Raw genomic sequence first — 57,671 nt, forward strand, 5'->3', positions numbered from 1 at the left:
GATGAATAAGGAATTCTTTATGTAGAAGTTGATTGGAACGAAGGGTGGCGACTCCTGCGGGAAAAGCGGGAAAGTCGAGATCCTGGACTGAGAGAAGCGAGGGAAGCAGCTCGACCCCGCCCGCGGAAAGCGTCCGCCCGTAGTGGAAATCAACGGCTTTACTTTATTTTATTGTAAAAGAAAAAAGACTGTAGGCAAACTCAAAATTTATTGAGTTTGTCTACAGTCTGACACTACTGACATACACCTGTCAGTAGTGTTTTTTTATACTGTGACTATACCAAGAAGAAGAGGAGCTGCTTGAAGGATGAAAAGTACAAAGGAAGTATTGACGTCATTTGAACTTACAGTAGAAAGATATTTGGCAGAACTGACAAAACTCAATATGGATAAATTACATAGAAAGCAAAGCGAAGAAGATTGGTCCATTGGACAGATGTATGTACATTTAATTCAATCAGCTTTCATGCATCTACATAATGTCGAGCAATGTTTAGGTGGTAGCGAATCGACATTGAACCCAGAGAAGGAAAAAACTGAGCAGGGCAAGTTTGTTTTTAAACTAGAACAATTTCCTGCTGTTCGTATTAATGTCCCTGCTTCGCCGATTTATACTCCGCAACCACCAGAGAGCATGGAGCATTTGGTAGAAGGCCTTCACAGTGTAGTGGAACGGATGAGGAATACGGAATCAGTTCTACTACAAGCGCCTGTAAGTAACAAGATCCTTCATCCGGCGTTCGGTGCTTTAAACGCGCAGGAATGGTTTATGTTGATTGAAATGCATTACAGACACCATTTTTTACAACTGGATCGGTTGAAAAGTTTAGTATTTGAAGAGTAGGGGGATGCATCATGTCGAATATAACAAGTCAGAAAAGCAGATATTGGATTGGCGTTGTATCCGCTTCTCATGTGAATTTAGCCATAGAAGGTGGTTTTGCACAGTTGTGTCACGGTAAGGCAGCACCTTTGCGTAAAATGTCTCCAGGTGATTGGCTGATATACTATTCCCCTCGCACAGACATGTCCAAAGGGAAGCCAGTTCAAGCATTTACTGCTATTGGTCAGGTTACGGATAACGGTGCTTACAAACATCAAGTGTCGGAGTCGTTTGTGCCATTTCGCAGAGATATGCGTTATATTCCTTGTCGAGAAGTTAAGATTGCATTGTTGTTAAACCAGCTCACTTTTACGCGTGGAAATCGCAATTGGGGATATCCATTTCGTCGAGGTCATTTTGAAATTGGAGCTGAAGATTTTATGACAATCGTTACTTCGATGTTAGATGGTGAGGAACAGGCGTTATCCGAGTTCCTAAAACACTGATTATAAGTTGTGAACAGTTTCACTTAAACGTTAGAGTGCTTTAGTTAGATAACAATCTTCAACAATTGGGCGCTATTGTTGAATAGCGTTCTGTTCTTCTGAATTCAAGAGTCGAGGATTGTTAAGTAAATAAGAACAAATTAAAAGCGGTCCTCCACAGATTAGTTTGTGGAAGGCCGCCTTTATTATAAAAACAGTCACCATTTATAATTGTTTACATCTTGGTTCACTTAACCATATAGATGTAAAATAAAAGATCTATTTAGCTTACGGAGCTTTCCGCAATGATTGCACGAATCAGAAATCAGAAAATTTAGGACTTCACCATACAACAAGCATTCCACCAATCCATGCACCAAAGATGTCGTTAATCAAAATGTTGAGCAAATGTGCTTTAATAATTTAATTGCGTCAAACGCCTTTTAGAGCAAACAAAATACAAGAGGGTTTGTTTATCATTTATTTACTAATACAAATGAAGTAGCTAATGACAATGAAATGCATAGCAATTTGTTCTTTCCCTTTCTTGTGGAATGTTGATGGTGGATTTTCATTTTAAAAATCTATTTTATTAGTTCAAATTAAAGTGCTGGAGTCGTGGTGGTAATAATTGGTGTGTGATATTATTAACAGAATATTGTGAATATTCTATAACCGGGCGCATTTCTGCAGAAAAAAATGCGTCTACGAAATAAAATGGGCCATGTGTTTATGGATAAAGTATAAATTTTAGATTTTAGGGGGTATTTTATGTTTGTAGTAAATGTAGAAGGGGCTATTCGTCGCAATGAGAAATGGCTTTTAATCCGCAGAAGTGAAAAGGAGGAGCATGCTGGTGGAGGTCTCTCATTAGTAGGAGGAAAGTGTGAAATTGAAGGTGATTCGTCTGATATTCTGGAAAGAACATTAAAACGAGAAGTTTTTGAAGAAGTAGGTAGCGAAATTACAGGCATTAAATATGTAAATAGCTCTTCCTTCGTGACAGAATCAGGGATAAATGTAATCGATATAGTTTTCCTATGTCATCATAAATCCGGAGAACCTTACGCTAAAAGTACTGAAGAAGTGGATGATGTTATTTGGATGACTACATCAGAGGTTCTTGCACATACGGAACTACCTTTATTTCTAAAAGAAAACATTAAACTTGCAGAGAAAATACTACAAGATAATATGCAGGTGAAATATTAGTTATACATTTTCCATAATAGGGCGCGATAGTGGAGTAACACATGTAGAAAACAATCAAACTTTTTTATAAAAACCTAACTTAAAACTGCTCAAGAGGTATCCCTTTTGATCAATCTTTTTCAAAAAGGGATTCTTCTTATTTAACTTGAAATAAAGGTTTGCGAGGCATTTTTGCTCAAACTTTATTTCAAAGCAACGTCAAATTGGATAAAAATCTGTTGCAATTCAAAACATTAAATCATAATATAAGAATATAGTTATATATGGATTAATTCACCTTTCTTTAACGAGGTGATTTTATTTAAAATAATATATAAGCAAATAATTATATAAGGAGTGCAGATAAATGGAAAATACACTAATTGAAAAACAACTAAAAGCAGCTGCAGATTTAAACCGCATTAAATTACTTGCATGCATGAAGAATGGGGAGGTATGTGTATGTGATTTTGTAGATGTTCTCGGAATATCGCAACCAGCTGTTAGTCAACATTTACGAAAATTAAAGGAGGCAGGCATTATTACGGAACGAAAAGTAGGGACTTGGAAACATTACCGTTTAGTAGAGGATCAAACTCCATTGATGAAGGGCATTTTAGAACAAATTCAGCCTTTAAAGGGTTGCAACTGTGGCACAGATTGTTGTCATGTAGGGGGAAATATAAATGAGTAATGATTCTTTAACCAAGCAGCTATCTTTTCTAGATCGTTACCTTACCTTATGGATATTTGTTGCGATGGGAATAGGTGTTTTATTAAGTTTGACAATGCCTAATATTGGAAAAGCATTAGAGGCCATGTCTATTGGCACAACCTCCATACCGATTGCTATCGGGTTAATTGTCATGATGTACCCACCATTAGCGAAAGTAAAGTATGAAGAAATGTGGCGTGTGTTTAAGGATTGGAAAGTGCTTTTACTTTCTCTTTTTCAAAACTGGTTACTCGGACCGTTCTTAATGTTCTTTTTAGCCATCATTTTCCTGCACGATTATCCAGAGTATATGGCTGGACTGATTATGATTGGTTTAGCTCGTTGTATTGCAATGGTCATTGTATGGAACGATTTAGCACGTGGAGACCGTGAATATGTAGCTGGTTTAGTAGCGTTTAACTCCATCTTTCAAATCGTGACTTATTCAATTTTTGCTTACTTTTTCTTAAATGTATTACCTGGTTGGTTTGGTTTAGAGAATTTCCATGTATCCATTTCTATGTGGGAGATTACTAAGAGCGTACTTATATACTTAGGTATCCCGTTTGCTGTAGGGTTCCTCACACGTTGGATAGGGATTAAAACAAAAGGGAAACAGTGGTATGAGGAAAAGTTCTTACCGAAGATTTCACCACTGACTCTAATTGCACTGTTGTTCACGATTGTGATGATGTTTGCTTTAAAGGGTGAGCAATTAGTAGAACTGCCACTTGATGTAGTGGGAATTGCTATTCCATTATTTATTTACTTTGTGATCATGTTTGCTGTGTCATTCTTCTCTTCCCATAAAGTTGGGGCATCTTATCCTGTCACAGCAGCTCTTTCTTTTACAGCTGCAAGTAACAATTTTGAGCTAGCGATTGCGGTTGCAGTGGGTGTGTTTGGCCTGCATAGTGGCGTGGCATTTGCTGCTGTTATTGGTCCACTTGTAGAAGTACCTGTTCTCATAGGACTTGTATGGGTTGCCCTACGTTGGCAGAAAAAATACTTTAAAACCATTAAATTATAAGGAGCAATTACTATGACAAATACACTTTATTTCCTATGTACAGGGAACTCATGCCGTAGTCAGATGGCTGAAGGATGGGCAAAGAAATTAACCTACCAATTGGACAGTTAAAAGTGCGGGTATTGAAGCACATGGTGTAAACCCGAATGCTATAAAAGCGATGGCCGAGGTAGGCATCGATATTTCGAATCATACATCAGATGTAATTGATACTGAGACATTAAACAGTGCAACGTTAGTTGTCACGTTATGTGGGGATGCAGCAGATAAATGCCCGATGACACCTCCTCACGTTCGTCGTGAGCATTGGGGATTTGAAGATCCTGCGAAAGCGACAGGTACAGATGAAGAAAAATGGATTGTATTCCAAACTGTACGTGATGCAATTGGAAAACGGATTGAACAATTTATAGCTGAGCAGCTGTAATACTTCTGTTAGCAATTATTCAATCTGTTGAATGGAGGATACGATAATGACAGTTAACCATGCTAGCGTATTAACTAAAGATTATTTTATCGCTTATTTAAAGTTAATTATGAATAGTAGAGAATACACATTGATACAGGCTAAAGAATTTGCTTTTGATTTCTTTTTTAAAGGAGATATGGATCGTTACGGCACTTCGACATGTTTGCAATTTGAAAAAGCTATAAAAGAAATTGATAAAACAATGTGTGAAATTGAAATTTTTTAATTACAAAGTTTACAACGTCTAGCTAACTGCTAGGCGTAAAAAATATATTTTATATAAGGGAATGCTTATATAAAGAAAATAGAGGAGAAATTAATGATGAAAACACTTAAAATAATCAACCAACATGAATCTTGTTGTACTACTAACGCTATTGAAGTCCAAGAGACTGTTAATAATTCCAATAAGAATTTACCGATTGTCATAATTGGTGCAGGTCCTATCGGGTTAGCTACTGCTGCTCATCTAGTAGAGCAGAACCAGTCATTTATTTTACTTGAGGCTGGCAATGAAATAGCACACAATATTCGTACTTGGGGTCATGTCACATTATTTTCTCCATGGCGTTATAACATCAATAAAGCTGCTAAATCATTATTAGAGGGGTCTGATTGGATAGAACCTAACTTAGAAACAATACCTACGGGGCATGAATTAATAGATCTTTATTTAAAACCTTTAGCAGAGTTAACACAAATAAAACCAAGTATCCGATTGAACTCAAAAGTAGTAGGTATATCAAGACAATTTAATGATAAAATGAAATCAAAAAATCGATTCAATCAGTCCTTTAATATATATGTTGAAAAAGAGGATGATATCGATATTATTGAGGCAAAAGCAGTTATTGATGCAACAGGAACATGGGGGAATCCAAACCCAGCAAATTCTACAGGTATTTGGCTGAAAAATGAAAAAGCATTAGCAGATCACATTAAGTATGGTATTCCAGATATAAATACGAACCCTAAGAGATATGCAAATAAGAAGGTTGCTGTCATTGGTGGTGGTCATTCAGCGATCAATACCTTATTAGCTTTGGCTGAATTACAAAAAGATAATCCTGCAACAAAGCTTGTGTGGATTATGCGTAAAAAATCTGTAGAAGAGGCCTATGGCGGGGAGGAAAAAGATGCGTTGGCAGCACGTGGCGCACTGGGTATTCGCATCCATGAGTTAGTAGATACAGGTAAGGTTGAAGTAATAACTCCTTTCTATATCTCACAGGTGAAGAAAGAAGAGAACATCCATATTGTTGGTACTATAAACGGAGAACAAAAAGTATTAACAGGATTTGAAGAGCTTATTGTCAATACAGGAAATCGACCAGACCTATCAATTAACAGCGAATTACGCCTTTCGATTGATTCAGCAACAGAAAGTGTGCAAGCATTAGCGCCCTTAATTGATCCTAATGAGCATAGTTGTGGCACAGTAAGGGAGCATGGAGAAGAAACACTACGACAACCAGAAAAGAACTTCTACATTGTCGGTGCAAAAAGTTATGGACGCGCACCTACATTCTTAATGGCCACAGGCTACGAACAGGTTCGTTCCATAACAGCTTATTTATCAGGAGATGAAGAAGCGTCGAAACGTGTGGAATTGGAATTACCAGAAACAGGGGTATGTAGTATTAATCTTGTTAATCAATCAAATACATGTTGTTAAAAATTCGACTGTTAGCGAAAGCTAGCAGTCCTTTTAAAAACTAAGAAGAGAAATGGGATGGACGCAAAGTTCTTGTCCATATAGAACAACAACTCATGGGTAGTTTACAAAGGATAAAAAATTGATATGGTGTGTTTCACCTTATCAACTTTTTATTATCATGAATTGATTTTGTAGATGGTTTAGTCAAATACGGATAGTATTATGAGTTATTTAATACATACAAATATTGTAGGAATAAGAAAAAGCTGAAGTCTATAGTTGTAGAAAATCAATGAGGTATTCATTCTGTATTATGTAAAATATTTTGTGCTGTGAGAGCGATCGAGACGGGTAAAGGTACGTGTTACTGAATCTCGATAGGTTTCATAACGTCAAGAGCAATATCTCTTCGGAACTTAACATTTTTTCTCATTATTTCGTTATGCTGAAAATAAAGACCACTAGAGAATAATGCTGTAGTTAGATTTCAAAAATATATGAACCTAGCGTTATAACACAAGTGAAGAATTGCAAGCCATCCCAAACAGTTTTGTGGTTCAGTTCAACTTTGTTCAAAATCAGATTAATTTTTAGCAGTAAAGTCCATTAAAGTTTAGCTTTTTTGATCAATTTTTTTATTAATTTGAAAAACTAAGTAAAAGTTTTACTTCTCCTAGAATTATAAATACTACGGTTCAGCTTAACAGTTTACTATCGAAAAACGTTCAAGGTGATTTCAATGAAGTAGCAAAGTTTAATCTTCACATTATTTGGGGGGATTCTGACAGAGGCTATTCTGCTCCTTCACATCTGGGTAAGGTTGATTTTGTTCCATATGGTCATCATTTTCCTCTTAACCATCCTAGTGAAACGGCTAATTTGGTAATAAAATAGTAGTACTAGCAGATGAGCGTGTGGAATATTTCATCATATTTACTTATATCGAGAAAAGCTCTAGACAGGAACAGCGCATGATATTGAATATTACAAAGTCCAATCATACATTTAATTATATGGATTGAATAATTATTTTCCCCGAAAAACTATTGGGTTTTAGGAGATAGAATCTTCTACTAATGATAAGTTAGTTAAAGAAGAGATGTGCTTATTATCTTCCACAATAGGGCGCGTTTATTTAGGAAGCGTTTTTTCCTTTTATAGGGCCTTATTGTTAAGAAGACTCTAAATTTCCTCGAACAGATCATTGACAATAAAAAAAGATGTTTTTTTATACTGAATTGGTTGAAAAGCTATCGAAATACAGAGTCCACGGAATACGAGAAGAACTTGTTAAAGTAAAAACAAACCCGGGATTGGGTTCCCGGGTTTGTTTTTACTTTTTGGCAACTATGACCAATTTACCTGTATCCAGTTCCTTTTCGAATTGTGCAGCTTCCGATTCACTTAATCCAACAGAAGCTAACTCATTGCGGAGTTCATCTCCACGGGAATTCACCAGATTCTTCATAGAAGTCAGGAACCCTTGCTCGCCAATACCAACTTCTTCTGTCCCGAGTGCTTCGTTAATATCCTCTTCACGTTCTTCATAGTGCGCAAAGATGTAAATGTTATCTCGAAGATATCCTTGGGCTTCTAATTTCTCCACTTCTTGTTTTGCCTGTACAACGTTTTCTACTGTCAATTTGACTGTCATTATTTATCCCTCCTAATATGTTCACATTCAATGTATTCCACTAAATTGAATGAATAAAACATCTTTTTAGTTTTTATGTAGGTTAGAGTGGCATTAACAACTAATGAACAACTCGAAAACATTGTATGTTGTTATACTATAATTGGGCGCTATTCTATTTAGGGATTGTACCTTATTCAAGAATAGGGCGCTTTCCTTTAATAAGGAACCACTATATCTTTTCTAGTTTATTTTTAGATAAAAGTAAACTAGCATAAACTAGTTTTTTTAGTTTAGAAGGGATAACTTGAATTAAAGTAGTGTGAAACGGTAAGGAAAATCTTAGCAACATATTAGTAGATTTTAGTATTTAACTAGTTGTATGCTAGATATTAGAGAGGGGGTGCAAAGATATGAAACTGATCCTTGCAATAGAAGTAGCAAATAATGACACTAATGCATCTGATACCTCAATGGACTTATCTTATGTGTGGAGTGAATCACTTAAAGATACAAAAGGTGAGTTGAGTTACAACCAGTCATTAGCGGTAGAAAGAGTATCATTAAGTGGTGTATTAGCAGGTAGGGATGAAAAAGCTCCGTTACCTCTTATTCACCTTAACTGGTACAAGGAAAAGAAAGCGAATGGCAAAACAAACAAAGAGTTAGTGGGTAGGCAACTTGCGTACCGCTTCTATGATAAGCGCAGCACTGATGTAAAAATATCAGGTTGGGGAGATTATTATTCCGTAGTAGATGGCCAATTAGAATTGCATGAACCCGCTAAACCACCGTTAACCTTAGTAGTTTTCATGTGGGTTCTGTTCTTATACACCGTAGTATTAATAGGTTTTAGATACTCAGAATATGGGAAAACAGAACTATTCAATAGTTTAGTGTATGTAAATAACTTCACGACGATCTTGTATCTGTTCTTACAAGCCATTTATTTTCTTTTTGCAAAAGAACACTATAATAAATCTGAAAAATACACACCAATGAAAGTCCTTATAAAGACAAGCATTCCAGTTATGGCATCTTCAATTTTGGGTGTTTTAAACAACCCACCTAAATTTGGTTTAACAATATATGCTTTATTTTGTGTGTTATTTGTATTAGGCGCGACAGTAGCAATACAAGCCTATAATGCAAAATATGAAAGAAAATCCTAAGTTTCTGGGCAAGGTTAGCTTATACTATCCTTGTTTTTTTGTGGTCTTTACTACGGATAAAAGGGGATAAAAAAAGAAGTAAGCATATGCCTACTTCATTAAGGTATTTATTTTTGTGTGGAAAATAACATTGCTAATGCCTCTTGTTCAGCTGAAATAATGACTTTTTCTTGTTCCTTTTTTACTTTCTCTATAGGAGAAATAGGGGGAGTATTGGTATTGTTACTTGATTGTGCTACCGTATCAACTAGCTCAGCCTTTGCTTCTTCTTGTGGTCTTTCTTGCTTAGAAGAAGGACCTTTCACTGGTGTAGAGCTAAAATCGAAGGAATGATGTAAGCTTCGAGATTATTCTTCAACAATCGGGCGCAATTCTAGAGTAGAGATTGCGCTTCTCCTTCAAGAATAGGGCCAGTTTAATTGAATAAGGGATGTTGAACAAAAAACCCGAATAGCTACACTTTTTTAGTGTTCACCATTTGGGCAAGTTCAGTTTTTTATTTACTGAATAGCTGAGATTAAAACTTCAATTATGTAGTCTGAATCATTTACATTGCATGTAAATACATATACGGGCTGATAATAACCTTTTGTATCATAAGTATATGTTAGACGAACATTCGTTATCGTTAATGTATCACCTTTTTGTAAAGGATTGTATGTGCTAAACTCTCCGTTTACCATTACATTATATGCTTGCTGTTGTGAAATTAATTGCTTTTTCGCAACCATTTCATTGTCACTGATGTCAAATAATATGTCGGGTACTTGCTGATTAAAAAGACTAATCATAACCAGACCTTTAGAGAAATCTTCACATGTGGATTGTAAATTCTCTGGTTCAGCTAAATCCCAACGAATTGTACGTTCATCTTGCTGCTGATAGATAGCGTTATTAGGTAATAATCCTTCACTTTTTAACCAATTTTCTAAAAGTTGCTTTTTCTGTTTAATATCAACTTTTAAGGGGTCATCATTTATATTATCGAATGATAAGGACCAAGAACCATTTGACATGAAATAAGTTAAATTATAGTTACTGCCTTCATCGTCTTGAAATGTAAATATACGATTATCCACTTCAATCCGTATGCCACCTTGTTGTTTCAAATTAAATTGTTTAGCAATGGATTGGGCAATTAATTTTCCTTTTTTTATATCATTCACATCTTTATTGTAATAAACACATGCGTTAGGTGATTTATTGGAAAGTTCAGTTTCCAGTTGCATCTGTATGTGTTCCATATTTTGTTTTTGTGCAGGTATGAATGGCAGATTCCCAAATTCTTGAGCGTTATATACCACATTTGCTACGCCAAATAACGTAATAAAAACTACTGGAATAGAAATAGCTTTCACAATCGGTATAAATGTTAATTTTCGTTGTTCGGTCCATAAAATGAATACCATCACGATAAAGTACCCTGCTAAACTCCCAATGGTATTATGCAAAAGGTCGTCTAATTCAAAAATCCCTTTACCTGTAATCAATTGGGAAATTTCAATACAAGACGTGAAAGCAATTGATATGATGAGTACACGCCAAAATGATTTGTTTTTATGATGAATCAACGGTAATAGTACGCCTAACGGTACAAACATTAACATATTAAAGATGATTAATTGATATTCAGTCAGTGACCACTTGTTCCATGCATTTACATAACTAGTGAATAGACTGAAATTAATCTGATCTGTATAATTTGCCCCTCTACTGAGAGTAGTGATTCCAAATACTACAATGAACCAACAAATAAGTAAAGTGATGAGAACAAATTTAGAAAGACGTATTGGATATTTCCCCTGATAAAATTTTCTATATATAAAGTATCCAATTATCAAGATTGTGATGATAAAAATAGAATATTTTACATACGGTAAAAGACCCGATACTATACTAATCAAATCCATTGTAACGTAACCTCCTTAATAATTTGCCTTGTTCATTGTAGCAAGAAAATCTTAAGGTTCTTTAAGTATAAAACTTAAGATTTTATGAAGTATGTAAGTATGTTTAGTTATTAAGTATTTAATAATGTTTTCAATAAGAAGGTTGTTATTCGGCTAACGGGTGCTTATCTTCAATAAGGTACTCAACAATAGGGCGCTTTCCTGGAAATATGGAAAGTGCCTTTTAGATTAATTAGAGTTCAAAACTATCACTATTTTTTAGGTTGTTGAATATCCTTGTATGAAAAAATCTTTCATTGAACATAATAAAATTTAGAATTAATAGATTTATAGATGGGAGAGTGAAAGACACAGGTTATTATCCGAAGCATGGAAAAGGTAACAACAGGATAAAAAAATCGAGGGATATTCATCGCTTACATTAAAAACATATTGTTTTCAATACAATCTATTATTACGATTATTTGGTGATATTGATATGAACGAATTTAATACAGATAGATTAAAAGAATATTTAATACGATCAGGAGACCACTTAAAGCCTTCCAGTTTAGGACATAGGATTCGTTGTGTTAAATCATTATTTAGGTGGTCACATGAAGAAGGTTATACTCTAAAAAATCCTGTAGCTAAGATTAATAACGGTGCGCCAATTGATGTCATTCAAAGTTTACTAGGTCATGAAAAGAGTGAGACTACAAAGATGTACGCTCAGCTAAGCGGAAAGCTAAGACAGGATTTATACAGTAAATACTTTTAAAAAACTTTCATTCAATTAAGACACTCATGTAGAAATGGGTTTTTTTTGTTATAGGGCCATATAATTGAATAAGAAATTAAATAAAATAAGAAACTTATAAATAGAGATAACGTCAGGAAAATGCGGATTTATAACGCTAAGGAAGTTCCACTATTAAAAAACCTAATTTCTCAGTATTAAATGAGAAATTAAGTTTTTTCATTAATAGAAAGAGACTTATAAGTATTTATCACTAATCACTTTCATATGGTGTAACTCGTGCCCGGCAATGCCATATGCAATGGTACCTACCGAAACGGGGCTGTTCATTACAGTTCCATTACGAACCCACGCAGCTTCATCAATAGTTGAAATCAGGCTTAACGTGTTGGAGCGTACCGTATCTAAACCAGCTAGTAATTGTTCCCAAGATAATTTGTTGAAGTTTGCCGCAGAAACGTATTGATCCTGATCCAGTGCTGGGAGTGGTGCACTTTCATTTCGTGCAATGGCAAGCATTCGATACGACATCACACGTTCCGAGTCGGTCATATGCCCAATCACTTCTTTTAAAGTCCATTTCCCTGGTGCGTACGTCTTCCTTGCTAACTCCTCTGATACGCTGCCTAAGAGGGTAAGGGTATTAGTTCGTTGCTTACTCAGTATTTCTTCAATATCTCCATCTGGCACAAGACTAACATACCTATCATGCTCTGGATTTTCAATAAATAATGGTCGTGGACGCACAAAAATCCTCCTCATCGGAATAGTTAATTATGGTTGTAGGGTAATATTCTACTTTCAAGAGGATATTTCCTTTATTTAATATTTATTTTCACTATTTCGAAAACATATTCAACAATCGGGCGCGATTCTGTAATAAAAATCGGCGCTTGGTTTCATTAAAGGGCCATTTAATTAAATTACACTTCTAAATTTTAAATGGTGTTTTGTGTTAATTTCTATGTGGAGTTTTTTAAAAAAATGTACTTAAGATAATGGAGCAGTTTAGCTTTAGAAGAATAGAGGTTTTGATAAACTTAATGTCGAAAAGAATGTATAATCGCTTAAAACAAAAGGAGAGGTTCTTTGAAAAAAATTAGGGAAGCAACAAAAGAGGATATGATAGAAATTTACAAGATGGGCTATGATGTTTGGGGAGATAATATGCCATATGAAGAATATATAACTTTGTGCCAGGCTTCCAATAAGTATAAAAAGGGAAAGTGGTACGTTCTTGAAGCAACAGATACAAAGCAACTATTAAGCTCCCTCATCGTATATGAACTAAATCTTTCTGAAGACCAAATTGTAAAAGGGCTTGGTTCAATCGCTACTCCCTTATTATTAAGAAAAAAAGGATACGCTTCTTTATTGGTCAAAGAAATGATAAATAAACTAGAACTGGAAGAAAACTGTAACAACTTTTTCCTTTATAGTGATATTGGGATAGAATTTTATAAAGGATTAGGCTTTATTGAACTACCTAATGATTGTCAAAAATATAAAGACAGTGTTTGTATGTATTACTCAAAAGAAAATGAGATTGACTCTATATCACTACATATCCCCGATTACTTTTAAAGCACATCCTTATTAAAGTAACGGAGGCTTTAGTTCAATAACGGTCTTCAACAATCTGGTGCAATTCGGTCCTGCACCCCAAAAGTTAGAGTGAAAAACTAACTTTTGGGATGATTTATATGACTAAATATAGTGAAGAATTTAAATTGATGGTGGTTCAAGAATATTTAAGTGGCTCTATCGAATTACTCGAAAAGGAAAAAAGGAATAACAACCTACAATATCATAAAGTAAGAGCTATCTTCAGTAGCCACTGAGGTATAAATTGAAATTAGTAGCGCAAAGATCAACAGTAAAACAATTTAGTTTGGAACATATTGTTTACCTTTTAGAGAACTAAATTTAAGGCGAAAGAGCATTTTTATATTAACAAGATTTAATTACTGAGAAAGTTGAAATGACTTATGTCAAATAGTTATAGAGTGGCAAAATAGATTTTTAAATCCATGTGTCGAAAACTCGGTCACAGAACACCGAAAAATTTATGTAAAATTGAATAAAGGAGAATATATGCTGTTATTTAGAATAGAAGATAGTGAAAATATTGATGGTAATCATAGAAGATACCAAATTCCTAAAAAAGAACGGCCTGTAATTAGATTAAGTCAGCTTGATGATTATATTGCAACAGAAATTCGAAAAGAGGTTAACAATTGTAATGATAGACGTTTATTGAGTTATTCAAAGTCATTAGGTGTTTGTCTACTTAAATATAACAAATATACGGACAATGAACTCCATATTAAAATATTAAAAAACCCTTATATCTTAAATGCAGTTAAGTATAAAATAGCCAAAACCAAAGAGAAAAAGTGTATAATCTTTGATTTAAAAGAAAAAAATACATTTAACGAAGATAAAAAAATCAGGATTGACAATTTTGTGCTTGATATCTCTGACAATAAAATTTTGAACGAATATTTAAAGGACAGAACACAAAAAGGTTTAAAAAAAGTTGCATCACCCGAAAAAGACCATGAAGTTGTGGTTATGAGATCACCCAATGATTTGATAATAATAGATTATTTGGAGTCTGTATATCTTTTATATGCTTTATATTTAAAGTATGGTATGAATCAACATATATTCTGTAGCCTTCTAGAACAAATAGAGTCATTAGAAGATTTCCGTTTTGCAAATAGTAAAAAATCCGAAAGAGAAAGTTTAAAAATAATTGTAATGTATCTTTATCATCTTGGTAAAGAAGAGAAAGAAATGAGTTATAAAATATTACAGGATAGTAAGAACTCAGATGAAATTTATTTTTTCTATAATCCGATCGTTCAGTTACACGATATACTAAATAATGGTTTTGATTATGCGTATAGTTTGGCTGAATATAATTCAAATGTAATTTCCGATTATATATGGAAATTGTATGGCTATTTTAGATAATAAAGTTAAACTTGATGAAGTGACTCATTGTAATGAAGCAATTAATAGAGGCTGGGACAAGAAAATTCCAGCCTCTAGATAAAAGCGAACGATTGTATTATGGGGTGTTGACGTATCCAAGCCCTCCTCCTCGCCAATAATTTTAGTTTACATAATATAAATTATAGGAAGTTATGTTTCATTAAAAAGTATACTAATAATAGTGAGACGGAATGGATGTAAAATGTAAAAGCACACTGCAACGTACTTATTCCTTGTTTCAACCTTTTTGATCAACATCCATGTCTTCCCATAATGCCTCGATCACATACTATGCTCACATACATTGCTGAGCGCATGTTCCCTTAGCAGTACGTTCATAGACGAAGACGGTTCAACTGCCGACACCTGTCTAGAACCTTCGCTCCCTAAACGGACACTGATCTGTTTAAGCCATTAAATAACTTGCTACGTCCGTTTTTGACCTGCAATTCCAAGGGTATTCGCGGCGAAAGTTTGCGCTCTTGAATTCCACTTCTGGTTGACTTTTTCACCTTGGGGTTGTTTATCCTTTTGCATTTCCTGCCAAGCTTGATCCCATTAGGACCATTCCTTGATTTTAACAGTTGTCATAAATTAAAAACTCCTATTTTTATTTTTTGTTTTAATTGCTTGTACTCGGTTCATCCAATTGCTCAGAATATCTGAGTCGCAGACTTATAAATACTAAGACCAATGCAATGACCGTTAGGAAAACTCCCAGCAATCGGAATCCTGTAAAGTTGAACGCACCTCCCATAATGATACCTGTCAACAGTGAAGATAAAATTGTTCCCAAGTATCTCGATGTATTAAATAGGCCAGATGCTACACCAGCAATTTCTTTTGGAGAGCTTTTAAACAGAGCTGCCTGCATACTAACAGCGTTTAGCCCGTTGCTAAAACCGAATGTGGCTAACGCCAGGCACACACTGATGACTGGTGAACTTTGCGTCCATGTCACGATCCACACTGCCCCTACTACCATCAGTAATGAGGATACAATCAATGCAGGTCTGGGTCCCGATTTACCGACCCATTTCCCTGCTATTGGTGAAGCGACAATCGAGCTCAAGCCCAAGGTTAACATAAGAATCCCTGTCTGGAATTCACTGACATGCCGCACCATTTGCAGGTATGATGGAATCCCAAAAAAGAGTGAATAATAAAGTAAGTTAACTAGCAAGTATTGTATATTGGCCCATGTCATCCCTGGATATTTGGCGAAGGTGCGTAAAGGAATAAATGGCGACACTGTTTTTAGCTCATGTCGTACGAATATTCCCAACGCAACGAGCCCGGTTAGCACAACAATGATATTCCACATAGAGAAATGCCCAGATGATTTCGCTGACAGCAAGCCAACTAGAAAGGCAATCAGCCCCACCGCAAAGAGCAGAATTCCTGGCACATCAATCACACCCAGTAATTTTCGAAACGACATGTCACGTGAAACCGTTGCTGCTGATCCATCATTAGGAATCATTTTCCAAGCTAATATAAAGCTCGCCACTACAAACGGGATATTGACGAGGAAGATCGCTGGCCAATCCCACCATTGAATAAGTACTCCTCCGGCAAAAGGTCCTATAGCTGCCGCACCGGATAGGAAAATCGATAAACCTGCTAAAGCATCTGCTTGCTTTTCTGTAATATGAATGCGTACTATAGCTGCTCCAACTGCAATCAGCATACTAGTTCCGATTGATTGTACGATTCTGGACACTATAAGCCATCCGAAGTTTGGAGAAAATGGAGCCAGAATAGAAGAAACTAAAGATACAACAAGACCCGCAAGAAATATCTTCCTCCGACCGAATACATCACTAGCCTTCCCCATTACAGGTTGGGCGATAGCACTAGCGATATAAAATGAAAACACAATCCAAGAAACAGCAGTAAAATCAATGCTATACACATGTTGCAACCTAGCAATAGCAACAGAAATCATTGATGAATTTAAAGGGTTTAATAATATTCCTAGTCCAACGGATATCATTAACCACCTGCTACGAGAATTCATATTTTACCCCCCTTTATATTTGTTCCATTGATATCTTACTTGAAATTTTACATTCATTCCAACGCATTTAAAGTTATGATATCATTGACCAAAAGGAATGATTGGAGAGAAAAAGAAATGGAACTTCTTCAACTACAATATTTTCTAGAGGTAGCTCGATTAGAGCATGTAACCGAAGCTGCACGAAGTCTCCACGTAACGCAATCGTCGCTAAGCAAAACGATACAGCGTCTGGAAGAAGATTTAGGGGTACCTTTATTTGATCGCACAGGCAGGAAACTGCGATTAAATGAATTTGGCAACAAATTCATCCGTCGCGCGGAAAGGGCTTTGTTCGAGTTGGAACAGGGAAAGCAGGAGATTAGCGATTTGTCCAGAGCGGAATCTGGCACACTAAAGCTTGCGGTAACCACTGCAAGCACTTTGCCCCAGATTATGCGAGAGTTTCGTAAAAAACGTCCTAATATCCAATTTCATGTGCAAATGCTGACCACGCTGGAAATGGTCACGCTTTTGCATCGAGGCGAAGTCGATTTTTGCTTGTCGTCCTCTCCTTTTCAAGGGGAAGACATCGAATGTCAAGTTGTCTATGTTGATCCCATTCTTGTTGCAGTTCCTAATGGGCATCGGCTGGCAGACCGAGGTAGCGTATGTTTAACAGAACTTAAGGATGAATGCTTTGTCGGTGTGAAAAGAGGATACGGCACTCGTGATTTAGTAGACGCTGTATGCAAATCGGCTGGAATTGACCTTCAATATGTGTATGAGGGCGATGAACCTACACGTTTGATCACTCTTGTAGAAGCTGAAATTGGACTTGCCTTCATACCAAGCACAGCAAAAATATCATGGGAAAAGATTAAATATTTGCAAGTTGAGAATCATGAACTTGTACGTGATATCGCTTTATTATGGCATAAAAGTCGATACATGACGCAAGCTTCATTGGAATTCCGCAAGGTAGTTCTAGACTATTTTGAGGCAATATCGAACCCGTCCAATTAATCTTATGGCATGACTCGTACCGATTTGATGAGGTTATGGAATAGCCTACTATTAAATAGAGTATGATAACTTCTAACGAATAACGTGCATGGTGTATTTATTAGTTAGAAGTTTTTTATGTCCTGACGTTACTCCACAATTGGCCCAATTGTGGAATGAAAAAATTTAATATTTGTTAGAAAAACTTATTGTGAATAAACATATAAAGTATTAATTATTTTTCTCAATTGCAATATCCAATAAGAGGACAAATGAACATAAGCTTTTATTTACGAATGCTCATTGAAAAAGATATTAATCCTCAATCACTTCGATATCTATTAAATCGTTTTATAAAAAATATCGTAGCCTCTTTCGTCTTCCCCATACTCTAAAAAGAGATTTTCTATAAATAAAACAATATACTGCATCGGTATATCTTAGTTTCCTTTTATTAAATTTGTTCTTCTTGATTCCTCAATTCTGAAGAATAATACTAAATAACCAGTCGTCACATAAATTTCGACAACTGGTTAAGTGTATACTTTTCGAATGCAATATCAAAGGATTCGTTTTACCGAAGCAAGATCTCATCTTTTTTTGCAAATTCATTTACATGCTTTTTATTTACCCCACACGCTCATCTGTTAGTACTACTATTTGTTATTACCAAATTAGCCGTTTCACTCGGATGGTTAAGAGGAAAATGATGACCATATGGAACAAAGTCAACCTTCCCCAGATGCGTAGGAGCAGAATAGCCTCTGTCAGAATCCCCCCAAATAATGTGAAGATTAAACTTTGCTACTTCATTGAAATCACCTTGAACGTTTTTCGATAGTAAACTGTTAAGCTGAACCGTAGTATTTAAAATTCTAGGAGAAGTAAAACTTTTACTTAATTTTTCAATATAATGTTCAGGGATGCTCTCTATACTTTCAAATAAACCATTACTTAATAAATATCGCTCTATCAAATTAGTCGTTGCCAATTTCAATGTCCATTTGTTCATAAATTGAGGAACATTTATGGATTTAGCATTTTTTTTAGCAATAGGTGGCTGAAATAAAGTAATTGTATGCTTCTTATCTATGTACTTTTGTACTAATGCTTCCAAAAGAATATATGCACCAAATGAATGGCCAATTAGATGGGCACCGTTAGTAGCTTTCTCCAATAACTTTTTCACTACATTCAAATAGATATTTAAAAGATTTTTCTCTCGTTTAAAAGGCGAACGTCCCAAACCTGGAAGATCCAAGATCCATACAGGTTGACCCGTTTTTTCATGAAGCTCTTGCGCTAAAGGAAATAAATCCTCTCCATCACTCAATAAACCATGTAATAAAATAAACGGTTTTCCCTCTCCTTGTAATTGGTAAAGGGTATTGTTATCGCATAATGTTCGCTCAAATAAATGATGATGCTCAGCATTTTGATACATCAATCGATAATCCAGATCAGCTACTACGGCAGGGAAAAAGTTCATGACACTCATCTTCTTAAACCAATCTCCCCCCCTCATGGTTTTCACCGAACCATTGGAAAATGTTCTTTTTGTGATAAAATTCAGTCCATCAGAAGGAATGTTTGTTATTTTACTTACTCCACTTTTCATTATTGTTTTCATAAGCGGCATTGGAACAGAGATTTTTGGTGCCCTCATATTCATACTTTCCGACATAACACTTAATAATTCAGCAATGTTCGGATCGTTCTCTTTGTCTTCAACAAGTGTATATGTTTGAATAGCCGGCTGCTCCAATTTGAAAACCTGCACAATAAACTTCGCAAACCCATCGTTTGAAATCAGTGGCAACCTATATCCCTTACCGCCAGGAATCACTGGCATGAGCCCTCTTCGCATACTTGTCACAAGCAAACCTAATCCAGCTATCTGCTCTGTACTTCCTGTTTTACTACTACCGACCACAGTTGGCGGATTAATGACAGACAGCGGATAACCTACTGCTGATGCCTGCTGACGGATATATAGATCTGCTAAAAACTTTGTTCGCTCATATGGATTTTTTATTTTTAAAAAATTGTTTCCTTCTTTAAATACATCTATCGTAACCTTGCTATTATTATCATCAAAGGGACTCATATAGCCTACAATATGAATAAATTGTTGCAATCCCTTCAATTGATGAATATTTTTAGCGAATTCACTAATATGTTGGGCACCATTCAAAAATACGGAGGCTGCCTCTTTGCTTGTCGCTTGAATATCCATGGGGCCTCCTGCGTGAATAATCACATCCGTTTTCAATACCAACTCCTTATCTTCAGCACTTAGACCTAAGTCTATTTTCGTTAAATCACCTTCAATAAAGTGCATATTTGCCTCTTTTAAGATGCCTCTTTCTTGATAAATGCGTGTTGCTTTACTTTTCGATCTTACTAATAGAAGAATTGTAACATGCTCTTTGGCTAATTCCTTCACTAATTGCTTTCCAATAAAACCTGTTCCACCTGTTAAAAATACTTTTCTCATAAAAAGCCTCCTTGTAGTACTATTCAGTACTAATTTGATGTTAAAAAAAATGCTTCTTTTACCGAAGCAAGTTAAACAAATGATCTGCTGTTTTCATGATTACAGTTGCATCCTCCAGTGTTTCTGAAATAAATAGCGCTCCTTCAAGATTTGTAATAAAAAGAGATGCAACCTCGTCAATATTTATTGTCTTTCTAAATTCACCCTTCTCTACCCCTTGTTTAAGCAATAGAGAAACTTTTGTTTGTAAGCCTTTAAAAAAAAGACCTATTTTTTCTTTTACTTTTGTGGCATTTGTAGGACTTTGAATATAAAGCGTAATAAATGGACAGCTCCCCTTATATTCTCTCGTCTGAACTCCTTGTGTTATTTGTTTTAAAAACAGTTGGATACGATCCTCAACTAATAATTGATTTTGAGACAGTAAGTCATCCATTGCAGATTGATACATTTCAATCCAATAATCAACGACCCCTTCCAACAATTCTTCCTTATTAGAGAAGTGATAATACACATTAGACTTGGAAACTTTGCTTACACGAACTAATTCATCCATGCTTGTATAAGCAAACCCTTTTTCTAAAAATAATGTTGCAGCTACTTCAATTACACGTTTTTGATTCATTAATTTTACCTTTGTCATAATTAGTACTATATAGTACTACAATGGGTATTGCAAGTATATTGTTGAATAAAGAAATTGATCAAAAAGTATAATTGATTTTACTGTTAAAATTAACCTCATTTTGAACTAAAGTGAACAGGGTCTGCAATTTTTCACTTGTGTTTGAACGCTAGGTTCAATAAATATGTTTGTTGGAAGATTGATTCATTAATACCCTTATATTAAATATAAAAACTCCATTTTGATTGATGATGATCAAAATGGAGTGTATTTACCGTAACTTTTTATAGTCACTAGCTGTTATTCAAACAATGGCATTATATGCTTTCTAATCAATTCAACACGATCCTTGGCATGTGGCATAAAGCGCGAAGTAATCGAAATGACCATCTTCTTTTGAGGATTTATGAAAATTACATTTCCACCATCCCCCAAAGCTGCATAGCAATCATCAACGATCCACCACAAGTAACCATAGGCTAACTCTCCCCATCGACTTTTCTCTTTTGTGCTATCCTCTATCCATTTGGAAGAAATGATGTGCTGTCCGTTCCATACACCTCCATTTAAATATAATTGCCCTATTTTCGCCATATCCCGTGGCGTTAAAGTAAGTCCCCAGCCAGCTGTGTTTACTCCTTTAGGGTCTATGATCCAGCCAGTGACATATTTATCCTTCAGAAAAGCGAAATAGTCTTCTTTATTTTGTATAGTTGTATTGGAGGGAGCTTTGATTGCAAGAGGTTTAAACAAGTTTTCTGTAGCGAAATCATGGACAGATTGACCCGTGGCATTTGTAAGAACACCTGATAAAATATGTGTGCCAACGGTAGAATAGTTAAACTCCCCAATACTACCTTTGCCCCCTAGTAAATCCAATGCAGCTTTTACCCAGTCATCACTTGAATATACTTTCGTATAAGGCTCTGACTTGTATTTATAGGGTGCAGTCATTGACAACAAATTTGCTAGGGTGATGTTTTGAATGGTTTTTTCGCCACGCTTCACTGTATAATTCGGAAAAAAATCTAACACATGCTGTTCGATATTTTTTATATATCCTTTATCAATTGCCATACCAATAAGAATGGAGATGATGCTTTTAGTGACAGATGCTATATGCAAAGCATCATCTTGGGTGTACCCATGAAAGTATTTTTCATAGATTAAATGATTATCTTTTCTAATAGCGATGCCTGCTATATTGGCATACTCTTTTCCGATTAAATCTTCAAAGTTATTCATCATTCTGACTTTTTGGGTTTGACACATTGACGTCAGCTATATCAATCCCAATCCTTTCGCAAAAATGAATCATCAATATTGATGTAATAAAGAATAATTTATTATAAAAAATTATTCAATTCTTTTCTTTAATATAGCTAGAATGATTGCATCGTAACAAAAAAACGTTAATCCTTGTTCGATTAACGTTACGGTTTCTTTTTATCTATCTTCATTTTCATAATATGCTTCATTCGCATGTTTCTGATCTGTACCTTTAAGGTATGCTAGGATCATTTTAGGACGTTTAAGTAAAACCCAGTCTCCATGCTTATCAAATTTTCTGCTTGAAGTGATCATTCCATTTTGAATTGTTCCGTATTTTTTTTCGTTCTTTTTTCCCCAATCTTTTAATCGTTTAGCAAAATCGGCATCTTCTGCCATGAGCATATTTTCATTAAATCCATTAATTGCTTGAAAATCTTTTTTGTAGCACCAAAAGATGCCTACAGAAATTGCACCATATTTTAAAAATATTGGTCCGATTAATAACAAAGCTGAAACAAAAATTCCTAAGGACATTCTTTCAAACTTTCCTGTAACGCCCCCGCCAATGTACTTACCTGTGATTAAGTTCTCCACTGCCTTCGATAACACATGTTCGTTCATCTGTGTATCGGCATCAATTGTGACGATGATTTCCCCTCTTGCTATATCAACGCCAGCGTTCCTAATCTTCGAAAGGTTCTTATCGCTATTTTTTAGTAGGATACAATTATACGATTTTGCAATTTGCTCTGTTCTATCTGTACAGCGATTTAAAACAACAATAATCTCTACTTGATTTTCAAAGGATTTGGAAGCCTTTAAAATAGATTCTAAGCACTTTCCAATGTATTTTTCTTCATTATGGGCTGGTATGACTATTGAAATTTTTATATCCTCTTTCTTTTGCACTTCTAAAGAGTTCTCCATGTCGTACATACAGCTCCTCCCTTTTAAATGTCTTCTGCATTTATAAAATAAACCAGCTGATCAGTCCACTTGTTGTCCTCGTATATGAATCCTTTCCTCGTGCATTCATAAAGCATCCCAACATTTTCTGCTAATTTTATAGATGCCGTATTGTCGAGGTTTATATGAGCTTCTATTCGATGATAATTTAATTTTTCAAATGCTAGATCAATCGCTGCCTTTACAGCCTCTTTACCATAACCTTTTCTCCAAAAATGGTTATGAATGGTATACCCGAACCTAGCCCATTGAAATTCTTCCCTCATAATTGTGGAAAAGTCTACAAAACCAATATGCGTATTATCTGTTTTTCTAAATACTCCAAATACATACACCTTATCATCCTCAGCCATCTGATGATGCTTAGTAACTAAATCAATAAACCATTCTTTCGTACAGATGCTCATATCTAATTTACCTTCATCGTATTTATGCTGGGAAGGTAAACGATTTTCATATTGCGTAAGCCAAGAAGAGTAATCTCCCTCTTCCATTAATCGAATAATTAATCGTTCTGTTTTCGTCATTATCTTAGTCAATCGAACACCTCATACCTTTCTAAATAGCGATTCATGGAAGTAGTTTACTAGGCTTCTTCGTCTGCAGAGGGGCCGTAGATGCCTGGTACTGGAATATCGAGAAGTCGCAAGTATACCCCAAGCTGCGCCCGATGATGGACCATGTGGCTTAATCCGAAGGTGCGGAACGCAATTGCTCGAGGCTCCTGGCGAATAATATGGTCACCATGACGTAGTGTCCATACCTCTCCGAGCGTTTTCTCATCACATTCAGTAAGCATCATTTCCAGTTTTCTTACGTTTGTATCGAACTCATCCAGAATGTCAGCTCGCTTTTCTAATGCCTCTCGTCGTAACGGAACGGTGGAAAGATCAAAGTCTGAGTACTGTAAAATAGCCATTTGCCAGTTTAGCAGATTGATTAGGTGCGTGGCCAGACCTCCTAGTGTCATTGATTTCTCATGTGGCCTCCATGTCAAATGCTCGTCGGGCAAGCGTTCCAGTATGCGACGAGTAGAAGCCAATTCCTGTATTGTATCCCCAACAATCAATTGTTTAACCATAAAATCCCTCTCCTCCCTTTTAATCAGCATACTATAAATTCCATTCAAGGGGAAAGCTCTCAGATAAGTTTTTATTCTATGGTTAAACCTTTTTTAGACTGTTAGAATATGTAAATATTTTGAGGGTTTGCGGTTTGAAGAAGTGTTCATAAGGGAATATACTAGAATGAATAAAGAGGGGTGAAGATCAAGGTGAAAATAAAGACAATTTTGTTGTTAATGATTTGTTCTTTAGCGTTAGTTGCTTGTAACGATCAGAAAGAAGCATCAAAGGTGATAGAAATTCAAGAATTAATTAATTTCGATGAAGTACAACCCGATACTTTACAACAAATCTCTAATGCGGAAGATGTAAAAATTATAGAAAAAACATTTAAAAAAGCTAGAGAATTCGGTGAGGTTGATAACGAAATTGCTCCGCAGTATAAGATCAAACTAAACGATGATGAATACTATCTATGGATTGATAATACAAACACTGGGACAATAGCAAACGTAAACAGTAGAAATATGTTTTACAATATCCTAGCTACCGATGAATTTAAAGAGGCCATTAATTATCGAGAGCAAAATAAATGATTTTTAAATAATAGTAGCAACGATCTGTACGCAACATAGATTGTTGCTATTTTTTAGGGTATGTTTCATATTTATCTGGCTCCATGTTGCTGGAAATGTTCTATCACTTTTTCAACGGATATAGAGCCCCTCCGTATTAGCTATCTTTTCAAATAGCTCAAGATTACGCTGGCTATAGATTAAAAAGGCTAATCCATTCCCACTAAATACCATATTCTCCTCAGGTAAAATGATATGTAGATGGAGATGGTCCGAAACAGCTAATTTTATTAGTGAAATTAATATTGTGTACTCATCAATGTTTAATAAAATGCCTTCTGTAAGATCTTTAGGTATAATTTTATTCCACTCATTCTCGTAGACTTTATAATACAATGGATCCTTATATAAAGGATCTGGTATGTAATAAAATGCATAAAATTCAGATGATTTTAACCACATCAATTCAAAAAATCTCTCAAATTTTTCTAGGCTTTTCTGATAAGAATGATAATCCTGCGTTTTTTCTTGGAAATCGACCATCTCCAATTTATCGAAGAATACTTCTACTTGACTATATTTTTTATTACTTTTTATCTGATAAGGGTAAATATCGAGTATTTTAGCACTTTCATAATCATACAATTGCTCTAGTAATTCTTCTAATTTTTTACTGTCTTTATTAGTTGCTTCCTTGCAAATACAATCGATTATATTTTCTAATGATATACCTTTTGACTCCTTTATTCCTTCTTCAGCACGGTAAAAGAAAAACGTAACGACCTTAGTATACCATCTTTCCTTTGTTGCACCATGCCAGCGTTTTACAAGCTATGCAGCTTTTCCTTCTTCCTGATACCAGCCCTCCCCATCTGTCATTAATAAAACTTGTCCAACTTTATGGTCGTGCTTTTTTACATAGTTTAAATAGATGGAATATTTAGATTTTTATTGATGGAATGGAAATGATTAATTATACTTAAATGATTAACGTTCGATTAGAAACAAATAATACTAGAGTATTGGGGAGAGAAGAATGGAAGAATTAAAAGTAGAAAAAGCAATTCAAGATATTTATCCAGATGATAACGCTTGGTGTTATGGGTGTGGCCGTTTGAATGATGATGGTCATCATCTTCGCACGGGGTGGCATGGTGAAAAGACGATCACAATCTATACACCTGAATCAAAATATATGGGTATTCCAGGATTTATCTATGGTGGTTTAATTGCTTCATTAATTGATTGCCATGGAACAGGGTCGGCAGCGCTTGCCTTGCATCGTAAAAATGGACATGAAATTGGTGATGGAGCGGAGCCACCTCGATTTGTAACGGCTAACCTTAATGTAGATTTCCTCAAGCCAACACCCCAAGATGTTCCCTTAAAGGCAATTGGCACTGTTGAAGAAATTCATCCGAAGAAATGGAAAGTAGAAACTGAAGTTTACGCGCAGGATACGCTTTGTGCTCGTGGAACAGTAGTTCTTGTAGTCATGCCTAGTACTTTTCTAAATAAAAATGATTAGCATTTTTTATCCTCACTAAAATAAAGAAGAGCACATCTTATTTATAGATGTGCTCTTCTATTGTGTTTTTAATGGATTCATAATCAAGGAACTGTATTACTAATAACTGTCACAAAGCCATTTCTCGTGGCAGTTTCCATTAACGAATAAATAGAGTCACTGGCAGTTTTGTTAAACTCATACCATTGGTCAATAGCTGCATCATAAATCAACACGTCTGGCTGTCCAGTCAAAGGTTTATCTGAAGATTGCACCAACGAATAGAGATCATAACGTGCTATGCTACTACCTTCCTTGTTCAGGAAATCATATTGGCCCATTTTATAATAGCCCCCAATTACGGTGCTATGGACAGACCATGTGTAATCGTTAGGCTGTTTTATCTTAGTGCCCATATTTTTAGTAAATATACGGTGCATTTCTTCCATATAGGCATTGCCATTGATTTGCTCGACTACTCCCCCCATTGTCATATGGTATTCATGAAGTAATGCTTTCACTTCCATATTCTTAATTATCAATGGCTCTGTATCGATTGAGATCGTAAAATGATCGTAATGCACTTTACAGCCAAAGGTTTCTGCTAGAAAACGTAATGGCACAATGGTGCGTCCATTCTTTAGGTATGGCTTCGCATCCAATAAAACCGTTTTTCCATTTATTGCGGCTTTACTACTGTTCAACTTTAAACTGACTTTCATCTCACTTTTCGTCAGTATCACTTGCCCATCCGACCAATGCACCTTAGCCCCTAAATTTTCACTAATCACGCGTAAGGGTACCATTGTTCGATTGTTTTTTATTTCGGGCTTCACATCCGTTTGTACTGTCATACCGTCCACTTTTAGTTGACTACTAGCTGCTACAGCAGTTGTGATAGATGTAAGAATGACAATCAACATAAGGAAAATACCTGAACATATTTTTTTCATGATTATTTAGCTCCTTTAATTCGCTATCATTACTTCATTCCATATGAACCCTATTATTTCCTTCTGCTTTTAGCAACTGTAACAAAAAAATCCTGCATTTTCGCAGGATTTTTAAGTAAACTTTATGCGGTTTATATAGAGGTACGCTATTTCGTACCACTTGCACCAAATCCAGATTCTCCACGGACCGTTTGAGATAATTCATCTACTTCCACTAATTGAATAGAAGGAACAAATTGTATAACCATTTGAGCAATGCGCATTGATTTTTCTACGATAAACGGTTCTTGACCATGGTTGATTAAAATAACACCGATTTCGCCTCTATAGCCTTCATCTATAGTGCCTGGGCTATTCAGTACGGTTACACTATGCTTTAATGCTAGTCCACTTCTTGGTCGAATTTGGGCTTCCGTTCCCTTAGGTAATTCAATCTGAATACCTGTCTTAATGAGTTTGGCTACGCCTGCTGGGATTTCTACTGCTTCTATGGAATAGAGGTCCATGCCTGCATCACCAGGGTTGGCTTGTATCGGTAGCATGGCATCAGCGTGAATTTTTTTAATTTTTACTTCTAGATTCATTGTTCTTCATCCTTAACGATTAAAATTGAATGTGTCATCTGTGATCGGCGCAACTTTTGCCTTGGCATAGGTAGCACCCTTTTGTGAAAAGAAATCATATGTGGAGCCTTCATTACGAATCCCATTCATCACAATTGGATTGACTTCCTCTTCTGGGAACATGGCTTCAAAGCCGACATTCATTAAAGCTTTATTTGCATTATAACGTACATATGCGCGCACTTCAGGTGATAATCCTGTTTCCGCATAAATATCATCTGTATACTTCATTTCATTTTGATATAAATCTAATAATAGCTCATAGCCCCATAAATGTAGCTCTTCTTGCTTTTCCTTTGAAAATTGCTTGAATAAATTTTGAGCAAAAAATCCAACTGCTACCCCATGGATAGATTCATCGCGCAAGATGAGTGAAATAATTTCTGCACTATTTCGTAGGAAGCCTTGTCCTCCTAAGTAGAGTGGATAGAAAAAGCCAGAATAAAACAGGAAAGATTCAAGCATAACGGATGAGAACATCGCTTTCCATAAGCTCTCTGGATTGCCTTCTTCAATACTATTATAAATGTCTGCTATTTTATTGGCCTTATATTGTAGAAATTCATTTTTCTTGACCCATTCAAATAGCTCGTCGATTTCTTCGTTTGTACAAAGCGTTGTGAAAATATAAGAATAGGACTTGGCATGTATGGCCTCGAATGCATCAAAAACGGTTAGGACAGCCTTTTCCTGTAAATCGTCTGTATAAGCGGCAACACGATTCATCCCGATATTTGTTTGTACAGTATCCAGTAAGGTTAATCCTGCAAATACTTTTTTATATGTGTCCTGATGCTCAAAGCTTTTCCATTGTTTAATATCTTTACTAACCGCAATTTCTTCAGGAAACCAAATTTGCTTCCATTGCTGGTCCCAAAATATTTGGGCAAGCTCACTTGTTGCCTTATTCCAATTGACTGCCTCATAAATTATATTTGACATGCTACACACTCCTCTAAGCTTTGTAATCGTTGACGAACATAGTAAACAGACTTAATGCCCTTTATCCACGCATAAATGTATACTTTAGCCAATTGTTCGGTTGTCCAATTGTCCGTTACATAAAGCGTCATGGAAATACCTTGGTCAACGTGCTTTTGAGAAGCTGCATATAAATCAATTAAATCATACGGATTTACATCATACGCCTCCACATATAAATGACTATTGTCATTTGTTAAATGAGGCATTGGATAAATGGTTCTACTATCGGCATAATCACGAACCTCTACACGCTCTGTGCATGGAGCGATTGAAGCCGTACAGCTACGAATATATGAAATACTGCCAGTTGGGGCAATAGCCAAACGATAGGAATGGAATAGACCGTATTGCATTACATCCTGCTTTAACGTTTCCCACATCTTGTTCGTAATGATTGGTATATTGCCAAGCGCCTTCAATACAACAGGTGATAGTTCTTCGTCAATTTTATTGATATATTGGTCAAAATAGCTACCTGATGCATAATCACTGTCCTCAAATCGGTAGAAGGTTGCAGCTTTTTCTTTCGCCATTTCCATCGAAGATTTCAAAGAATAATAGTTCATCGCTTCCATAAAGTGATCCATGAAATCAATCGAATCTTTTGAGCCGTACAGGATGCCCTCCGTCACGAGATGCCCATGGAGGTTCATACAGCCAAGCCCTACAGAATGCATTAATTGGTTGGCTTTTGCAACAGACGGTACATTTTTAATATGTGTCATTTGCGATACATTTGTTAATAGGTGCATCGCTGTATCGACTAATGCGCCGAAATCCTTCACTTTACTTGCTGCATGGATATCGATGGAACCTAAGTTACACGATACATCTAATCCATAGTCGTTTGGTTGATCCTGGTCCGTAATGATACTTGTCTCTTGTACTTGTAAGATTTCTGTACATAAATTGGACATTTTGACACGTCCAATATTTTTTAAAGGATGTACCTTATTGACATTATCATCAAAGATTTCAAACGGATAGCCTGATTCAAATTGTGCTTTTTTCACCTCTGTGTAAAGCTTACGTGCATTTAAACGTTTAATTTTACGAATTTTAGGGTTATCAAGTAGCTCGTAGTACATGTCTGAAATGGAAATCTCAGACATCCGTTTGCCATATTCTTTAAAAATATCGTATGGGCTAAACAAAACAATATCCTTATCACGTTTCATCAGTTCGAAGAAAATACTTGGTATAATAATTCCTGTTGAAAGTGTAGCAAGACGAATTTTATCATCCGCATTTGGTTTTTTTGATGAAATGAAATTTTCTATGTCTGCATGGAAAATATTTAGATAGACAACACCTGAGCCATTTCGTTGCCCTAGCTGATTCGAATAACTGAAAGAATTTTCTAACAGTTTTGCTACTGGGATGACACCACTTGCACGATTTAATATCTCTTTAATTGGATCACCTAAAGGGCGTAAATCTGTTAGGTTGACCCCAACCCCACCACCAAGGCGTGATAGCTCTAAACAATAGCCAATATTTTCGGCAATACTATTCATGGAGTCATCCATTGATAATTTAAAGCAGCTAACTAATTCACCACGTGCTTTCTTGCCACTATTTAAAGCAGTTGGTGTTGCTGGCTGATAAGCTTCCATCATCGCTTCGACAGAGCGTTCTGCTAGAGCTGTATTTCCTTGAGCCAAATACAAAGCGATAATGACTATACGATCCTCATATTTTTCTAAGATCTCTTCCCCATCACGACTTTTCATAGCATAGCTATCATAAAATTTACTTGCGCTCATAAAGGATGGAAAGCGGAAATTATAATCATAGGCTTTTTTGTACAACTTCTTTATAAATTCCATCTCGTACATGTCGATAAATGCTTTCTCATAGTAGCCCTCATCAACTAAATAGCGGATTTTTTCCTCAATATCTATAAAATAACGCAAACGTACGTTAACATACTCTAAAAAGTAGCGGCGCGTAGCTTCGCGGTCCTTTTCTAACTCAAGTAATCCAGTTGTACTATAACGATTCAGTACGTCATTATTAAGCTTTAAATAGGTTTTCATCCCATTACCCTCGTTTCATAAAACGTTTGTATTGCTTCGTAATCCGTTTGATTACCTCGTAAATCTAATTTCCTTACTAGGGGTACATGATACGTAGCAGCGATTTTCTCACCAGCAGCGCCAAATACATGATGACCGAAGTTACTATTCCCACTGGCAACTACTCCTTTACAAAAATCCCTGTTTTTTTCTAAAAAACGTTGTACCTTTGCTGGAATGTCACCTAAACCATCTGTGTAGGTAATTAAAAGATAGGGCTTGTTCAATCGCAATTCCTCGGAGAGCTCGATACATTCTGCCTTTAATTTGGATACAACATTGCGCACATTGCCAGTACGACTAGCGAATACGATCATAGGGCAATCAACTCAATTTGAGAAACAATTTCCTGAACATCTCCTATAAAAGTTCCATTCATCTCTAAAACAGGCACACTTAAAAAACCTGCGTCAATAATCGTTTGCTTTGCTTGTTCATCGTGATCGATGTTAACAATTTCAGCTTCAAGTCCTGCACGTTGTAGTTCAGATTTTACCCATAGGCATTTTGGACAAATTGTTTTCGTATAAAGTTTCATAGAAATCCCTCTTTTCATAAAATAAAAAAGCCTATCTCCTCTAAAGAGATAGGCTAAATGGAAACGTTAACATACCAAAAATACTGACGTTCCCATCTCTTAATCCCCGAAGAAATGATAAATTTGTTTTATAAAGGCAGGTCTCCTGGCTTTGCTTCATTCTCTGATTCCCTTCCCATGCAAATGCACAGTGGTTGCAATCATCGTCAGCTTCACAGTTGCGGGGACAGCGTCGGAATTGTACCGAACTTCCCTTTTAAACTACATGTAGTAGTACCTTTGTAAAACGAACACAATATATAGTTGTTGTTCAATAGTTTTAAGTGTACCATCCTTCAAATGAAAAGTAAATCAAGATTCTAAACTTCTTTATTTTTGGATTATTCAGTATTTTTAATTATGTAGTTCCAAATAGATTACCACTAATCACTTATACCCAAATCAAAAATCTATTTTTAACGATGTACGTGATTTTCTATTAAAATGGATCTAGAATTCTAATTTGAGTTTAAAGAAATCTTCTATTTTATGTACCATTGAAAAATAGTTGTCTCTATCGTAAGTCCTGAAATAATGATCATCTCTTCCCCATTTCAAATGATGCTCATTAAATTAATAAAGAGCATGCTTTTATCATAACATGCTCTACTCACTCTATCTTGGGTATTATAGTCTAACCTTAACCTCAGTCCCGTCATGAGCTTTGACATCGACTAGCACAAGTCCTTTGTAATTTTTTAGTTCCTTGATAATCGGCTTTAGCATTTCTTTGTCGATGAGCGGAAAGGTAAAGTCTATTTTCTTTCGATCGAAGTATGCCTTTGTCCACTTATTGGCTTGCTGCTGAATCCATTTAGAAGTTAAAATGGAGAGGACAATGGTTACCACAGTATAGGGAACTGGGACGGTAAAGCGAACGTCTTTTGCTTTCACTTTTACATGCATCATTCGTCGCCTCTACTCAATGAAGACTGCAACGGAATCCCCGTTTGCTGATTTTATATCTACAATTTGTCCATCTAATTCATTTTCAATCGCTTCAAGAAGAAGATTGATGTCGATATCTTTTACGTATTTTTCTGATTGTGGAATACTCGCAGCGATGCTGTGTCCTGCCATGAGTACGGCTTTGACAAGTTTAATTGGCAAATTTACCGTGACATTATCATTTTCAGTGGATACTACACGGACCTTTAACGTTTTATCTAAATACTTTGTTTTTTCCACAAATTTATTCTCTGATTCTTCTTTCTGTTGTAGCACTTGAATCAGTTCTGATCCTTTATCCGCATCAATTTTTCCCTCTTGAATCATAGTTAACACTTTTGTAATTTCCTCTTTCATGGTTCGTTCCTCCCTATTCGTCTTTTAAGAGCTTTATGGCTTCATCTGTTGTGATTTCGCCATTTTCCAGCATGCTTACAATTTTTTTCTCGTCTACTGTATTTTTCTTCTTTTCAGCATAGCCAAGGGATGAAATAATATCGTTTAGCTTGCCACGGACTGTGGGATACGAAACTCCCAGTTCCTTTTCAACCTCTTTAATATTCCCTCGACAGGTTAAAAATACTTCCACAAAATGAAGCTGATCCTTTGATAAAGAAGCTAGCTTCGACAATTCAAACTCATTTTCAATGGTCGTGTGACAATGAGAACACTGTAACTTGGTAATTTTCAATGTTTTACTGCAAACAGGGCAATTTGTGATTACTTGATAAGCCATAGTGAACTCCTTCCTTTAAGTTAAGTTGATTATATAACAAAGAAATTAAAGATGTAAATAACAAAAATTAATAATTTTAATTAAAAAATAAATAAAATTAATTATTTAATTAAAAATGTTAATTAATCATTGCTGTATTGCTTGTCCTAAGCAATCCTTGCACAGTCAGCTTTACTCTATGTATGTGTTTCTATTTCTACTTCTACTTGTAGCTAGCGACATCAGTTAGATGAAAATAAGGTTACATTGTATTCTGTAAAAAAATTTGTTACTATAAAAAGACAATTATGAGAGGACTGATGAATGGACAATGAAGAACTAAACTATATTTTTATTTGAATTGAATGATTTCAAACACAAAATATAGGGTTAGTCTATCCATTTTTAACAATCAGTTTGCATTTTATTTGTCATGATACAAATGGCAAATCGAATTTATGTAGTGAAAGACTAATCCTTCCAATGCACAATTGGAGGGATTTTTTCTTGCTTTCATAGTTGATGTTGTACCTTTCATTTACTCATAAAGGAGAGGAAAAATATGAGCGATTCAGAAACTATTGTGACGCATGTAACACTCCGTATAAGTCGTTAATATCCATCTGCTTATACGGAGAAATAAAACATAGATGGATAGACCGACTTTGTATGAAAAGTAAAACTGTTGCAATACAAAGGAGGAATTATCATGTCCATGATACAAGTACAAAACCTAACTTTTTCTTATCCAAGCAGCTTTGACAATATTTTTGAGAATGTCAACTTTCAAATCGATACGGATTGGAAACTTGGATTTATCGGTAGAAACGGACGAGGTAAAACAACATTCTTTCAGTTGTTATTAGGAAATTATGAGTATAGCGGAAAAATCATCTCTTCTGTAGACTTCACTTATTTCCCCTATCCAGTTTCTGATCCAAATAAATATACCCATGAAATATTTGAGGAAATTTGTCCTCAGGCAGAAGATTGGGAATGTCTACGTGAAATAGCTTACCTACATGTAGATGCGGTGGTCATGTATCGTCCTTTTAAAACATTATCCAATGGCGAACAAACAAAGGTGCTGCTTGCTGCGTTGTTTTTGACAGAGGGTCAATTTTTATTAATTGATGAACCAACCAATCACCTAGACACGGATGCAAGAAAGACGGTTTCCGATTATCTTCGCAGGAAAAAAGGATTTATTTTAATTTCACATGACAGAAGCTTTTTAGATGGCTGTGTTGACCATATCCTATCGATTAATAGAGCCAATATTGACGTTCAAAGTGGAAATTATTCTTCTTGGAAGTTAAATTTTGATCGTCAGCAGGAACACGAAGAAGTAACCAATCAGCGACTGCAAAAAGATATCGACCGCTTAATACAATCCTCAAAGCGTTCGGCAGGTTGGTCTAATCAAGTGGAATCCTCTAAAAACGGGACAACCAATTCAGGTTCCAAGCTGGATAAAGGCTTTGTTGGGCATAAAGCAGCCAAGATGATGAAACGAGCAAAGAATCTGGAATCCAGACAACAAAGAGCTATTGAGGAAAAATCAAAGCTGCTAAAAAATGTTGAAAAAACGGAGTCATTGAAAGTAGAGCCATTGGCATGTTCATCTAAAGAAATGGTTGCTGTAACGGATTTATCGATTCAGTATGCTGACCATATCGTGAATAGGCCTATTAGCTTCAACGTGGAACAAGGTGATCGCATTGTTTTAGATGGCAAAAATGGAAGCGGAAAAAGTAGTATTTTAAAACTTATTCTCGGGAAGCCCATCCAACATACAGGCTCCATAAAGTTAGCTTCTGGTCTAGTCATTTCCTATGTTCAACAGGATACTTCCAATTTAAAGGGATTGCTTTCGGAATTTATTGAAGAGCATGGTATTGATGAGACGTTATTTAAATCAATCCTGCGCAAAATGGATTTTGAGCGAATTCAATTTGAGAAGGATATCTCTCATTATTCTGGTGGGCAAAAGAAAAAGCTGCTCATTGCTAAAAGCTTGTGTGAGAAAGCACATTTATATATTTGGGATGAACCACTCAATTTTATTGATATCTATTCACGCATGCAGATTGAAGAGCTCATAAAAAGCTCACATCTCACAATGGTGATAGTTGAGCATGATCAGGCATTTCAACAAACTGTGGCTACCAAAACGATAGCGATGTTGTAAAGAGAAGAATCCATTTTATGGATTCTTCTTTTTTAATGATATTGAAACCAAGGGACCCATTTATTATTTGTCTCTTTCACGATATATAGCTCACCCAGTGATGCACTTTGCGCTGGCAGTAATCTTGGGAACCTTAATCGAACAAACCAGGAGTGATTCGCCACATTTTTTCCACAAAAGTTTATCGCCATTTTATAGTAATTCTCCTCCATGCCAGTTAATATTGGCATGGGCTTTATGACCTCAATTTGCCACTCCTGATAATCAGGGCTTGAGCCGTATACTTTTGGAATAATGTCAGCTAATGCTTGAATAAGCTCACCTTTGTCTTTCTCCGTTGTTTTCATCAATACATCTGGATTTGGACATATTAAGCCTTCAGGTTCTGATCCCAAAGTAGCTGCTGGAAATAACAAAAGCATACATAAAAAAGGCATTATTATTTTTCCCATTGTTCAACTCCCTTTCTTTAAACATGCTCGATAATTTGCTGTGATTGGTGCACCATATAAAGTATCATCCTGCAGAAAGGTCACGATTCCATGAAAAAATTTGCTTATGTTTTAATGGCTATCTTAACTATATTGATTCTGCCATGTAAGATTTATGCGCAAAGTGAACAAACTGATGATCAACTAATCAGGGACACATTCATTACAATCCTTAATCCATTTATCGAAAAGGAAATTGATCATTACTACGGATATCCTAAGCAGTATGGCTTGTATGATGTGAAAATTTTAAAGATTGTCAAAGAAAGTCAGTTTAGCTTTAAAGTTAGCGTGGAAGTTACCACCTTTGAGCATGCACATTCCCCGCCTTATAGTAAGGAAATCATTACATTTGAAATCAGTCCAAGTGGGGTCAGCACAATTCGCTATATACATGAGGCGGATGATGTAGAAAAAGCAATAGACGCATTCTATAGGGCAACACTGTTAGATATACAGCAGAGTTTTAAGCTGGACTTATCATCGTATACTTCCTACCGATACGATCAATTACAATATCAAGCTGAAATAAATCATGATATGAAACCCCTTGCTACGATTGCAGAGGAAATAGTGACCACCATTTTATTTCCTGAGCGAAAGATACCATACAAAAATGTCATAGATCCTGTCACCTACATCAAGGGTGATACAGGCTATATGCTCTTTAAAAGGGCGGATGGTACAAATGTAAGCTATCAACTGCAAAAGAAAGACGGCACATGGATCGTAACAGATAAAGCAAGTAAGCCAGGTAGGAAAATGGAGGATCTGTTGCCTTGGTATATATAGAAAAAATGAAGCCAACTGATTTCATCAGTTAGGCTTCATTCTTTAAGAGTATTTGCATCATACTTTTTATAATGCCCATGTGTAGACTTTCATGGTTCATATGAAAGACAACCATATCCCCCAATGTTTTCATACCTAAAAAAGGCTCTTTTAGCGGTTCATGTAAATGTCCCGCACAAGCTTGTTCAATAAGTATAGGTTGTTCCTCTAGGAGCTTAATGATTTGATCCATTGTTGGCGGTTGCTCAGTCCAGTTATCCGGATTACTGCCACTAGGAAACATGACATGATAGGATAGGGGCAAATGCCTTTCTTGTGTAACAGCTGGAAAAATGGTGTGATCCCAACCAACTAATAGATGACCAGCATTCCAACGAATAGTGTTTTTATGTCCAATGGGTATCTGATCAACAATATTCTCAGGGATTGTACGTAGAAATTCAACAGTCCAATTACGCCACATTTTCATTTGCATAAATAATTGCGCTTCGTTCATATACTAGCTCCCTTTCTACACGTTTTAAGTTATATTCAATACCATGGATTAAATTAATTTATAGTAAATTACGGTTGCTTCTAATTCTCCATCTGGTGAAATAGTATATTGCGGAATTTTCCCTACTTCTTGATAATCTAATGATTTATATAATTTATTAGAAGGATCCCCTTCTCTCGTATCTAAAACTAGCAAGGAGCGGTTTTCTTGTTTTGCTCGTTCCTCTGCTTGTTGCATCAGCGCTCGTCCAATACCGTTGCGTCTAAAGTTGGGATGTGTCATTAACTTGCAAATTTCAGCACGATGAATGCCATTTGGTTTGCTAGTTAAATGCAATTGAATACTACCTGCAATTTCATTATTTATTTTCGCAATGAACAGTAAGACATCTGACGCTAAGACAGATTGCCAATATTTTATCGCTTGTTCTTGTGTGAGTGGAGGTAAAAAACCTACGGATGCTCCTTCATCTACGACCATAATCAATAATTCAGTAAGCCTCTCCAAATCTTGCTCAATATGGTGAAGCTCAATTATTTCAATCTTTTGCATGCCGAAAGCATCTCCTTTTTATAAAATTATTACCTACTATTAAAACAGAAATTACTTTTCCGAAATCGTTTCTAAACGTTGAGTAAGAACTCGTTGTATTTTCTATAAAATTTTTCTGGCACAGCGAGATCAATTTCAGCTAATTTTGCCTCTATAGATTCAAAGAATTTTATACATTCTTGTTTCCTATTTTGTTGAATTAAGAATTCTAACAATTGAAACATATACTGTTCATTGTATTCGTCTAGCTCTAATAGCTTTTGTAGGCAATTATACTTTAATAAAGTATGGGCAGCGTCTATACGTGCAATATACTGTTCAAGCACATGTAATACAGATTGCTTTAAGCGAAGCCTGATTTGATTAACCCATAAATACTCCTCATCTATTAAAAAATCACCCTCATAGCAATTCAATAACTGCTGAATGGATTTCTCATCATGTTGATCCTGCTCCAATAGTTGATTCAGCTCATCATAATCAGTTTGAATTTCCGCATTTAATTTATAGTGATTATTGACCAAGAGTATGGGATCTTGAATACCATTGTCCTTTAATATCTTTCTTAAATGATAAATAGTTGTATGTAAATTACTAGCTGCCTTTTCAAAGTTCAAATCTGGCCACAATTCCTCTAAAAGAACTGCATTTAACATAGGCCGTTTTTGGTGAAATAGTAAATATAAAAATAGTTCACGTACTTTTCTTGTTCGCCACTTAATCACATTATGTTGAACATCCAGTAGATAAAAGCTGCCTAATGTATGCGCATATAATGAGTTTTTCTTCTCATCCCTCGGCGCCACCGTCACGACCATTTTTTTCTGTGCTTTTGTTAACGCATTAATCAGTCGTTTTTCCTGTACTGGCTTTAATAAATAATCTGTTGCCTCAACTTCAAAAGCCTCCACGGCAAATTGTGTATGAGCTGTAACAAAAATGATTTGTAAGGATGGTTGCTTGTGTAGGAGCTGCTTTGCAAGTTGCATACCGTGTGTGTCAATCATTTCAATATCTAAAAACACTACATCAATTATTTCTTTTTCAAGAAACTGGAGGGCCTCAGTTGAATTTGTAAATGTTCCCTTAATGTTAATCTGAAATTGGGCAAGTTGTTTAACCATAATAGATAAAACATCAATGGCCAATTTTTCATCATCAACGATCATTATATTCATGTGACACCACCCTCTGGTAATAAAATGACAATTGTTGTTCCCTTTCCTTCTTCGCTGTAAATTCGTAAACTAGCATTTTTTATTAATTTAAATTTCTTTAATGGATTCATAAAGCCAATTCTTGTACTTTCTTCATTTAGCAATTGGTGCAATTTTTCTTCTGAAATTCCTACACCATTATCATAGATTTTAATTCTTACAAATTGTCCCTCTCTCTGTAGGCTTAATTCTATGGTCCCTCCCTCTACTTTTTTAGAGATACCATGGAACACTGCGTTTTCAATTAAAGGTTGAATGGACAATGCAGGGATTCCTAATTGTATCGATTCGTCAATATCATATTTAATACGTAAACGATCTCCAAAGCGCATTTTTTCAATTGATAAATAGGCTTTTACAAGCTCCATCTCCTCATCGATGGGGACAATGCTATTTCGATAATGAACATTCAGTTTTGCACGGAAATAAGTGGCTAAACAATAAAGAGCTTCACGTGTGTTTTCCATATCTGTATAACTTAAACCAATAATCGTATTAAGTGTGTTATATACAAAATGTGGTGTGACCTGTGAATATAAATAGTTCATTTCTACTTCGATTGCATCGATTGATGATTGTCGAACAGCCAATAAAGATTCAATACGAATAAAAAGTTCATCGGTAGAAATCGGCTTTTGTAGATAATCATTCGCCCCTACTTTTAACGTTTGCAGTAAGTCAGATTGCTTCATAACTGTAGTTAAGATAATTATTGGTAGTTCCAGCATATCATATTGTTTACGTACACGTTTACATAACTCATAACCTGACATTCCATTCATCATTAGGTCGATTAACATACAATCTACATGATTGGTTTTAATATAATCGATCGCATCAAAGCCGTTATCTAAGGCGATCACTGTATATCCCTTTAAACTTAGTGCTTCCGTTAAAGTTTTTATATTGACATGGTTGTCATCTACCACCAGTATTTTTTTATCGCTTCCTTTATAAATAAGGGGCAGTCGAAGCTGTATTTCTGTATCTGTATGTGATGTAATGATAGCTTGTTCATTACTTACGTTTTCTAGTGTTGAGAGGGGCATTGTAAATGTAAATGTTGTCCCTTCCCCTACAGTGCTTGTCACATAAATGTTACCATTTAATTTTTCAATAATATTTTTAGTAATACTTAGTCCCAAACCTAGCCCTTCTTTATTATGATGATTGTTTCCTTGATAAAAGGCGTTAAAAATACGATCTAATTCTTGTGTCGGAATTCCACAGCCTGTATCACTTACTTGGATGACCATCTGCTCCTGTTCAACATGCGCAGTGACTATGATTGTTCCATTTTGTGTAAATTTAATCGCATTATGCAGCAAGTTATATAAAATTTGTTTAAAGCGTAATTCATCCGTGTAGATCTTTGGCAAATCTAAGTTTATCTCTGCTGTTACCCTTACTTGACTATTTTTGGGCATAAAACTACGAATTTCGGCTACTACCTCATGTATAACAGATAGAGATACACTGCGTAGACTAATCCTTACTTCTCCTGTCATTTGATTAGAAGAAAACAATAAATCTTCTACTAAATGACCTATGCGCTGTGTAACGCTGTGAATTAGAATAACTTGTTCCTGTTGAGATCGTTTTAATGGTCCTTGAGCACCTTCCATTAAGGATCTGGATATATTTAATATTCCGTTTAGGGGGGCACGGAGTTCATGCGAAGTTTTCAGAAGAAATTCATTCTTCATTTGATTATGTTCAAGCAATTCTTCTGACAATGCTACTATTTTTAAAACAGCTTGATTGGCACGATAATTTAATAATGAGGCAAAGCCAAATAATATTAGTAAAAATAACATGAATTCTGTATAGTCAAAAGGCATCCCAAATAAAAAGTTACAAATGAGTAAAATAGAATAACAACTAATCGCTGTAATAACTATTAGCACATAACGCACAGCCTCTAAACGTTTTAGCATGACCTTTATAAGCAACCATATATTATAGAAAATAACTGGAGCCGTGACACTGATATAGATTATTTTTCTCATAATCATTTCAAATTCTGAGGAGGCCCTTTCATTTTTTGTAAAGGGATTATAGATACCGTACATAACAAACACGATACCAAGTAATATGGCAAGCGTGTATAAAATTTTTCTTTCTAGTAATTGTGGATACATCGCATTTATAAAAAATGTTAAAGCAAGCAGTGCGAGTGGAATGATTCCTAATTGCAGACGTAATTGATTGACCGTCGATAGATCAGTGAATAAAAGGAAAAACACTTTTTGATTGATAAACGACATATAAAATCCTAATGAAATAGTAAATAGACCAAAGAATAACTCTTCCTTACGCTTGCGATTCTGTAAAAATGTAAAGACATAGATCGCACCAACTATAATATGACCTATACTCACTACTATATCTAAAAACACTTTCCAGTGATAATGCTTTTGAATAGCCTTCATCGTACCAAATTCAATAGGATAAACAATTCCAGCCTGAGGATAATTGTAATTTGCAACATGGATGACAATGTCTAGTTTTTTATTGACACTAGGAGAAAAAACGGTATATTTATCATCATTTTCAGATGCATACGCGCTTAAAACAGTACTTGGATTTCCTTTAGCCCCCACCTCAACGCCATTAATGAATACACGACTAGCTTGACGAATCGTTCGAATATATAGGCCGTAAACTCCATCTGATGGTACCTCTATGTTGACGTGATAGGTTCCCACCGAAAGCCCCTCTTCATTTGGCTCTACATATGCTTGCCAATTAAAGGGTACATTTAAATTCAGTTTTTTATGTTGATAGCTATCAAAATTTTCCCCCAAAGAAATTAATACATTTGGATAAAAGGCCCATTCTCCTTCTAGCTTTACAGGCTTTAATAATTGCTCTTCCTCTAATTTTCCTACACCTTTATGTATAATTTTTGGCTGATTAGTGGAGAAATAATGCCAATTACCAATAAAAAAAACAATCACAAAAAGCATGATTATACTTACAATAATTATGATATTTTTTTTCATTTTCGTGCCCCCAAAGATCGATCATTTATGATGTATCTTTACATCATATTGCTCACTGTTTTTACAATCAACCCCTTTTGAGATAGTAGCATACTGTGTTTGAACAAAATCTAAACAAACAATAATAATACCTTTCTTGATGTTTTGTTTGTTGTTATTTTAAAAAAAATGATTGTGAGCGGATTAAAAATTTTTATTAGCCTCTGGAAACATGTGAAGTGAATTGTTTTCAATAAATTACTATTGTCTAAATAGACTTTCCACATTATTGAAGGAAAATATTAATCATTAAAATTTTTCTAAAAAAATGTTATGATTAGAAAGGATTTTGATTGATGGAGGATTTTGATGAAGGTTGATTTTGAAGAGTTACTAAATGGTGTTTTTTCATCTTTACAAGCTATTGAAGGAGTAAAATCCGTGGAGTCTATTCTTGAAGTACTAAAGGATCGAATTGTTTTCCCTGAGATTACCACTCTGATATTGAACACTAGGTTTGAACTGGTTTATTTATTTAACGAGCAGAAAGTAGTGTTTAAAACATTAAAAGAAGTTTTGATTGATTCAGATTATATAGAAGAAATTAATGTAATCAATCAACATTGTAGTTCAATTGAAAGTATTCTAAATGATTTTGTTAACACAGATACACTGAAGAATTATTCTTTAAGTCTCCTTTCCTTTAAGTATAAAGAGAAAATTCCGAATAGTTAATATTGTGATGGTAATAGCGGTCAAAAAATGGAGTATGGCAAGTGTCCTATTTCCAAACTCCATTTTCTAGACGCTAAGATCTAGTATTTCTGTTGATACAAAATGGTTTGAGCGATTCCGATAAAATATTCGGATTCTACAATGATATGATTTAATACAACTTTAGCTGTCGGATTGGTGCTTATCGGTTGACTTTCTTGCATAAGCGTTCGGCAAAACTGGATAAATTGATCACTCTGTTGAAGACAGAAGGAAGTTAGCTGTAAAATATCCTGAAATAAAGCTGGAGAAACTTGTCCCTGTGAACGATTGACGGTTTCTATATATCTTACAACTTGCTGATGTGTTTGAGCGAAAGCTTTTTCCCATTCCTTTAACGCATCGACATATGGCTGCTCCAAATCTTTCACAAGCTCTCTTATTACTACTGTATGCTCTTCTTCTTGGTGCTTCCAAAATTCAGCTTCATCTAATACACGTAATGGCATTTGATTGCCATAATAAAATTGCATGAAAATCCCCCTCCCACTTATCTCTATTATGTATATACAAGAAATGTGGAAATAGAACTTTGAAAGAGATTCATGTCATAGTAGAGCTATTAAACCAAGCATGGTTTACTAGCTTAATGCCCATGGCTATCTCATCTTCCGCCAAATTAGCAAACCCCAATAATACCTTAGCGGGCTGTACGAACGAGGGATTTGCATAAAAAATGGATGTTGGGTAGACCTTAACGCCAACCATCTTTGCTGTATTAATCAATTCCTCTTCAGTCATCTTATTATTTGGTTCAAGTAAAATATGTAAGCCACTGCTGGCCCCATATATTTTCCCATTTTCCCCGAAAGTTTGATGAATGGACTTTACTAAAGCCTCATATCTTCGCTTATAACTATTCCTTGTTTTATTCAAGTGTCTCTCCCAATACCCACTCTCTATAAATAGCTGTAACGTATGCTGGTGGAGTCTGGACACAGTTTGAACATAGTAATTGTTCTGATGAAATAAATCCATTAATTTTCTTGGTAATATCATATAGCTTAGCTTAATGGATGGAATCAAAGATTTTGAAAAGGTGCCCATATAGATGACGCGATCACTCGAATCTAATCCCTGTAGAGCAGGAATCGGTTTTCCAGCATATCGAAATTCCCCATCATAATCATCCTCGATGATATAAGCATCTTCTTCCTTAGCCCACTCTAGTAATGCTAATCTTCTTGAGATAGGCATAACTGTTCCAAGGGGAAATTGATGGGAGGGTGTGACATAAACAGCCTTGATGTTATTGTTTCTTAACGGATTGATATGAATACCATGCTCGTCAAGTGGGATTGGTTTCACCTTTATACCATTATCTTTAAACAAGTAACGAACGCGATAATAACCTGGATCTTCCATAGCAAAAAGCTCATTCCGTCCAATTAGGTTACATACGATACCAAGAAGAAACTGCAAGCCTGCTCCTATAACGATTTGCTCTGCACTGCATTGCACCCCTCTTGATTCATAAAGATAGCTTGCCATATAATTTCTTAATTCCAGCTCTCCCTGTGGATCTCCATATAAAAGGAGTTGAGCCTGTTCTTCATCAAGGCTCTGCATTGATAATTTACGCCATATTTTAAACGGAAAATCTTTTAAATTAATATCTCCATAATTAAAATCGTACTTAATTGCTGGTCGTTCTTGTTTCTGCTGAGTCGCTAATTGTGGTTCAAAATGATGAGGGCCTCCTTGAAAATAACCTTTTTCAAGATCAACCACATATAGTCCATCTCGCTCTTTACTTATCACATAGCCCTCTGCAAGGAGCTGCTGATAAGCTGCATCTACAGTGTTGCGACTAATCTGTAAATGTTTAGCTAGACTACGCTGAGACGGCAATTTGCTTTGAGCCCTTATCTTTCCATTTTGAATTTCTGCTTTTATATAGTTATATAATTGAAGGTAAAGTGGTTCCTCATTATTCAGGTTTGGTGTCATTTCGAGCATGATTCTTGGCTCCTTTAGAAATAGCGTTGTTGGCACTTTTATGAGGTGCCAGTGATTGATTATAATAAAATCTACATTGTTGAGTAGAAAATGTAAAGACGTGCCTACGCAATTATTTGTTTATTCGAAAAACTCACGATGATTTTATGTATAAGGAGAGGTTTCCATGTATGTTCCTAAGTATTACAAAGTATCGGATTTAGAAGAAATCAAAGAATTTATTCAACATAATTCCTTTGCAACAATCGTTTCAATTCGAAAAGGTAAGCCTATTGCAGCCCATATACCCGTGTTGCTGAAAAAAATCGAGGATGACTATTATCTGACAGGTCACTTAGCCTATGGTAACCCTTTATGGAAGACCTTTGAGGAAGTACAAGACATTCTCGTGATATTTAATGGTCCACATGCCTATATCTCTTCCTCTTGGTATGAGCATGAAAATGTGCCAACCTGGAATTATCAAGCTGTCCATGTATATGGAAAGGCAAGTCTGATTGAAGGAATAGCTTTAGAACAAGATTTGACTAGCTTACTTGAAAAATATGAGTCATTCCGTGAAAATCCTGTGTTGTGGGATAAACTATCTCCTGAGCTTTTGCAGCAAGAAATGAAAGGAATAAAGGGGTTTAAAATAAAGGTGGAAGAAGTGCAGGCAGCCTATAAATTAAGTCAAAATCGGAATGCTAGTGATTACGCCAATATTATAAAAGAACTTTATAAAGAGGAAAATCCCCATGCTGATGCGGTGGCTGAGGCCATGAAGAAAAATAGAAGCAATTAAAACAGCAGGCAGAAATGTTGAGAATCAACGTTTCTGCCATAAAATTTAGGCAAGTGTTTTCGTCATGATAAGATCAATTTGTTCTTCGTCACCCATATAAAATGAGTGGGCGCCGGTTTGGACAAAGCCTATTTTCTGATAAAAACCGATGGCACTGTCATTTTTCTCCCAAACCCCTAGCCAAATGCTTTTTTTGTTTTGAGCCACAGCCTCCTCTATTGCTTTATTCATAAGGTATTTGCCAAGCCCTTTTCCTTGATATTGATGTCGAACATAAATTCTCTCCACCTCTAATGACTCATCTCCCATTCGTTCGGATTGTGCTTCATTGACATTTACTTTTAAATAGCCAGCTATTTCTTCCTCATAATAGATAAAATAGAATGCTGAATCCAAATTGGCTAATTCCTTCTCTAGCTGCTGCTCCTGAAAGGCACGCTCTAAATAAGCCTTCATGTTTTCGGGGGAGTTCTGATCTTTAAATGTATCATTGAATGTTTCAATACTTATTGCTTGAAGCTGTTTTAAATCTGCGTGCTCACACTTCTTTAATTTAACAGACATGGATTCCACTCCTTTTCGTAACTCTTTCTAGATTTTATATTGCAAATGCAATAAAAAGAGTATATAGTCAATTTATCGCAATTTTGTTGTATTTGCAATAAAAATATCAGGAGGAGGTCTTTTAGTTGAAATATATCTTTTATGTAGTGGGCATTTTAATTTTAACGCTAGGTATTTCGCTCACAATTCAATCTAAACTCGGCACCTCACCTTTCGATGCGCTTCTAGTAGGCTTATCTAAAAATGTGGGGCTAACGGTCGGTAGTTGGGAAATCATCTTAGCACTCCTATTAATAGGTAGTAATTCCCTATTAGCTAGAAAAAAGCCTGAAATTTTAGGGTTGATCACCGCATTGATCACGGGCATAGGGATTGATATGTGGTTATTTTTATTACACGATGTAGTATCCCCAGATATTTTGTTTAGCCAAGCTGTCTGTTTTACTACTGGTTTAGTTATAGTTGGGTTAGGAACGGCGACTTATTTACACACAAATTTTGCACCAATTCCTGTAGATCGACTTACTTTAATTATCAAAGAATTAACTAGAAAAACGATTTTTTTCTCAAGAACTCTTATTTATCTTTTATTTTTCATGTTGGCTATCTTTTTTAATGGTCCAATCGGTGTCGGTACATTATTAACCGTTTGCTTCGGTGGCTATATCCTCCATTTTTTTATGCCGATAACTGGAAGAATACTAGATAATATATTGAATAAATCCTAACTTATAAAACTAGTTACTCGCTCAAGAATAAATTCTGGTTTTGTGATGCCTAATCTTCCTCAAGTTCCACACCGTATTGATTGAAAATGGCTTGGTATTTATTTTGAAAAATGGACCACCTCTGTTCGGTTCCATACTTCTTCTGCAATGCATTATAATAGAGCTTTGCTGTTGTAACATCATTGGCTTGTAATAAAAAATGAAAGCTTTCTTCGCCCAAGTGCAGAAATGGACCTGCAATGTAATAATCAACAATGGATCTTGCAGAAGTCATCGTTTCATAGAAATTATGAACCTCCTCTAACCCCAGCAGCAATAATTTTGTTAATTCTTCCAAATTTGTAGTGGCTGTGATGGAAAATCGATCAGGTGCATTTTCGACAATGGAGTTAATCCTTGCTCGGAAGTGACATTCTGCTTCTTTGGGTGCTGTCACCATTTCTCTTGATTGTAGCTGTGCTAGCTCTGCTGCATATATCCCACAGTTCACATAAAACATCAAAGTGTCGGCTGTATTACCAGAAGATTTTTGGAAATTGATCAGATAGATAAGGTTTTCGGTTGTTCGATAGAAATTCAATCCTTTCCTTTTAAAGCCTAGCTTGATTAGAAATGGCTTGATGTCCTGTTTTATTAATTCATTAAAAATTTGCTGCAATGGAATACCTCCTTCTCCTTTAGTATTCATTCGATTTATGTTTCCTTATTATTTCATTAGCTCGCAGCTGTATTTCTTCATGTTGAACCTACTTATTTTATATAGTTTAACGTATCCATTGCTCAAAAACATAAATTAAGGCTAACTTTTCCTATCTAACAGTAAACGACTTTGCAGTTACGGGAGCTACATAAAAGCAGAATTTTCTACCACTATCCTTAGTGTCATAACGTAGTATCACCTAAAAATAATAATGTTTAAATAACCGTTATGCTGGAAAGCCACTATTACAATAACGATTTTTCAATTGGATAAAACGTTTAAATTAACACTTATGTCCCTATAAATCCATTAATTTCATATATTTTTAGTAAAATTGCCCATTATTATTGCAAAAGTTTTACACAATTAAAATTAAGGTTTCAATTTTGGTGTTGAAGGGTAATCGGTAATATTATTGAAAAATAACTCTACCCTATTTCATGCTATTCTTACTTTAGTTCAAAAAGGCGAAAGCTTTTTGAAAGGAGTAAGAATGAATTGAAGAAAAAATGGTTACTACCCATTTTCGCATCGTTTATGTTCTTTACAGGTATGGGTATTCATGATGCGAAAGCGGCAACAATAGCAGATATAACAAATACAGCCAAAGCATATATAGTTTGCTCTAAAATTTTTAGTAAGGTGTTATGGTCCAGACCCACAGAAATTTCATCAACAATAATCACGGTGTTTTCGCTTGTTGCCATGAATTCTGCTAAGTACAGCCTTGTTAATTCTCCACCTGATAAAGTCCCCATAATACGATTTAAGGTTAAGTAGCCAATATTCATTTGCATAATATTATGCAGAATATGCTGTTTTTCTTCACTGATATTTAATTCCTTTGATAAGGAATAGATGGCCTCTATACTTAAATGATGAATATCAGAAATACTATAGAGTTCATTCCATAAAGTGATTTTATACTGCTCCACTTCTGGACTATAGCGCTTACCCAAACATTTTTTACATTCTACATTTTTTGTCGTGCCTCGCCCCTTACATGCAGGACACCAACCTAACGCATTGTTAAAGGAAAACATCTCTGGCGATAGCTGAAACTCATCTGCCAGTCGATTACGAATTTCTTTAAAAACACCTGTATGTGTACCAATTGTGGAACGTGGATTGCTAGAGATTGAGGATTTTCCTAGAAAAAGTACAAGGGGCATGTCCTCCATTTTGATGGCACTGAAGTTCGTTTCCATAATGTTTGGAAACAAATATTGATATTCAGCCTTTGGTAATAAAGAGACGAGACGTTTTTTTGACTCTTCCCCAATCGTTTGACAAAATGTCGTTTTCCCTGAGCCAGACAAACCTGCTATCGCTAACGATTGATCTTCGGGTAAAACGACATCTAAACGGTTGATATTATTGGCAATTAGTTCATTAATCTTCATTTAGTTATCCTTCCATTTTAAAATATCAAAAGATGGAACTGAAAATGAAAGAACACAATTCTTGCTACGGAATTGCGCTCTCCTGTTGTCATTTAATTAATACTAGGCTAATACTTTTTCAAGCTGGGCACCCATATTTGTCCAAGCGTATTTAGCACCTTCAATTGCTCCTTGACGAGCCTTTGTTTCTTCGCTAAAGCCACTTTGATCGAGGTGAAGCTGTATTGTGCCATCTGATTGTTCTGCTAATGTCCAAGTTACTGTAGTCGTTTCGCCAGCACTTGTCCACGTATAAGATAATTTGTGAGGCTCTTCTACTTCCAGCACCTCACAATCTACAATGCCGTCCCACCATTCGTTTGGTTCAGCACGAAATTGAAATTTATGCCCCACAACGGGTTGGAAGTCATTGCTCCATATCCATTTTGCAAGTGTCTCTGAATCAGTTAAAGCATGCCATACTTGCTCGATTGAACTTGTAAATTTAAAATCTAAGGATACATCTGGTTTCATTTGTTTTCCTCCAATAAAAGCTGTAGTTTTGATATTCTTTCTTTCCAAAATCCTTCATACAACGAGACCCAATCCTGTATTTCCTTCAATGGAGCAGCATTCAAGCGGTACCTCGTCTCTCTACCTTCCTTGCGAGCCAGAACAAGACCTGCATCTTTCAGGATGGCTAAATGTTTCGATACGGCCGTACGCCCCATATCAAATTGAGCGGTTAATTCGTGAAGCGGTAACTCCTCTGCCTCTGCTAACAAACGAATCAATGTTCGTCTTGTTGGATCAGCGATAGCTACATAGACGTCACGCTCTTGATGATTGTTACTCAAAACCACCACCCTTTCTAATAGGACACTAAATGGTGTCTTAATTATATGCCACCATTTAGTGTCCAGTCAAATGTTATTTTAGACAAAATGCTATGTATTCTAATCACCAAAAAAGATATAGGTGAAATACAAAAAAAGTACAGAGGTGAGCACCTTGTACTTTTACTAAACTAATTCATTTTTTATAACTATCCAGCATACGTAGACAAAGGATGATCCTTAGACTGATTATCTGAAAAGAAAATTCTTCAAATATTTAATACAGGACAATAATCCTACAAACGGTAGTATTCCCTAATCCACTTGTTTCAGTATATTTTCGATATTCGTTAAGCGTTTGTTTATTTCTTGAATTTGCTGTTGTTGCAATTGAGCTGTTTCTTTATCTAATTTTAGTTGTTCTTCGGCACGGCGCTCCGCTCGACGAATGACACTGAACACAAAAATAAAAATTAAAATAAGAACGATAAGTGGCAGCAAAGAAACTACAGAAACTATCGACATTGATGACATTTGTTGAAACTCCTTTTCTATATAATTCTTACAAAGTCTACTCCTTACTATTTTTATCCGTGATGTCGTTTGCAACTTGGGAAATGACATCAGCATTTAAGGTCAGGCTAAAAGGGTTTAGGGTATAATACTTCATTGCTTTACCACTTTCAGAAACCTCATGATAGCCATTAATTAAGTTGGCTTCCTCTAATTTCTGTAAGTGCAAATAAAGTAATGGTCTACTAATTCCTAACTCTCTTGCAAGTTGACTAACATATTGCTTTTCTTGATGAAGAATGGCAATAATTTTTAAACGATAAGGATTTGACAGCGCACCCAATACTGTTAACAGCTCTTCACCTTTAAATATATCTTTCATATGTAATAATTTTATTACATATGAAATAAAAAGACAAGAAGAGATCAAAAAAACCTTTAATGTAATGAATTGGTCATCACATTAAAGGTTATCTTGAGTGACTTACGCAAGCTCCAAAGGTAAAAATGCATAGTCTCCATCTCGTATTACTGGGCATTTCCGGACAGTAATTGGCTGCTGAAAAAGCGGTCCATCTAAGACGGTTGTATGGAATTCTCCGCCCTCACCACAAGGGTCAATGCCGCGAGCTTCGAGTTCCTGAACATAATCGTTAGTAAGGATTCTTCCCAAATCTGCTTCGGTCATACCTAACGATAGGTTAACTGTGACAATCATCGTGCTAAATCCTAAGTGAATAAATTCATCGACAGCTTCCCGATGGTTCATTTCCCATAAAGGCATACCAAGCTTTAATCCGGCCTTTTTTGTCACTTGATCATGCCAGCAGCCGTGTGCAGGCATATCTAAATCACCTGTAACTAATACCTCAGCTCCTTGATTTTTTGCATTTTCTAAAAGACCAATAAACACTCGCTCATACTCGGCCCAGCTTGCAGCAGCCGTATAGACAGGTAGCCCAATAGAGTCGGCTTGTGCCTGGATAATCTCTGGTGGCATTCCATGCGACCTTGAGCGTTGCCCTTCTTCCTCCAACATCACGATAAGACCTATTGCTTGACCTTCCTGTGATGCTTTATATAAAGCTAAGACACTATCCTTTCCACCACTAAATGAAGCAATAAATTTTTGATTCAGCGCATTATTTTTCCAGCTTGTGCTATCTGTCATTTTACGTTCCTCCCTATTATTTATCGAGATAGATTTTTTTAGCTTCCTCATCGAAAAACTGAGTAATTTTCGGATAGTTGTTGATGTCCAGATTGGACTGCCTCATGATTTTCTGTAAAAAGATCGTTTCGGCAAACAATTTATTGAGGATGAGCTTACATGGTAATGGGTGGTCCTGAAAATACTCGATTAAATCATCGAGCTCACCGAAATGGAAAGACAAAATATAAGTAGCGTAATTTTGTAATAACATACTTACGCAATGTTCTCGATAAGGATTTGTCTGTTCTTCTAGCACAGTGCTGTGTAGCAGTTGAAAGAATGCTAGTTTATTTTCCGTATACATATGTAAAAAATGGTTGACATCATTCAGCAATAGTATGATTTCCCCTAGTCCTTCCTCATAAGGCATCGCGAGCTTCTTGGATTTCCCCTCTAAAGTATGTAAGAGCTCTAAGGTGAGGTGCTTACAAGCATCTATGTCTTCAGGCGCAATGACTAATTGCTCCTGATAGTTGTAGAAATGCTCATTAAAATAATCATGGTAAAAAGAAATATATTGCCCTAGATGGATATTCGTTTTTGTATGCACTAACGTCTGGTCGAGAAAAGAAAAGGCGTATAGCGTTTCCTCATTCACTGGATGCGCATACAGATAGAAAAAGAAGAAAAAATCCTTTAATTGTTGTCTTTGCTTATCGTCTAATCTAGTAATAGACGTTAGCTGAGATAGCTGGAAGAAACAATAATTTTTCATCAAGTCATTCATCTTATTATAACGATTACGCGGAACAATCTTCGTCGTAGCGTTAATAGTATAGATTAAATAGTAAAATACTTGCTCATCGTACACATCGAGCTGATGGAATTTCGATGAGATTATAGGTTTCTCATTTGGCATATCACTGTACTGCGGATCTGGTGGTTGAAGCTCCTCTGCCCACGCCAAAAATGTTTCATGCTCATGAGCACTAAAAAAGAGCTCTGCGCTTTGATCGTCTAATACAGCATACTCAAAGTTTTCCATTGGAACAGCTTGTAATCCCCGATTGAATTTGATATTTAGATAGTTATTGAATAATGCTTGTACATTCACCATGCATATCCTCATTTCTTTATGGCAAGTCATAACGTCTCTTTATTTTATCATAATCTAACAACAACACCCTCCTACAAAATAGGAGGGTGTTCGAACGATATTAATATGCTTGTGCAAACCAAACTATATGTTTTGCTTCGTTTCCACAGCCAATACATGTCGTTTTCGTTGTTGGTGGATTAAATGGAATATTGCGAGATGTATATTTTGTTTCTTCCTTCACTTTTTCCTCGCATGCATCCTCACCACACCATCCAGCAAGTACCCAGCCAGGGATTGTCCCATTGTCTTTGGCAGTGTCAATGTGCTGTTGTAATTGTAGAAGCGTGTCAATCGTTGTGTGAGCATTTGCTTCACGGAATTGACGAGCTTTTTCTAATAAGCGCGTTTGCATTGTTGTTAACTCTTCTTCAATAGCTGTGATGATTGTAGCTAAATCGACAGTTCGTTTTTCCTCTTCATCACGCGCTTTCAGTAAAGCTTGCTTATTTTCTAGGTCACGTGGCCCTAATTCAACACGAACAGGTACGCCCTTTAGCTCCCATTCATTGAACTTATAGCCTGGTGATTGGTCTGAGTCATCCAGACGTACACGAATTCCCTTCGCTTTTAAGGCCGCAAAAATCTCATCTAAATGCTCCATGATTTGAGGGTTCTTTTTCCATGGACCTACTGGAATTAAAACGACTTGCGTTGGTGCGATGCGTGGAGGTAAAACAAGTCCCTGCTCATCCCCATGCACCATAATAACCGAGCCAATTAAGCGTGTAGAAGTACCCCAAGATGTTGTATGCACATATTCATGCTGGTTTGCTTTATTTAAATATTTAATATTAAAGGCTTCAGCAAATTTTGTTCCTAAATAATGCGATGTTCCTGCTTGAACAGCCTTGCCGTTTTTCATCATTGCCTCAATAGAGTACGTATCGACAGCCCCTGCGAAACGCTCAGAAGGGGTTTTTTGTCCATCATAGACTGGAATTGCTAGCACCTGTTCTACCACTTCTTTATAAATGTCTAGCATTTGCATTGTTTCTTGACGAGCATCTGCTTCATCCTCGTGCGCAGTATGCCCTTCTTGCCATAAAAATTCAGAGGTACGAATAAAAGGTAGTGTTTTCTTTTCCCAGCGGAAGACATTTGCCCATTGATTGATCAGCACTGGTAGGTCACGGTAGCTTTTAATCCAATTAGAGTAAAGATGACCAATCATCGTCTCAGATGTTGGACGAAGCGCTAGCCGTTCTTCTAATTGTTCTCCTGCTGCCTCGGTTACCCAAGGAAGCTCTGGTGAGAACCCTTCGATATGATCCTTTTCCTTTTGGAAGAAGGATTCAGGAATAAGCATCGGGAAATAGGCATTACGATGTCCTGTCTCTTTAAAGCGGCGATCCATTTCCTCCTGAATATGCTCCCAAATTTCATAGCCGTCTGGTTTAAAGGCGATACAGCCTCGAACAGGTGTATAATCCATTAAATCGGCTTTTTGGATGGTCTCAATATACCATTTCGAAAAATCTTCTAGTTGTTTTGACATGTGTTCTCCTCCAATTTTGTAAAATGAATGCTGTTGAATCAAGAAAAAAGCACAAAGCTGTCCTCTGAATAAGGACGTCTTTGTGCTGGGATGACGTGGTACCACCTTGATTTAGCTTTAAATAGAATTTAAAGCCCTCTCACGTTTGGTAACGAAAACGACTCGGTTATGTTTGCATAACATCTCCGTGGTAGGTGTTCAGTGAAGAAGCGGTGATATAGCTCTCAGCAGTTGCTATATTTTCTGTTTCACAATTCTTACTTACTTGGCCACATCATCAAATGGTTTATCTTGTTTACAGTTTTACTTTATCCCACTTTAGCAAAATCATTCAGGAATAGCAATTAATAGCTGGATTTATTTGTGACAGTATTAACAATGAGATTCGTAAAATCTCCTACGGATAAAGGCTTACTGAAATAATAGCCCTGCACATACTCACAGCCATGCTCACGCAGGACGTTTAATTCAGCTTCCTCCTCTACACCCTCAGCTACTACTTGTAGGTTTAAGGCATGGGCTAATGAAATCATGGCTGAAATCATAGCGATTCCTGACTTTTCAGGTACGATATCACGGACAAAGGCACGATCAATTTTAAGCACATCCACTGGGAATTTTTTTAAGTAATTTAACGATGAATAGCCTGTCCCGAAATCATCTAATGAAATAGTAATACCTAGTTCTCGTAATTGCTTGATCGTATCAATTAAATCTTCCGTATAATCAAGCATACTCATCTCGGTAATTTCAATTTCTAATAAATGAGGGTCAATGCCTGTTTCTGCAATGACACCACGCACCATATCTACAAAGCCACCTGTACTAATATGAATCGGCGAAATATTCACAGCTACACGCAATAGCAATTCATGTGATTCATTCCACTGACGAGCTTGAGCACAGGCTTTACGTAAAACCCAGACACCGATATCATTAATCAGCCCACAATCCTCTGCAAATGGAATAAAACGATCTGGTGGAATATGACCTAATTCTGGGTCATACCAGCGTAGCAATGCCTCCATACCAATAACAGAATCCGTTTTTAAGTCGATCTTTGGCTGATAATGTAATTCTAGACGATCTTGCTTTAATGCTTGATGTAATTTTGTTTCAAGCAAAAGCCATTTATCATTGGCCTCGTCCATATTATCACGATAGAGTCGATATTGATTGCCTCGTGTAGATTTTGCTGCATACATAGCAATATCCGCATTTTTCAATAATTCTTCCACAGAGTTTGCATGATCTGGGAATACACTGATGCCGATACTAATACTCGCGTAAAATTCATAGGTATCGACAATAAAGCTTTCATTGAAGACGCCAATAATTTCCTTAGCCATTTCATCAATGCGATTGACATCATTTAAAATCATGACAAATTCATCGCTATTGTGGCGATAGAAAGAATTCGATGTATGATCAATATTGCGCAGACGATTGGACATTTCCACTAAAAACATATCGCCAATAATATGACCAAGTCCGTCGTTAATGTGTTTGAAACGATTCACATCAATGAAAAATAACGCAAACTTCTCTCCTGTACGTCGAGATTGATGAAATTCATTTTCTAAACGCTGTTCTAATTTGCGACGATTTGGTAGCCCTGTTAGTTCATCGTGATAGGCAATATGAGTAATTTTTTTAATGTCCTTTTGCGCTGTAATATCTACGCGAATGGCAATATATTGATAAGGCTTTCCTCGTTCATCTAGGAACGGAAAAATCGTTGTTTTCACCCAATATAAACTGCCATCTTTCGCACGATTGCACACCTCGCCATTCCACATATCGCCATTACCGATTGTTTTCCACATCTCTCTAAAGAAAGATTTAGGATGAAAGCCTGAATTTAGTAAACGGTGATCTTGGCCAACTAATTCTTCACGCGTATACTTTGAAATTTTACAAAAATGATCATTAACAAAAGTAATTTTTCCGGTGCGATCTGTAATCGCTACAATGATGGAACTATTCATGGCGGAAAAGATATCTTGTAATTCTTTTAGACTGTAGTTCATTTGATTAACACTACTAGGCGTGATATTCATCATTTTCATTCTCCATTCATTAAAATATGAAGGGTTTGGTACTTTTGCTTTATCTTACAGCGAGGTATAAAGTTGTGGTATATCGCCCTTTTTTATGTAATTATATTATAGTCTTAAAAAAGCAGTTAATTCAACCCAAATCTCAAAAACATTCAAAGCAGCATTTGATAGTTTTTAATAAAATAGACAAAATTTAGTGTATCTAAACACCTTGAAATTGTCTAAATATATAGTTTTTCAATACTTTTGAACTATATAAGTTAGTTTATTTAGGCTATTTATCTTTTTAATACAAAATATAAAAGTTTCATATAGTACGTTTTGATGTCTTGTAAAATTTTTGTTAAAGTAAAATGCCTTACTGTCCCGCATAGGAAGTAAGGCATTTTAGATGTTAAGAGACCTCATATTCTATTGAACCCCCTATCGATTTCGCCTGCTTGTTGTAGGCATCTAATTGCTCTTGGGATAAACTTGAAATGTAATAGTGAAAATTAATAGGCTCTAGCCCATGCTCCTCACATACTTGACGATAAAATTCATAACCTTCTCGATAATCCGTCATCCTCATAACTTCCTTTCCCATTCGCTACTATAATATCTAGTTCATTTTGTTATATAACAGAAATATTATTTGTTTAAAAATATATAACAGACTACTATACTTGTCAATAAATTATCTGAAATTTCTTGATGAAATCACGAAAGCCCAGACCATTTTATTTAGTATGGCTGGGCTTTTCATAAAATATTCACGGCGGCTTCCGTCATAATCACATCCTTTTAAATTCCTAATTGTTTTGCTTGCATATTGTAAGCTGAAAGTTGTTGCTGTGATAATTGTAATACATAATAGCGGAAAGAAATTGGCTCTAATCCGTAGCGCTCACACATTTCACAATAAAATTCATAACCTTCACGATATTTTGACATTTAAAATTCCTCCTCTAACGAAATCTGTTTTATAACAGTTTTTATTATTTTTATTTAATATATAACAGATTATGTAGCACGTCAAGAGATTATAACAGAAAAATTGAATAACAATAAAAGGAATTTAGCTCACTCCCAGTGGCCAAATTCCTTTGATACATGCTATTTTCTAACGATTTCTTGTAATTGCTTGATATGACGCTGCTCATGCATATAGACCATTTCAATCCATTGGTCGAGTGGTAATTCTCCTAAGGCTGGGTGCTGCACAGCGCGCTTAGCTAATGCTTCGGGTTCCTCGATTGTTTGCAAAAAAGCGAGGAGGTTCTGTCTTGTTGTAGCGAGTAAATCCAGCATCGCTTGAACAGTGAAGGGCTCTTCTGCTGGCTCTACAATAGGCGGTGCTTGGAACTTTCTTGTTCGATCTAAGATGAGCTGCACATTTTTTCGAGCGGGTGTTGACTGTTCCTCTGCCTTTAATCCCCATGTAATGGCTTTCTTTGTTGCTTCCTCTACTAATACGAGATGGTGGCAGATTTGCGCTACACTCCAGCTTTGTGCATCTGGTTTCTTATTAAAGGCTGTATCGTCCAATGAGTGAATCTCCTGAAGCAATTGTGTTCTTGTGGCATCAAGATGATCTTTGACGTTTGACATACTTAGGCTACCCCTTTCATTAGGTCTTCTTCTATATAT

60 protein-coding genes, 3 pseudogenes and 1 riboswitch are annotated in these 57,671 nt (G+C 35.9%); of the genes and pseudogenes, 21 read left to right on the forward strand and 42 right to left on the reverse strand.

What is annotated here, in order from left to right:
* The first annotated feature begins 307 nt into the window (after positions 1–307).
* The 9 genes and pseudogenes from V1L66_RS11435 to V1L66_RS11475 form a co-directional block, all read left to right on the forward strand.
* Positions 308–844 carry a DinB family protein gene (locus tag V1L66_RS11435; RefSeq protein ID WP_333004006.1) on the forward strand — a complete coding sequence of 179 codons (537 nt, stop codon included), beginning with the start codon at positions 308–310 and terminating at the stop codon, positions 842–844.
* An 11-nt stretch (positions 845–855) separates the two neighbouring features.
* Positions 856–1,329: an EVE domain-containing protein gene (locus V1L66_RS11440; RefSeq protein WP_333004007.1), complete on the forward strand. Its 474-nt coding sequence runs from the start codon at positions 856–858 to the stop codon at positions 1,327–1,329.
* A gap of 750 nt (positions 1,330–2,079) precedes the next feature.
* Positions 2,080–2,520, forward strand: a complete 441-nt coding sequence (locus tag V1L66_RS11445; protein WP_333004008.1) for an NUDIX domain-containing protein — start codon at positions 2,080–2,082, stop codon at positions 2,518–2,520.
* A 346-nt stretch (positions 2,521–2,866) separates the two neighbouring features.
* A complete protein-coding gene (locus tag V1L66_RS11450) occupies positions 2,867–3,193 on the forward strand; it encodes a helix-turn-helix transcriptional regulator (RefSeq protein WP_048395856.1) in 327 nt (108 codons plus the stop codon).
* Positions 3,186–4,244: an ACR3 family arsenite efflux transporter gene (arsB, locus tag V1L66_RS11455; protein WP_333004010.1), complete on the forward strand. Its 1,059-nt coding sequence runs from the start codon at positions 3,186–3,188 to the stop codon at positions 4,242–4,244. The genes V1L66_RS11450 and arsB overlap by 8 nt, the downstream gene beginning before the upstream one ends.
* Before the next feature lie 12 nt (positions 4,245–4,256).
* A pseudogene (gene arsC, locus V1L66_RS11460) lies at positions 4,257–4,671 on the forward strand (arsenate reductase (thioredoxin)).
* Between the two features lie 46 nt (positions 4,672–4,717).
* Entirely contained in the window at positions 4,718–4,939 is a 222-nt protein-coding gene (locus V1L66_RS11465) for a hypothetical protein (RefSeq protein ID WP_312752987.1), read from the forward strand.
* Positions 4,940–5,035: 96 nt separating this feature from the next.
* On the forward strand, positions 5,036–6,388 hold the full coding sequence (locus V1L66_RS11470; protein WP_333004011.1) for an FAD-dependent oxidoreductase: 1,353 nt from the start codon (positions 5,036–5,038) through the stop codon (positions 6,386–6,388).
* A gap of 627 nt (positions 6,389–7,015) precedes the next feature.
* Positions 7,016–7,264: pseudogene (locus tag V1L66_RS11475) on the forward strand (nonribosomal peptide synthetase MxaA); the annotation flags it as partial.
* Positions 7,265–7,703: 439 nt separating this feature from the next.
* On the opposite strand, the gene V1L66_RS11480 reads toward V1L66_RS11475, so the two are convergent.
* Entirely contained in the window at positions 7,704–8,024 is a 321-nt protein-coding gene (locus V1L66_RS11480) for a general stress protein (RefSeq protein WP_333004012.1), read from the reverse strand.
* A 392-nt stretch (positions 8,025–8,416) separates the two neighbouring features.
* On the opposite strand from V1L66_RS11480, the gene V1L66_RS11485 reads away from it, so the two are divergent.
* Positions 8,417–9,175, forward strand: coding sequence for a hypothetical protein (locus V1L66_RS11485; RefSeq protein WP_333004013.1), 759 nt, complete (start codon positions 8,417–8,419; stop codon positions 9,173–9,175).
* 107 nt (positions 9,176–9,282) lie between these two features.
* Here V1L66_RS11485 and V1L66_RS11490 read toward each other — a convergent pair whose 3' ends face one another.
* Entirely contained in the window at positions 9,283–9,480 is a 198-nt protein-coding gene (locus V1L66_RS11490; RefSeq protein WP_333004014.1) for a hypothetical protein, read from the reverse strand.
* 195 nt (positions 9,481–9,675) lie between these two features.
* Positions 9,676–11,085 (reverse strand): VanZ family protein, encoded by a 1,410-nt coding sequence (locus V1L66_RS11495; RefSeq protein WP_333004015.1) that lies wholly within the window; start codon positions 11,083–11,085, stop codon positions 9,676–9,678.
* Positions 11,086–11,482: 397 nt separating this feature from the next.
* Here V1L66_RS11495 and V1L66_RS11500 point away from each other — a divergent pair, with 397 nt between their 5' ends.
* The gene (locus V1L66_RS11500; protein WP_333004175.1) at positions 11,483–11,845 is read left to right on the forward strand and encodes a hypothetical protein; all 363 of its coding nucleotides are present in this window, start codon (positions 11,483–11,485) and stop codon (positions 11,843–11,845) included.
* Positions 11,846–12,061: 216 nt separating this feature from the next.
* On the opposite strand, the gene V1L66_RS11505 is transcribed toward V1L66_RS11500, so the two are convergent.
* Positions 12,062–12,571 (reverse strand): DinB family protein, encoded by a 510-nt coding sequence (locus V1L66_RS11505; protein WP_333004016.1) that lies wholly within the window; start codon positions 12,569–12,571, stop codon positions 12,062–12,064.
* 342 nt (positions 12,572–12,913) lie between these two features.
* On the opposite strand from V1L66_RS11505, the gene V1L66_RS11510 reads away from it, so the two are divergent.
* Together V1L66_RS11510 and V1L66_RS11515 are read left to right on the forward strand one after the other, a co-directional pair.
* Positions 12,914–13,408 carry a GNAT family N-acetyltransferase gene (locus V1L66_RS11510; protein ID WP_333004017.1) on the forward strand — a complete coding sequence of 165 codons (495 nt, stop codon included), beginning with the start codon at positions 12,914–12,916 and terminating at the stop codon, positions 13,406–13,408.
* 510 nt (positions 13,409–13,918) lie between these two features.
* Entirely contained in the window at positions 13,919–14,803 is an 885-nt protein-coding gene (locus V1L66_RS11515) for a hypothetical protein (RefSeq protein WP_036079173.1), read from the forward strand.
* A 643-nt stretch (positions 14,804–15,446) separates the two neighbouring features.
* On the opposite strand, the gene V1L66_RS11520 is transcribed toward V1L66_RS11515, so the two are convergent.
* Positions 15,447–16,844 carry an MFS transporter gene (locus tag V1L66_RS11520; protein WP_333004019.1) on the reverse strand — a complete coding sequence of 466 codons (1,398 nt, stop codon included), beginning with the start codon at positions 16,842–16,844 and terminating at the stop codon, positions 15,447–15,449.
* Positions 16,845–16,961: 117 nt separating this feature from the next.
* On the opposite strand from V1L66_RS11520, the gene V1L66_RS11525 reads away from it, so the two are divergent.
* Positions 16,962–17,849, forward strand: coding sequence for a LysR family transcriptional regulator (locus tag V1L66_RS11525; RefSeq protein ID WP_333004020.1), 888 nt, complete (start codon positions 16,962–16,964; stop codon positions 17,847–17,849).
* A gap of 619 nt (positions 17,850–18,468) precedes the next feature.
* Here the strand turns inward: V1L66_RS11525 and V1L66_RS11530 are convergent.
* The 6 genes from V1L66_RS11530 to V1L66_RS11555 form a co-directional block, all read right to left on the reverse strand.
* Positions 18,469–20,325, reverse strand: coding sequence for an alpha/beta fold hydrolase (locus tag V1L66_RS11530; protein ID WP_333004021.1), 1,857 nt, complete (start codon positions 20,323–20,325; stop codon positions 18,469–18,471).
* A 58-nt stretch (positions 20,326–20,383) separates the two neighbouring features.
* A complete protein-coding gene (locus tag V1L66_RS11535) occupies positions 20,384–20,950 on the reverse strand; it encodes a TetR/AcrR family transcriptional regulator (protein WP_312752924.1) in 567 nt (188 codons plus the stop codon).
* A gap of 300 nt (positions 20,951–21,250) precedes the next feature.
* Entirely contained in the window at positions 21,251–22,195 is a 945-nt protein-coding gene (locus V1L66_RS11540; protein ID WP_312752916.1) for a serine hydrolase, read from the reverse strand.
* A 201-nt stretch (positions 22,196–22,396) separates the two neighbouring features.
* On the reverse strand, positions 22,397–23,158 hold the full coding sequence (locus tag V1L66_RS11545) for a glycosyltransferase (RefSeq protein ID WP_333004022.1): 762 nt from the start codon (positions 23,156–23,158) through the stop codon (positions 22,397–22,399).
* Positions 23,159–23,172: 14 nt separating this feature from the next.
* Positions 23,173–23,727 (reverse strand): GNAT family N-acetyltransferase, encoded by a 555-nt coding sequence (locus V1L66_RS11550; RefSeq protein ID WP_115673611.1) that lies wholly within the window; start codon positions 23,725–23,727, stop codon positions 23,173–23,175.
* Positions 23,728–23,774: 47 nt separating this feature from the next.
* Positions 23,775–24,269: a DinB family protein gene (locus tag V1L66_RS11555; RefSeq protein ID WP_016991742.1), complete on the reverse strand. Its 495-nt coding sequence runs from the start codon at positions 24,267–24,269 to the stop codon at positions 23,775–23,777.
* A 192-nt stretch (positions 24,270–24,461) separates the two neighbouring features.
* Between V1L66_RS11555 and V1L66_RS11560 the strand changes: the two genes are divergently transcribed.
* On the forward strand, positions 24,462–24,848 hold the full coding sequence (locus tag V1L66_RS11560; protein ID WP_026023331.1) for a hypothetical protein: 387 nt from the start codon (positions 24,462–24,464) through the stop codon (positions 24,846–24,848).
* Between the two features lie 111 nt (positions 24,849–24,959).
* Here the strand turns inward: V1L66_RS11560 and V1L66_RS11565 are convergent, their stop codons facing one another.
* A complete protein-coding gene (locus V1L66_RS11565) occupies positions 24,960–25,472 on the reverse strand; it encodes a hypothetical protein (RefSeq protein ID WP_333004025.1) in 513 nt (170 codons plus the stop codon).
* A gap of 391 nt (positions 25,473–25,863) precedes the next feature.
* Here V1L66_RS11565 and V1L66_RS11570 point away from each other — a divergent pair, with 391 nt between their 5' ends.
* Complete coding sequence (locus V1L66_RS11570; protein ID WP_258859844.1) at positions 25,864–26,355, forward strand: PaaI family thioesterase; 492 nt, start codon at positions 25,864–25,866, stop codon at positions 26,353–26,355.
* 83 nt (positions 26,356–26,438) lie between these two features.
* Here V1L66_RS11570 and V1L66_RS11575 read toward each other — a convergent pair whose 3' ends face one another.
* The 9 genes from V1L66_RS11575 to V1L66_RS11615 all read right to left on the reverse strand — a co-directional run bounded on the left by V1L66_RS11575 (position 26,439) and on the right by V1L66_RS11615 (position 33,233).
* On the reverse strand, positions 26,439–27,287 hold the full coding sequence (locus tag V1L66_RS11575; protein WP_333004026.1) for a copper amine oxidase N-terminal domain-containing protein: 849 nt from the start codon (positions 27,285–27,287) through the stop codon (positions 26,439–26,441).
* Between the two features lie 146 nt (positions 27,288–27,433).
* On the reverse strand, positions 27,434–27,871 hold the full coding sequence (dut, locus tag V1L66_RS11580) for a dUTP diphosphatase (protein ID WP_333004027.1): 438 nt from the start codon (positions 27,869–27,871) through the stop codon (positions 27,434–27,436).
* Positions 27,872–27,883: 12 nt separating this feature from the next.
* A complete protein-coding gene (gene nrdF, locus V1L66_RS11585; protein WP_004229921.1) occupies positions 27,884–28,852 on the reverse strand; it encodes a class 1b ribonucleoside-diphosphate reductase subunit beta in 969 nt (322 codons plus the stop codon).
* A complete protein-coding gene (nrdE, locus tag V1L66_RS11590; protein ID WP_333004029.1) occupies positions 28,840–30,933 on the reverse strand; it encodes a class 1b ribonucleoside-diphosphate reductase subunit alpha in 2,094 nt (697 codons plus the stop codon). Before nrdE ends, nrdF begins: the two co-directional genes overlap by 13 nt.
* A complete protein-coding gene (gene nrdI, locus V1L66_RS11595) occupies positions 30,930–31,289 on the reverse strand; it encodes a class Ib ribonucleoside-diphosphate reductase assembly flavoprotein NrdI (RefSeq protein WP_016991735.1) in 360 nt (119 codons plus the stop codon). Before nrdI ends, nrdE begins: the two co-directional genes overlap by 4 nt.
* A complete protein-coding gene (locus tag V1L66_RS11600; protein ID WP_333004032.1) occupies positions 31,286–31,510 on the reverse strand; it encodes a glutaredoxin in 225 nt (74 codons plus the stop codon). The genes nrdI and V1L66_RS11600 overlap by 4 nt, the downstream gene beginning before the upstream one ends.
* A gap of 117 nt (positions 31,511–31,627) precedes the next feature.
* Positions 31,628–31,806, reverse strand: a riboswitch (cobalamin riboswitch).
* Positions 31,807–32,176: 370 nt separating this feature from the next.
* Entirely contained in the window at positions 32,177–32,458 is a 282-nt protein-coding gene (locus V1L66_RS11605) for a hypothetical protein (RefSeq protein ID WP_333004033.1), read from the reverse strand.
* Positions 32,459–32,467: 9 nt separating this feature from the next.
* Positions 32,468–32,854, reverse strand: a complete 387-nt coding sequence (locus V1L66_RS11610; RefSeq protein ID WP_016991732.1) for an SHOCT-like domain-containing protein — start codon at positions 32,852–32,854, stop codon at positions 32,468–32,470.
* A 13-nt stretch (positions 32,855–32,867) separates the two neighbouring features.
* Positions 32,868–33,233: a DUF2089 domain-containing protein gene (locus tag V1L66_RS11615; RefSeq protein WP_333004035.1), complete on the reverse strand. Its 366-nt coding sequence runs from the start codon at positions 33,231–33,233 to the stop codon at positions 32,868–32,870.
* Between the two features lie 688 nt (positions 33,234–33,921).
* Between V1L66_RS11615 and V1L66_RS11620 the strand changes: the two genes are divergently transcribed.
* Positions 33,922–35,403 carry an Lsa family ABC-F type ribosomal protection protein gene (locus V1L66_RS11620; protein WP_333004037.1) on the forward strand — a complete coding sequence of 494 codons (1,482 nt, stop codon included), beginning with the start codon at positions 33,922–33,924 and terminating at the stop codon, positions 35,401–35,403.
* Between the two features lie 32 nt (positions 35,404–35,435).
* Here V1L66_RS11620 and V1L66_RS11625 read toward each other — a convergent pair whose 3' ends face one another.
* A complete protein-coding gene (locus V1L66_RS11625) occupies positions 35,436–35,855 on the reverse strand; it encodes a hypothetical protein (RefSeq protein ID WP_258859848.1) in 420 nt (139 codons plus the stop codon).
* Between the two features lie 90 nt (positions 35,856–35,945).
* Here V1L66_RS11625 and V1L66_RS11630 point away from each other — a divergent pair, with 90 nt between their 5' ends.
* Entirely contained in the window at positions 35,946–36,686 is a 741-nt protein-coding gene (locus tag V1L66_RS11630; RefSeq protein WP_333004038.1) for a DUF3888 domain-containing protein, read from the forward strand.
* Between the two features lie 28 nt (positions 36,687–36,714).
* On the opposite strand, the gene V1L66_RS11635 is transcribed toward V1L66_RS11630, so the two are convergent.
* The 4 genes from V1L66_RS11635 to V1L66_RS11650 form a co-directional block, all read right to left on the reverse strand.
* Positions 36,715–37,182, reverse strand: a complete 468-nt coding sequence (locus tag V1L66_RS11635) for a DinB family protein (RefSeq protein ID WP_333004039.1) — start codon at positions 37,180–37,182, stop codon at positions 36,715–36,717.
* A gap of 48 nt (positions 37,183–37,230) precedes the next feature.
* Positions 37,231–37,734, reverse strand: a complete 504-nt coding sequence (locus V1L66_RS11640) for a GNAT family N-acetyltransferase (protein WP_048392764.1) — start codon at positions 37,732–37,734, stop codon at positions 37,231–37,233.
* Between the two features lie 71 nt (positions 37,735–37,805).
* Positions 37,806–38,912, reverse strand: coding sequence for a response regulator (locus tag V1L66_RS11645; RefSeq protein WP_333004040.1), 1,107 nt, complete (start codon positions 38,910–38,912; stop codon positions 37,806–37,808).
* Positions 38,909–41,956, reverse strand: coding sequence for an ATP-binding protein (locus V1L66_RS11650; RefSeq protein WP_333004041.1), 3,048 nt, complete (start codon positions 41,954–41,956; stop codon positions 38,909–38,911). The genes V1L66_RS11645 and V1L66_RS11650 overlap by 4 nt, the downstream gene beginning before the upstream one ends.
* 348 nt (positions 41,957–42,304) lie before the next feature.
* On the opposite strand from V1L66_RS11650, the gene V1L66_RS11655 reads away from it, so the two are divergent.
* Positions 42,305–42,670, forward strand: a complete 366-nt coding sequence (locus V1L66_RS11655) for a hypothetical protein (RefSeq protein WP_333004043.1) — start codon at positions 42,305–42,307, stop codon at positions 42,668–42,670.
* A gap of 80 nt (positions 42,671–42,750) precedes the next feature.
* On the opposite strand, the gene V1L66_RS11660 is transcribed toward V1L66_RS11655, so the two are convergent.
* Positions 42,751–43,182 (reverse strand): DUF2935 domain-containing protein, encoded by a 432-nt coding sequence (locus V1L66_RS11660; RefSeq protein ID WP_016991725.1) that lies wholly within the window; start codon positions 43,180–43,182, stop codon positions 42,751–42,753.
* A gap of 70 nt (positions 43,183–43,252) precedes the next feature.
* Positions 43,253–44,668: a PLP-dependent aminotransferase family protein gene (locus V1L66_RS11665; protein ID WP_016991724.1), complete on the reverse strand. Its 1,416-nt coding sequence runs from the start codon at positions 44,666–44,668 to the stop codon at positions 43,253–43,255.
* A 166-nt stretch (positions 44,669–44,834) separates the two neighbouring features.
* On the opposite strand from V1L66_RS11665, the gene V1L66_RS11670 reads away from it, so the two are divergent.
* A complete protein-coding gene (locus V1L66_RS11670) occupies positions 44,835–45,452 on the forward strand; it encodes an FMN-binding negative transcriptional regulator (protein WP_016991723.1) in 618 nt (205 codons plus the stop codon).
* Positions 45,453–45,497: 45 nt separating this feature from the next.
* On the opposite strand, the gene V1L66_RS11675 is transcribed toward V1L66_RS11670, so the two are convergent.
* On the reverse strand, positions 45,498–46,016 hold the full coding sequence (locus V1L66_RS11675) for a GNAT family N-acetyltransferase (RefSeq protein ID WP_016991722.1): 519 nt from the start codon (positions 46,014–46,016) through the stop codon (positions 45,498–45,500).
* Between the two features lie 125 nt (positions 46,017–46,141).
* Here V1L66_RS11675 and V1L66_RS11680 point away from each other — a divergent pair, with 125 nt between their 5' ends.
* Positions 46,142–46,744 (forward strand): YitT family protein, encoded by a 603-nt coding sequence (locus V1L66_RS11680; protein WP_016991721.1) that lies wholly within the window; start codon positions 46,142–46,144, stop codon positions 46,742–46,744.
* A gap of 49 nt (positions 46,745–46,793) precedes the next feature.
* Here the strand turns inward: V1L66_RS11680 and V1L66_RS11685 are convergent, their stop codons facing one another.
* The 13 genes and pseudogenes from V1L66_RS11685 to V1L66_RS11745 all read right to left on the reverse strand — a co-directional run bounded on the left by V1L66_RS11685 (position 46,794) and on the right by V1L66_RS11745 (position 57,632).
* Positions 46,794–47,402: a DUF4304 domain-containing protein gene (locus tag V1L66_RS11685; protein ID WP_016991720.1), complete on the reverse strand. Its 609-nt coding sequence runs from the start codon at positions 47,400–47,402 to the stop codon at positions 46,794–46,796.
* 662 nt (positions 47,403–48,064) lie between these two features.
* Positions 48,065–48,847: pseudogene (locus V1L66_RS11690) on the reverse strand (excinuclease ABC subunit UvrA); the annotation flags it as partial.
* A gap of 102 nt (positions 48,848–48,949) precedes the next feature.
* Positions 48,950–49,360, reverse strand: coding sequence for an SRPBCC domain-containing protein (locus V1L66_RS11695; RefSeq protein ID WP_258858943.1), 411 nt, complete (start codon positions 49,358–49,360; stop codon positions 48,950–48,952).
* Positions 49,357–49,683, reverse strand: coding sequence for a helix-turn-helix transcriptional regulator (locus V1L66_RS11700; protein WP_016992666.1), 327 nt, complete (start codon positions 49,681–49,683; stop codon positions 49,357–49,359). The genes V1L66_RS11695 and V1L66_RS11700 overlap by 4 nt, the downstream gene beginning before the upstream one ends.
* Before the next feature lie 294 nt (positions 49,684–49,977).
* Entirely contained in the window at positions 49,978–50,196 is a 219-nt protein-coding gene (locus tag V1L66_RS11705) for a hypothetical protein (RefSeq protein WP_258858944.1), read from the reverse strand.
* Positions 50,197–50,233: 37 nt separating this feature from the next.
* Positions 50,234–50,557 carry a winged helix-turn-helix domain-containing protein gene (locus V1L66_RS11710; protein ID WP_333004052.1) on the reverse strand — a complete coding sequence of 108 codons (324 nt, stop codon included), beginning with the start codon at positions 50,555–50,557 and terminating at the stop codon, positions 50,234–50,236.
* Between the two features lie 102 nt (positions 50,558–50,659).
* On the reverse strand, positions 50,660–51,346 hold the full coding sequence (locus V1L66_RS11715) for a diphthine--ammonia ligase (RefSeq protein ID WP_333004054.1): 687 nt from the start codon (positions 51,344–51,346) through the stop codon (positions 50,660–50,662).
* Positions 51,347–51,362: 16 nt separating this feature from the next.
* On the reverse strand, positions 51,363–52,445 hold the full coding sequence (locus tag V1L66_RS11720; protein WP_333004055.1) for a hypothetical protein: 1,083 nt from the start codon (positions 52,443–52,445) through the stop codon (positions 51,363–51,365).
* Between the two features lie 100 nt (positions 52,446–52,545).
* The gene (gene proS / locus V1L66_RS11725; RefSeq protein ID WP_333004057.1) at positions 52,546–53,982 is read right to left on the reverse strand and encodes a proline--tRNA ligase; all 1,437 of its coding nucleotides are present in this window, start codon (positions 53,980–53,982) and stop codon (positions 52,546–52,548) included.
* A 344-nt stretch (positions 53,983–54,326) separates the two neighbouring features.
* A complete protein-coding gene (locus V1L66_RS11730; protein ID WP_258858948.1) occupies positions 54,327–56,045 on the reverse strand; it encodes a bifunctional diguanylate cyclase/phosphodiesterase in 1,719 nt (572 codons plus the stop codon).
* A gap of 391 nt (positions 56,046–56,436) precedes the next feature.
* The gene (locus V1L66_RS11735) at positions 56,437–56,607 is read right to left on the reverse strand and encodes a transcriptional regulator (RefSeq protein WP_333004060.1); all 171 of its coding nucleotides are present in this window, start codon (positions 56,605–56,607) and stop codon (positions 56,437–56,439) included.
* A gap of 218 nt (positions 56,608–56,825) precedes the next feature.
* The gene (locus tag V1L66_RS11740; protein WP_053994852.1) at positions 56,826–56,975 is read right to left on the reverse strand and encodes a hypothetical protein; all 150 of its coding nucleotides are present in this window, start codon (positions 56,973–56,975) and stop codon (positions 56,826–56,828) included.
* 162 nt (positions 56,976–57,137) lie between these two features.
* Entirely contained in the window at positions 57,138–57,632 is a 495-nt protein-coding gene (locus V1L66_RS11745; RefSeq protein WP_333004063.1) for a DinB family protein, read from the reverse strand.
* Between the last annotated feature and the right edge of the window lie 39 nt (positions 57,633–57,671).

The sequence above is a fragment of the Lysinibacillus sp. IITD104 genome (assembly GCF_036698265.2).
Classification (GTDB): domain Bacteria; phylum Bacillota; class Bacilli; order Bacillales_A; family Planococcaceae; genus Lysinibacillus; species Lysinibacillus boronitolerans.

Bases quoted from the DNA above. Each gene is read 5' to 3' on its own strand.
- V1L66_RS11670 (WP_016991723.1), top strand. From the start codon at position 44,835: ATGTATGTTCCTAAGTATTACAAAGTATCGGATTTAGAAGAAATCAAA.
- V1L66_RS11710 (WP_333004052.1), bottom strand. From the start codon at position 50,557: ATGAAAGATATATTTAAAGGTGAAGAGCTGTTAACAGTATTGGGTGCG.
- dut (WP_333004027.1), bottom strand. From the start codon at position 27,871: ATGAATCTAGAAGTAAAAATTAAAAAAATTCACGCTGATGCCATGCTA.
- V1L66_RS11615 (WP_333004035.1), bottom strand. From the start codon at position 33,233: ATGGCTTATCAAGTAATCACAAATTGCCCTGTTTGCAGTAAAACATTG.
- V1L66_RS11530 (WP_333004021.1), bottom strand. From the start codon at position 20,325: ATGAGAAAAGTATTTTTAACAGGTGGAACAGGTTTTATTGGAAAGCAA.
- nrdI (WP_016991735.1), bottom strand. From the start codon at position 31,289: ATGATCGTATTCGCTAGTCGTACTGGCAATGTGCGCAATGTTGTATCC.
- V1L66_RS11435 (WP_333004006.1), top strand. From the start codon at position 308: ATGAAAAGTACAAAGGAAGTATTGACGTCATTTGAACTTACAGTAGAA.
- V1L66_RS11730 (WP_258858948.1), bottom strand. From the start codon at position 56,045: ATGATGAATATCACGCCTAGTAGTGTTAATCAAATGAACTACAGTCTA.
- V1L66_RS11465 (WP_312752987.1), top strand. From the start codon at position 4,718: ATGACAGTTAACCATGCTAGCGTATTAACTAAAGATTATTTTATCGCT.
- V1L66_RS11620 (WP_333004037.1), top strand. From the start codon at position 33,922: ATGTCCATGATACAAGTACAAAACCTAACTTTTTCTTATCCAAGCAGC.
- nrdE (WP_333004029.1), bottom strand. From the start codon at position 30,933: ATGAAAACCTATTTAAAGCTTAATAATGACGTACTGAATCGTTATAGT.
- V1L66_RS11720 (WP_333004055.1), bottom strand. From the start codon at position 52,445: ATGGTGAATGTACAAGCATTATTCAATAACTATCTAAATATCAAATTC.
- V1L66_RS11650 (WP_333004041.1), bottom strand. From the start codon at position 41,956: ATGAAAAAAAATATCATAATTATTGTAAGTATAATCATGCTTTTTGTG.
- V1L66_RS11480 (WP_333004012.1), bottom strand. From the start codon at position 8,024: ATGACAGTCAAATTGACAGTAGAAAACGTTGTACAGGCAAAACAAGAA.
- V1L66_RS11570 (WP_258859844.1), top strand. From the start codon at position 25,864: ATGGAAGAATTAAAAGTAGAAAAAGCAATTCAAGATATTTATCCAGAT.
- nrdF (WP_004229921.1), bottom strand. From the start codon at position 28,852: ATGTCAAATATAATTTATGAGGCAGTCAATTGGAATAAGGCAACAAGT.
- V1L66_RS11605 (WP_333004033.1), bottom strand. From the start codon at position 32,458: ATGATGCATGTAAAAGTGAAAGCAAAAGACGTTCGCTTTACCGTCCCA.
- V1L66_RS11740 (WP_053994852.1), bottom strand. From the start codon at position 56,975: ATGTCAAAATATCGTGAAGGTTATGAATTTTATTGTGAAATGTGTGAG.
- V1L66_RS11600 (WP_333004032.1), bottom strand. From the start codon at position 31,510: ATGAAACTTTATACGAAAACAATTTGTCCAAAATGCCTATGGGTAAAA.
- V1L66_RS11440 (WP_333004007.1), top strand. From the start codon at position 856: ATGTCGAATATAACAAGTCAGAAAAGCAGATATTGGATTGGCGTTGTA.
- V1L66_RS11745 (WP_333004063.1), bottom strand. From the start codon at position 57,632: ATGTCAAACGTCAAAGATCATCTTGATGCCACAAGAACACAATTGCTT.
- V1L66_RS11705 (WP_258858944.1), bottom strand. From the start codon at position 50,196: ATGTCATCAATGTCGATAGTTTCTGTAGTTTCTTTGCTGCCACTTATC.
- V1L66_RS11630 (WP_333004038.1), top strand. From the start codon at position 35,946: ATGAAAAAATTTGCTTATGTTTTAATGGCTATCTTAACTATATTGATT.
- V1L66_RS11575 (WP_333004026.1), bottom strand. From the start codon at position 27,287: ATGAAAAAAATATGTTCAGGTATTTTCCTTATGTTGATTGTCATTCTT.
- V1L66_RS11655 (WP_333004043.1), top strand. From the start codon at position 42,305: ATGAAGGTTGATTTTGAAGAGTTACTAAATGGTGTTTTTTCATCTTTA.
- V1L66_RS11735 (WP_333004060.1), bottom strand. From the start codon at position 56,607: ATGACGGATTATCGAGAAGGTTATGAATTTTATCGTCAAGTATGTGAG.
- V1L66_RS11470 (WP_333004011.1), top strand. From the start codon at position 5,036: ATGAAAACACTTAAAATAATCAACCAACATGAATCTTGTTGTACTACT.
- V1L66_RS11635 (WP_333004039.1), bottom strand. From the start codon at position 37,182: ATGAACGAAGCGCAATTATTTATGCAAATGAAAATGTGGCGTAATTGG.
- V1L66_RS11445 (WP_333004008.1), top strand. From the start codon at position 2,080: ATGTTTGTAGTAAATGTAGAAGGGGCTATTCGTCGCAATGAGAAATGG.
- arsB (WP_333004010.1), top strand. From the start codon at position 3,186: ATGAGTAATGATTCTTTAACCAAGCAGCTATCTTTTCTAGATCGTTAC.
- V1L66_RS11540 (WP_312752916.1), bottom strand. From the start codon at position 22,195: ATGAATAACTTTGAAGATTTAATCGGAAAAGAGTATGCCAATATAGCA.
- V1L66_RS11610 (WP_016991732.1), bottom strand. From the start codon at position 32,854: ATGAAAGAGGAAATTACAAAAGTGTTAACTATGATTCAAGAGGGAAAA.
- V1L66_RS11715 (WP_333004054.1), bottom strand. From the start codon at position 51,346: ATGACAGATAGCACAAGCTGGAAAAATAATGCGCTGAATCAAAAATTT.
- V1L66_RS11660 (WP_016991725.1), bottom strand. From the start codon at position 43,182: ATGCAATTTTATTATGGCAATCAAATGCCATTACGTGTATTAGATGAA.
- V1L66_RS11695 (WP_258858943.1), bottom strand. From the start codon at position 49,360: ATGAAACCAGATGTATCCTTAGATTTTAAATTTACAAGTTCAATCGAG.
- V1L66_RS11520 (WP_333004019.1), bottom strand. From the start codon at position 16,844: ATGAATTCTCGTAGCAGGTGGTTAATGATATCCGTTGGACTAGGAATA.
- V1L66_RS11625 (WP_258859848.1), bottom strand. From the start codon at position 35,855: ATGGGAAAAATAATAATGCCTTTTTTATGTATGCTTTTGTTATTTCCA.
- V1L66_RS11535 (WP_312752924.1), bottom strand. From the start codon at position 20,950: ATGAATCAAAAACGTGTAATTGAAGTAGCTGCAACATTATTTTTAGAA.
- V1L66_RS11485 (WP_333004013.1), top strand. From the start codon at position 8,417: ATGAAACTGATCCTTGCAATAGAAGTAGCAAATAATGACACTAATGCA.
- V1L66_RS11545 (WP_333004022.1), bottom strand. From the start codon at position 23,158: ATGTACGACATGGAGAACTCTTTAGAAGTGCAAAAGAAAGAGGATATA.
- V1L66_RS11495 (WP_333004015.1), bottom strand. From the start codon at position 11,085: ATGGATTTGATTAGTATAGTATCGGGTCTTTTACCGTATGTAAAATAT.
- V1L66_RS11645 (WP_333004040.1), bottom strand. From the start codon at position 38,912: ATGAATATAATGATCGTTGATGATGAAAAATTGGCCATTGATGTTTTA.
- V1L66_RS11555 (WP_016991742.1), bottom strand. From the start codon at position 24,269: ATGGTTAAACAATTGATTGTTGGGGATACAATACAGGAATTGGCTTCT.
- proS (WP_333004057.1), bottom strand. From the start codon at position 53,982: ATGTCAAAACAACTAGAAGATTTTTCGAAATGGTATATTGAGACCATC.
- V1L66_RS11675 (WP_016991722.1), bottom strand. From the start codon at position 46,016: ATGTCTGTTAAATTAAAGAAGTGTGAGCACGCAGATTTAAAACAGCTT.
- V1L66_RS11525 (WP_333004020.1), top strand. From the start codon at position 16,962: ATGGAACTTCTTCAACTACAATATTTTCTAGAGGTAGCTCGATTAGAG.
- V1L66_RS11515 (WP_036079173.1), top strand. From the start codon at position 13,919: ATGCTGTTATTTAGAATAGAAGATAGTGAAAATATTGATGGTAATCAT.
- V1L66_RS11640 (WP_048392764.1), bottom strand. From the start codon at position 37,734: ATGCAAAAGATTGAAATAATTGAGCTTCACCATATTGAGCAAGATTTG.
- V1L66_RS11665 (WP_016991724.1), bottom strand. From the start codon at position 44,668: ATGCTCGAAATGACACCAAACCTGAATAATGAGGAACCACTTTACCTT.
- V1L66_RS11450 (WP_048395856.1), top strand. From the start codon at position 2,867: ATGGAAAATACACTAATTGAAAAACAACTAAAAGCAGCTGCAGATTTA.